The 57,671-nt window shown below is 54.9% G+C and carries 43 protein-coding genes (1 of these 43 running past the window's edge); 34 read left to right on the top strand and 9 right to left on the bottom strand.

Annotation, left to right across the window (positions count from 1 at the left end; all coding sequences use genetic code 11):
• The first annotated feature begins 635 nt into the window (after positions 1-635).
• The 6 genes from rbsK to A1830_RS08740 all read left to right on the top strand — a co-directional run bounded on the left by rbsK (position 636) and on the right by A1830_RS08740 (position 8,330).
• A complete protein-coding gene (rbsK, locus tag A1830_RS08715) occupies positions 636-1,847 on the top strand; it encodes a ribokinase (RefSeq protein WP_067704709.1) in 1,212 nt (403 codons plus the stop codon).
• 47 nt (positions 1,848-1,894) lie between these two features.
• Entirely contained in the window at positions 1,895-2,818 is a 924-nt protein-coding gene (locus tag A1830_RS08720; protein ID WP_067704713.1) for a dihydrodipicolinate synthase family protein, read from the top strand.
• Between the two features lie 238 nt (positions 2,819-3,056).
• Positions 3,057-4,307: an MFS transporter gene (locus tag A1830_RS08725; RefSeq protein ID WP_067705541.1), complete on the top strand. Its 1,251-nt coding sequence runs from the start codon at positions 3,057-3,059 to the stop codon at positions 4,305-4,307.
• 206 nt (positions 4,308-4,513) lie between these two features.
• Positions 4,514-5,392, top strand: a complete 879-nt coding sequence (locus tag A1830_RS08730) for a patatin-like phospholipase family protein (protein WP_067704716.1) — start codon at positions 4,514-4,516, stop codon at positions 5,390-5,392.
• 299 nt (positions 5,393-5,691) lie between these two features.
• A complete protein-coding gene (locus tag A1830_RS08735; protein ID WP_231877600.1) occupies positions 5,692-6,996 on the top strand; it encodes an MASE1 domain-containing protein in 1,305 nt (434 codons plus the stop codon).
• A 2-nt stretch (positions 6,997-6,998) separates the two neighbouring features.
• Entirely contained in the window at positions 6,999-8,330 is a 1,332-nt protein-coding gene (locus A1830_RS08740) for an HdeD family acid-resistance protein (RefSeq protein ID WP_067704727.1), read from the top strand.
• A 16-nt stretch (positions 8,331-8,346) separates the two neighbouring features.
• Here the strand turns inward: A1830_RS08740 and A1830_RS08745 are convergent, their stop codons facing one another.
• Complete coding sequence (locus tag A1830_RS08745; RefSeq protein WP_067704730.1) at positions 8,347-9,096, bottom strand: MipA/OmpV family protein; 750 nt, start codon at positions 9,094-9,096, stop codon at positions 8,347-8,349.
• Between the two features lie 171 nt (positions 9,097-9,267).
• Between A1830_RS08745 and A1830_RS08750 the strand changes: the two genes are divergently transcribed.
• Both A1830_RS08750 and A1830_RS08755 read left to right on the top strand, forming a co-directional pair.
• Positions 9,268-9,603, top strand: coding sequence for a DMT family transporter (locus tag A1830_RS08750; RefSeq protein WP_067704732.1), 336 nt, complete (start codon positions 9,268-9,270; stop codon positions 9,601-9,603).
• 115 nt (positions 9,604-9,718) lie between these two features.
• Positions 9,719-9,934 (top strand): hypothetical protein, encoded by a 216-nt coding sequence (locus A1830_RS08755; protein WP_067704733.1) that lies wholly within the window; start codon positions 9,719-9,721, stop codon positions 9,932-9,934.
• Between the two features lie 49 nt (positions 9,935-9,983).
• Here the strand turns inward: A1830_RS08755 and A1830_RS22575 are convergent, their stop codons facing one another.
• The 3 genes from A1830_RS22575 to A1830_RS08765 form a co-directional block, all read right to left on the bottom strand.
• Positions 9,984-10,166: a hypothetical protein gene (locus A1830_RS22575; protein ID WP_156484972.1), complete on the bottom strand. Its 183-nt coding sequence runs from the start codon at positions 10,164-10,166 to the stop codon at positions 9,984-9,986.
• Between the two features lie 78 nt (positions 10,167-10,244).
• Positions 10,245-11,444, bottom strand: a complete 1,200-nt coding sequence (locus A1830_RS08760) for an ATP-binding protein (protein ID WP_067704741.1) — start codon at positions 11,442-11,444, stop codon at positions 10,245-10,247.
• On the bottom strand, positions 11,441-12,130 hold the full coding sequence (locus A1830_RS08765) for a response regulator (protein ID WP_067704742.1): 690 nt from the start codon (positions 12,128-12,130) through the stop codon (positions 11,441-11,443). The genes A1830_RS08760 and A1830_RS08765 overlap by 4 nt, the downstream gene beginning before the upstream one ends.
• A 462-nt stretch (positions 12,131-12,592) precedes the next feature.
• Here A1830_RS08765 and A1830_RS08770 point away from each other — a divergent pair, with 462 nt between their 5' ends.
• Positions 12,593-14,194: a coniferyl aldehyde dehydrogenase gene (locus tag A1830_RS08770; RefSeq protein ID WP_231877601.1), complete on the top strand. Its 1,602-nt coding sequence runs from the start codon at positions 12,593-12,595 to the stop codon at positions 14,192-14,194.
• 75 nt (positions 14,195-14,269) lie between these two features.
• On the opposite strand, the gene gabP is transcribed toward A1830_RS08770, so the two are convergent.
• Positions 14,270-15,682 carry a GABA permease gene (gene gabP, locus A1830_RS08775; RefSeq protein ID WP_067704743.1) on the bottom strand — a complete coding sequence of 471 codons (1,413 nt, stop codon included), beginning with the start codon at positions 15,680-15,682 and terminating at the stop codon, positions 14,270-14,272.
• An 84-nt stretch (positions 15,683-15,766) separates the two neighbouring features.
• The gene (gene gabT / locus A1830_RS08780) at positions 15,767-17,053 is read right to left on the bottom strand and encodes a 4-aminobutyrate--2-oxoglutarate transaminase (RefSeq protein ID WP_067704744.1); all 1,287 of its coding nucleotides are present in this window, start codon (positions 17,051-17,053) and stop codon (positions 15,767-15,769) included.
• A gap of 107 nt (positions 17,054-17,160) precedes the next feature.
• Here gabT and A1830_RS08785 point away from each other — a divergent pair, with 107 nt between their 5' ends.
• Complete coding sequence (locus A1830_RS08785; protein ID WP_197473311.1) at positions 17,161-18,651, top strand: MocR-like pyridoxine biosynthesis transcription factor PdxR; 1,491 nt, start codon at positions 17,161-17,163, stop codon at positions 18,649-18,651.
• A gap of 285 nt (positions 18,652-18,936) precedes the next feature.
• Here A1830_RS08785 and A1830_RS08790 read toward each other — a convergent pair whose 3' ends face one another.
• Together A1830_RS08790 and A1830_RS08795 are read right to left on the bottom strand one after the other, a co-directional pair.
• Entirely contained in the window at positions 18,937-19,914 is a 978-nt protein-coding gene (locus A1830_RS08790) for an alpha/beta hydrolase (RefSeq protein WP_067704748.1), read from the bottom strand.
• A gap of 42 nt (positions 19,915-19,956) precedes the next feature.
• Positions 19,957-20,883, bottom strand: coding sequence for a PhzF family phenazine biosynthesis protein (locus tag A1830_RS08795; RefSeq protein ID WP_197473312.1), 927 nt, complete (start codon positions 20,881-20,883; stop codon positions 19,957-19,959).
• Positions 20,884-21,761: 878 nt separating this feature from the next.
• Between A1830_RS08795 and tssB the strand changes: the two genes are divergently transcribed.
• The 23 genes from tssB to A1830_RS08905 all read left to right on the top strand — a co-directional run bounded on the left by tssB (position 21,762) and on the right by A1830_RS08905 (position 50,842).
• Positions 21,762-22,259 (top strand): type VI secretion system contractile sheath small subunit, encoded by a 498-nt coding sequence (gene tssB / locus A1830_RS08800; protein WP_067704751.1) that lies wholly within the window; start codon positions 21,762-21,764, stop codon positions 22,257-22,259.
• Positions 22,260-22,291: 32 nt separating this feature from the next.
• The gene (gene tssC, locus A1830_RS08805; RefSeq protein ID WP_067704753.1) at positions 22,292-23,839 is read left to right on the top strand and encodes a type VI secretion system contractile sheath large subunit; all 1,548 of its coding nucleotides are present in this window, start codon (positions 22,292-22,294) and stop codon (positions 23,837-23,839) included.
• Positions 23,840-23,857: 18 nt separating this feature from the next.
• Positions 23,858-25,195 (top strand): type VI secretion system baseplate subunit TssK, encoded by a 1,338-nt coding sequence (tssK, locus tag A1830_RS08810; RefSeq protein WP_067704755.1) that lies wholly within the window; start codon positions 23,858-23,860, stop codon positions 25,193-25,195.
• Positions 25,192-25,845 (top strand): type VI secretion system protein TssL, short form, encoded by a 654-nt coding sequence (tssL, locus tag A1830_RS08815; protein ID WP_067704757.1) that lies wholly within the window; start codon positions 25,192-25,194, stop codon positions 25,843-25,845. The genes tssK and tssL overlap by 4 nt, the downstream gene beginning before the upstream one ends.
• Before the next feature lie 3 nt (positions 25,846-25,848).
• The gene (locus A1830_RS08820; RefSeq protein WP_197473313.1) at positions 25,849-27,576 is read left to right on the top strand and encodes an OmpA family protein; all 1,728 of its coding nucleotides are present in this window, start codon (positions 25,849-25,851) and stop codon (positions 27,574-27,576) included.
• A gap of 3 nt (positions 27,577-27,579) precedes the next feature.
• A complete protein-coding gene (locus A1830_RS08825; protein ID WP_067704760.1) occupies positions 27,580-28,071 on the top strand; it encodes an Hcp family type VI secretion system effector in 492 nt (163 codons plus the stop codon).
• A 330-nt stretch (positions 28,072-28,401) separates the two neighbouring features.
• Positions 28,402-31,089 (top strand): type VI secretion system ATPase TssH, encoded by a 2,688-nt coding sequence (gene tssH, locus A1830_RS08830; RefSeq protein ID WP_067704762.1) that lies wholly within the window; start codon positions 28,402-28,404, stop codon positions 31,087-31,089.
• A complete protein-coding gene (locus A1830_RS08835; RefSeq protein ID WP_067704764.1) occupies positions 31,076-31,642 on the top strand; it encodes a type IV secretion protein Rhs in 567 nt (188 codons plus the stop codon). Before tssH ends, A1830_RS08835 begins: the two co-directional genes overlap by 14 nt.
• Positions 31,636-32,100: a putative T6SS immunity periplasmic lipoprotein gene (locus A1830_RS08840; protein ID WP_082804130.1), complete on the top strand. Its 465-nt coding sequence runs from the start codon at positions 31,636-31,638 to the stop codon at positions 32,098-32,100. Before A1830_RS08835 ends, A1830_RS08840 begins: the two co-directional genes overlap by 7 nt.
• Before the next feature lie 295 nt (positions 32,101-32,395).
• Entirely contained in the window at positions 32,396-35,116 is a 2,721-nt protein-coding gene (locus A1830_RS08845) for a type VI secretion system Vgr family protein (RefSeq protein WP_067704768.1), read from the top strand.
• Between the two features lie 4 nt (positions 35,117-35,120).
• Positions 35,121-35,756 (top strand): T6SS effector amidase Tae4 family protein, encoded by a 636-nt coding sequence (locus A1830_RS08850; RefSeq protein ID WP_067704770.1) that lies wholly within the window; start codon positions 35,121-35,123, stop codon positions 35,754-35,756.
• Positions 35,729-36,223: a hypothetical protein gene (locus A1830_RS08855; protein ID WP_156484973.1), complete on the top strand. Its 495-nt coding sequence runs from the start codon at positions 35,729-35,731 to the stop codon at positions 36,221-36,223. The genes A1830_RS08850 and A1830_RS08855 overlap by 28 nt, the downstream gene beginning before the upstream one ends.
• An 89-nt stretch (positions 36,224-36,312) precedes the next feature.
• Positions 36,313-38,256, top strand: a complete 1,944-nt coding sequence (locus A1830_RS08860) for a lipase family protein (RefSeq protein WP_067704776.1) — start codon at positions 36,313-36,315, stop codon at positions 38,254-38,256.
• The gene (locus tag A1830_RS08865; RefSeq protein WP_067704779.1) at positions 38,249-39,016 is read left to right on the top strand and encodes a hypothetical protein; all 768 of its coding nucleotides are present in this window, start codon (positions 38,249-38,251) and stop codon (positions 39,014-39,016) included. The genes A1830_RS08860 and A1830_RS08865 overlap by 8 nt, the downstream gene beginning before the upstream one ends.
• Positions 39,017-39,176: 160 nt before the next feature.
• Entirely contained in the window at positions 39,177-39,443 is a 267-nt protein-coding gene (locus A1830_RS21320; RefSeq protein WP_073980983.1) for a PAAR domain-containing protein, read from the top strand.
• A gap of 3 nt (positions 39,444-39,446) precedes the next feature.
• Complete coding sequence (locus tag A1830_RS08870) at positions 39,447-40,607, top strand: hypothetical protein (protein WP_067704781.1); 1,161 nt, start codon at positions 39,447-39,449, stop codon at positions 40,605-40,607.
• Positions 40,594-44,007, top strand: a complete 3,414-nt coding sequence (locus A1830_RS08875) for an ImcF-related family protein (protein ID WP_067704784.1) — start codon at positions 40,594-40,596, stop codon at positions 44,005-44,007. The genes A1830_RS08870 and A1830_RS08875 overlap by 14 nt, the downstream gene beginning before the upstream one ends.
• Positions 44,007-45,602, top strand: coding sequence for a type VI secretion system protein TssA (gene tssA / locus A1830_RS08880; RefSeq protein ID WP_067704789.1), 1,596 nt, complete (start codon positions 44,007-44,009; stop codon positions 45,600-45,602). Before A1830_RS08875 ends, tssA begins: the two co-directional genes overlap by 1 nt.
• Before the next feature lie 20 nt (positions 45,603-45,622).
• Complete coding sequence (gene tssF, locus A1830_RS08885) at positions 45,623-47,386, top strand: type VI secretion system baseplate subunit TssF (RefSeq protein WP_067704793.1); 1,764 nt, start codon at positions 45,623-45,625, stop codon at positions 47,384-47,386.
• Entirely contained in the window at positions 47,341-48,444 is a 1,104-nt protein-coding gene (gene tssG / locus A1830_RS08890) for a type VI secretion system baseplate subunit TssG (protein ID WP_067704796.1), read from the top strand. The genes tssF and tssG overlap by 46 nt, the downstream gene beginning before the upstream one ends.
• Positions 48,425-48,961 (top strand): type VI secretion system lipoprotein TssJ, encoded by a 537-nt coding sequence (gene tssJ, locus A1830_RS08895; RefSeq protein WP_197473321.1) that lies wholly within the window; start codon positions 48,425-48,427, stop codon positions 48,959-48,961. The genes tssG and tssJ overlap by 20 nt, the downstream gene beginning before the upstream one ends.
• Entirely contained in the window at positions 48,954-49,409 is a 456-nt protein-coding gene (tssE, locus tag A1830_RS08900) for a type VI secretion system baseplate subunit TssE (protein ID WP_067704800.1), read from the top strand. The genes tssJ and tssE overlap by 8 nt, the downstream gene beginning before the upstream one ends.
• Positions 49,410-49,450: 41 nt before the next feature.
• Positions 49,451-50,842, top strand: a complete 1,392-nt coding sequence (locus A1830_RS08905) for a VasL domain-containing protein (protein WP_067704803.1) — start codon at positions 49,451-49,453, stop codon at positions 50,840-50,842.
• 130 nt (positions 50,843-50,972) lie between these two features.
• On the opposite strand, the gene A1830_RS08910 is transcribed toward A1830_RS08905, so the two are convergent.
• On the bottom strand, positions 50,973-56,867 hold the full coding sequence (locus A1830_RS08910; protein WP_067704806.1) for an autotransporter outer membrane beta-barrel domain-containing protein: 5,895 nt from the start codon (positions 56,865-56,867) through the stop codon (positions 50,973-50,975).
• 542 nt (positions 56,868-57,409) lie between these two features.
• Here A1830_RS08910 and A1830_RS08920 point away from each other — a divergent pair.
• Positions 57,410-57,671, top strand: the beginning of a protein-coding gene (locus tag A1830_RS08920) for a DUF2778 domain-containing protein (protein ID WP_067704811.1). 263 nt of this gene lie beyond the right edge of the window; 262 of the gene's 525 nt are visible here — the first part of the coding sequence; the start codon lies at positions 57,410-57,412; its stop codon lies off the right edge, out of view.

Below are 57,671 nucleotides of genomic sequence, written 5' to 3' on the forward strand. Positions count from 1 at the left end.
AATATGCAATGACCAAAATAGTTGGGATATGAAGAAAATCAGAAGACTGAGAGTGCACAGTTTATTGTGACTGGTTTTTTCGTGGTGCAGATAAATGACCTGAATAGCGGCACCAAAAACTAAATCGAAAAGTGAGCTGAATCCTGCGCGATAGCAAACCTTAACGGGGATAGGCTTGGAAACCTGCGGACAGATAAACGGTTTTACCGGAGCAGCTCAGCAGTCCGCGGACAGATAAACGGTTTTACCGGAGCAGCTTAGCAGTCGGCGGACAGATAAACGGTTTTACCGGAGCAGCTCAGCAGCCCGCGGACAGATAAACGGTTTTACTCAAAGCGGCGCAGAAGCCCGAGAGGTGGACAATCCCTGCGGGTGACGGGTAATCCGCAGCGCTGCGGCGAAGACGGAAGGCCANGCCAAAGGCACCACGCAACGCGTGGCGCGAGGACGCCCGTCACCCGCAGGGATTATCCACCGGCACAGCAAATAGTGCAGCCCGGCAAATGCTGGGATTATCCACCGGCCCCCCGAAACGAGTTATTTTTGTTTGCTTTTGTTTTAACCTTTTCACTGGGAGTTCAGTCACGTTCCCCTAAACCAGAGTCTCATATTCTTTTGTGCACGCAGAGGTGGCCATGTTTACTGAAGAAAGACGAAATCAAATTCTGGCGTGGCTCGATGAGCAGGAGCGCGTCACGGTGAACGGACTGGCCAGCGCGCTGGGGGTGACAAAAGAAACCATCCGCACGGATCTCAATACGCTGGCCCGTCAGGGGCTGATCCAGCGCTGTCACGGCGGCGCAATCATTATCCGACGCAACATGCAGGCACGTCTAATCAGTGAAACGGGCGGCGATTTTGAAGTGCTGCTCCAGCGCCTGGAAGGGCGCAGGCAGCAGCGACAAGTACAACCCAGGGGAAAAAAGATGCGCGGCAAGGTGTGTATTTTAGGATCGTTTAACGTGGATATCGTTGCCCGGGTGGCGCGTTTTCCCAAAGGCGGAGAATCGCTGCTGGCATCAGGCAGCACGCTCGGGCCGGGCGGGAAAGGGGCGAATCAGGCCATGGCGGCCAGCCGGGCCGGTGCACGCGTGCATTTTGTTTCCAAAGTCGGCACGGACCAGTTCAGCCAGTTTGCCTTTGACCACCTTTCCGCGTCGGATATTCACTCCTTTAAGCTGTATCAGACCGCCGATGAACCCACCGGCAGCGCAATCATTTACGTCTCGCAGGAAAACGGCGAAAACATGATTGCCATCTACTCGGGAGCGAATAAAACCCTGACGGACGGTGAGATCGCCGAGATGACACCCGAACTGTCGCAGTCCGATGTGCTGCTGGTCCAGCTGGAGAACAACTTCTCCGCCACGCTTAACGCTATCAAGCTGGCCCACACCCTCGGCGTGCGGGTGATTATGAATCCGGCCCCTTTTTCAAACGATGTGCTGGCCTGCCTGGAATATATCGACGTGATTACCCCAAACGAAACCGAGGCATCGCTGCTCTCCGGCGTCGAAGTGGTGGATGTCGACAGCGCCAGGGAAGCGGCGCTGGCTATCGTGCGCCTCGGCGCTAAGCGCGTGATCATCACCATGGGATCGCGCGGCGCGCTGATCTGTGAGGATCAGCAGTTCCAGCATATTCCCGCTTTCCCGGCGGTCAGCGTGGATACCACCGGTGCAGGCGATGCCTTTAACGGGGCTTTCGCCGCAGCGCTGGCGGCGGGGGAGAGCATCACCCAGGCCGCCACGCGGGCATCAGCTTTCGCGTCGCTGGCCGTGGAGCGGGAAGGTGCTTCCAATATGCCAGACCGGGAGCAGGTCGCCGCCCGTCTGAATCAACGCTGAAACCAGGCATTTATCACAGCGGCAAAGGCTGCTGGCAGGAGAAAATAATGAAAAAAATTGAAGGCATTGTGCCGGTGATGTTGACGCCGTTTACCCCGGATAACCAGATTGACTACCCGGGGATGACAAAACTGATTGAGTGGTACCTGACCCAGGGGGTGGATGCGCTATTTGCCGTGTGCCAGTCGAGTGAAATGCAGGCGCTGTCGCTGGCCGAGCGGGTTGAGCTGGCGCAGTTTGTCGTCGCACAGGTGAAGGGACGGGTGCCGGTTATCGCTTCCGGCCATATCAGTGATGATATCGCCCGGCAAAAAGAGGAGCTGCTGGCGATGTCCCGTACCGGGATAGATGCCCTGGTACTGGTGACCAACCACCTTGATCCGCAAAATCAGGGCAGGGACGTTTTTTATCAGACCATCAATACCCTGCTGGACGCGCTGCCCGCCGATCTGCCGCTGGGCCTGTATGAATGCCCGGCTCCATACCGTCGCCTGTTGAGTGATGAGGAGTTCCGTTTCTGTGCCGAAAGCGGTCGCTTTGTGGTACTGAAAGACGTCAGCTGCGACCTGGAAACGGTAACCCGCCGCGTGGCGATGGCGGAAGGTACGCCGCTGGCGGTGATCAATGCCAATGCGGCCATTGCCTGGCCTGCCATTCAGGCAGGATCGAAAGGTTTCAGCGGCGTTTTCACCAACTTCCATCCTGAACTTTATCACTGGCTCTATCACCAGGGAGCCAGCCAGCCGGAAAAAGCCCATGAGCTGTCGCTGTTCCTCTCCCTCAGCGCGGTGACGGAAACCCTGGGCTACCCGAAAAATGCCAAGATCTGGCATCAGCGTCTCGGCACTTTCGACAGTGAATACTGCCGGGTAAATAAAGACAACGTACTGGAAAAATTCTGGGGACTTGGCGTGCTGCTGGAGCAGATCCAGCAGGGTACCTCGCTTTGGCAAAAAAAAATCGCGGAATAAGCCGCGTACGGGATGGCGCAAGGCCATCCCTCTGATCCTGCTGCCCGCCAATAATAACGATACGGGGAACAATCATGACTCTTTGCAACCGCAATGACCGGGCGAAAGAAAGACTCGCTCTTAATCCAAATAACACCCGCGCACCTCTTTGTCCATTTCGACAGGGAGATGCATGATGAAAGCAGATACCACCACCGTTATCAGTACATCCAGTGCTGCCCGCGCATCCTCCCCGGCGATGACGCAGGCGCCCGCCGTCAGCCGCTTACGCTGGGGCATTGTGATGATTCTGCTGCTGGCGGCGATCGTAAACTATCTCGATCGCGCTAACCTCAGTATTGCCAATACCACCATCGCCGCCGAGTTCGGCTTCTCGCAAACCGAGATGGGCCTGCTGCTGTCGGCCTTTCTGTGGCCCTATGCGCTGGCTAATCTCCCGGCTGGCTGGCTGGTTGACAGATACGGACCAAAGCGCATGTTCGCCTGGGCGCTCTGCCTGTGGTCCAGCTTTACCGTGCTGGCTTCATTCGTCAACAGCTACAGTTTCTTCTATGGCCTGCGTATGATGCTGGGCATTTCAGAATCGCCGTTCTTTACCTCCGGCATTAAAATTACCCATCGCTGGTTTGGCGACCGCGAGCGTGGCCTGCCGACGGCGATTATCAACACCGGTTCACAAATCGCCAACGCCATTGCGCCGCCAATCCTAACCGTACTGCTGCTTACTCTGGGCTGGCGCGGCATGTTCGTGGCGATTGGCCTGATGGGGCTGCCGCTGCTGCTGGCCTGGTGGAAATTTTATCGCGATCCCGATGCGCGTGAAGATGCCCTGCTGCACGCCGGGCAGCGCAGCGTGGCGCAGCCGGAAGAGCAGGTTCGCACCAGCTGGGGCGCACTGTTTCGCTATCCCGCAACCTGGGCGATGGTCATTGGTAACTTCTCCATTATGTTCACCATCTGGGTCTATCTAACCTGGCTGCCGAGCTATCTGGAGAAATCGCTGGGCTTCAGCCTGAAAGCCACCGGCTGGATTGCCTCTATCCCGTTCTTTGCCGGGATCCTCGGCGTGCTGGTGGGCGGCATGCTCTCCGACCGTCTGGTGCGTCGCGGCGTGGCATCCATTACGTCGCGCAAGATCCCGATAGTATTGGGTGCGGCACTGGCGGCCTGCTTCGTTGCTCCTGTCCCCTTTGTGAACAGTACGCCGCTGGCGATTACCCTCCTGGCGCTGGGCTACTTTTTCTCACAAATGCCGCAGGGGGCGCTCTGGACGCTGGCGAGTGATATCGCGCCGAAAGAGCAGGTGGCATCCCTGGGGGCTATTCAGAACTTTGGCGGGTTCCTCGGCGCGGCAATGGCACCGATTGTCACCGGCGTGATCCTGGATATGACCGGTAAATTCACCAACGTATTTTTACTCGGTGCCGTCTTACTCGTTATTGGCGCACTCAGCTACGGCCTGTTTGTCCGCCACCGCCTCCAGTCCTGACCGGTAATCCTTACCCTGCAACAATAAATAGCGTTCGGTTTAAACACCGAACGCTATTATAGATAAACTGCGTCCGGCGATATGTGCAGGCGCTAAGGGCAATCCGAATCGCCCAGGCAGGAGAACCTTTCTGTCATGTATGCCTGTTACAGGTGCCATTGTGATGCGGGAAGTGCGGATATAATTTCAGTTGCGAGGAGCAGGTAATGAGTCATAGCGGATCGGGTGAGGGCAGAGCAGTTGTATTAGGTGGTGGGGGCGTGGCAGGTATAGCCTGGATGACAGGGTTGCTGCTCGGTCTGCGGGACGAAGGGGTTGAGCCTGGGCACACAGCTGACGTGCTGATCGGCACGTCGGCAGGATCGACCGTCGCCGCACAGATTGCGTGTGGGTGCGATCTGGACGATCTCTTCCAGCGGCAGACCCTCCCCGAGAGGCAGGTAGCAGAGCTGGTGCCGAAACCGCATCTGGTTGAGCTGATCGGTAATGCGCTGCCGGTGCTGTTCAGGCTTACCGATGCGGTTGAAAGGACGCGGCGCATTGGCGAACTGGCGGCCAATAGCACAACCGTGGACGAGGCGCAGCGCCGCGCGGTCATCGCCGACCGGCTGCCCTCGCATCACTGGCCCGACCGCCAGCTCAGGATCGTTGCGGTTAATATCGCTACCGGCGAGCCGCAGATTTTCGATAAAGATTCCGGCGTCAGCCTGGTCGATGCCGTCGCTGCAAGCTGTGCGGTACCGGGCATGTGGCCCCCGGTGAGCATAAACGGTCAACGCTATATGGACGGCGGCATTCACTCGTCGGATAACGCTTATCTGGCGGCTGGCAGCGCTAAGGTTTTGATTTTGTCCCCGCTGGGGACGCAGGGGATGACGCTACCCGGCAGTGCAAACCTGACCAGTCAGGCTGAGGCGCTGCGCCAGGGCGGGGCCGACGTTACCCTTGTTGAACCTGACGAGGCTTCTCGCGAAGCGATGGGCAAGAATCCGCTGTCGCCCGAAACTCGCCTTCCTGCTGCAATGGCCGGCCGTGCGCAGGGCCGTGCTATCGCCGCCAGCCTGGCAGATAACCCCGCAGCCTGACGCCCGGAATCGGCAGGCGTGCTGCCTGCCGATTAACGGGCATACTCAGTAACAATGCCACAATGCCACAATGCCACAATGCCACAATGCCACAATGCCACAATGCCACAATGCCACATTGCTCAGAGCCAGCTCCTGACAATTACCGGGGCTTACGCCATTGAACTCTGATACAGTTTCAGCGGGGTCAAGCGAGACGTTATTCATTTTTTTGTCCCTGTTACTCTCCACGCCCGTTCTGTTGAAGAAAAAAAGATTGAGTTTATACTGTCGGGCAGGTCACATGAGAATTAAGAGAAATGAAAATGAATCGCGCGGCTTCTTTCTTTCAGCATAATGCAGTTTCCATCGCGCTGTGGATGATTGTTTACTATATTTCAGGCGTTATTTCATTAAAAGTCGATGCCATTGACGCACAAATTTCCATTGTCTGGTTTCCGGCAGGGGTGGCGACAGCGGCCTTTCTCTGCGCCAGGTGGCGTTTATGGCCGGTGCTGTTACTCTCTTTTATTATTATTAACGTTATTCTCGACAATGCATTTGATAATAAGTTAACTCTTTCAATTATCTACGCTATTCTCGCTATGCCGGCGAGTATGCTGATTGCCTGGATTTCACGCTACTTTTCCCGCCCCGGCGACGATCTGCATATTATTCTCTTATGGCTTTTTGCTACTATTCTGGTCAGTTTTGTAGATGCGCTGCTCTTTTCAGCGGGGCTGAACTTCTTCAGAAATGCCAATTTCAAAGAAATTTTTTGGAGCGGGTTTATCGCCGATGCGACGGGGATTATATTTGCTACAACGGTGATCATGGGGTTTATGAACACCCGCCTGCGCACCCGCACCTCGATCGTTAAAAATATCATTCCGGGCCTGGTGACCTGGATACTATTATGCCTGAGCAGCCTGCTGATTTTTAATAATACGGCTAAAGCTTTTGCCCATAATAATCTTCATCTTTACAGTGACGCGCTGATTTTTTCACTGGCCTGCATACCGGTCATTTTTGCCGTGTTAATGTCACTGCTGTGGGGCAATCGGGGCGGCTCGCTGGCGCTGCTGACGCTGTCCGCCATTGCGATGTATTTCACCAAAAACAAACTGGGTCCTTTCTTCATGAGAGGGCTGTATCCGCATGAACCGCTGATGCTGATTCAGGGCTATTTAACGGCAACCACGCTGTTAATGGTGTTTATCCGGGTCATTACCCGGGATATTTCTCATCTTGACGCTGCAAACGGCATTCAGGCCAGGCAGTATGCCGTTTATCAGTTAAACCTGGCCACCGGTGAGATTGCCTGGGGCAATCTCATGGGGGAGTTAGGCCTTATTGATGAGGACGTTTTTTCACACCGGGAAACACTCATGCAGCGGGTCCATCCGGATGACCGGGACCTTCTTGCCGCTCACTGGGCAGGGACGTCCAACCAGAACAATCTGCCGATTATCCAGTTTCGGCTAAGCACCGATGAGGGGGCCTGGATCAGAGTCACCGACAGCGGAAGCCTCTTTTTTAGCCAAAACACGCCGCAAATGATAGTAGGGAAATGGCGCATAACTAAAACCCTGCCGCTTTTCAAAACTGACCAGATGGATAAGTAAAAATGGTTCAGATCGCCTTATTACTCTTTGGTGCTGACTTTGTCAGAACCAAGTCAAAATATCTGTGGTTTATCGGCCTGCTGTGGGGCACGTTGGGCGCGCTGGTCTTTTTCGACGGGCTGGATGGTCAGCTCTACTTCCCACTGAAAACCTTCGGCTTTTTATTGATGGTCGAGAGCATTGTGACCCTGAGCGTCGCCTCCAGCGGGGCAGGGGCGCAAAAAGCGGTGCTCTATTTTAAAGGGGTGACGTTCCTGTTTTGTGCGCTGGTCATCATTATCAACCAGAAATACAGCAACCTGCTGCTGTCGGTTATGTTCGGTTTTTCATTCTTCATTATCGGCCTGTTTGTTGGCGTCTCGGCCTGGGTCGTTCGCTATCCGCGCTGGCATCTGAATATTTTTTACGGCCTGGTACAGATGTTTTTTGCCTTCTTTCTGTTTATCCATAACCAGGCTGCCGTCTCATTTTTTCTCGGTTTCTTAATGGCCGGTAGCGGCCTGAGCTGCTTATTTACCGCCGTGCGGGCAAGACGTATCCGTCATGCCAGCTCGGTGTTTCAGCTGATACAGCCTCAGGATACCTTAGAGCACAGGGAGTGGACGCTCGAGGAGAGTGCTGCGCTTGCGGCACTGGCTGAAAAACAAACCGGCTTATCCGGGAATACGCTCATCGTGCATATCTGGACGCCAGAGGGATCGGCAGAACATACCCCGGTTTCCCGGCCGGTCATTAACCGCTATATCGCGGCCGTTGATGAGGATGGCGTGATCTCCACGGGGCATGCAGCTCTTGAGGTGCCCTCACTGCTTTACATCAGCCTCTATCCTGCCGAAGATATTGACCGCTCCCCTTCAGAGTTTTTCCGCGTATTGAAGGCCACCCACGACAATGACGTTAAGGGGTCGTTTCAGCCCAGCTACGAAACCGAAGCCGCCGACTGGTGTCACTCGGACAGGCGGGTTATGTTCACCAATTACAACGTAGCCTCGCTGTCGGCTTTCTGGCAGATCTATTCCCGGCATGAAATTTATAACCTGACCTACCGTAACTGCTCCAGCAGCGTGGCCTATGCGCTGGAGGCTGCCCTGGAGGGCGTTCTCTCATCACGGAGCAAGAGCTGGACCCATACTCTCAAAATATTCTTTATGCCTGAACTCTGGATCGCTTCCCAGGTCCGCAAGCGCGCCCTGATGATGGCCTGGACGCCCGGTCTGGTGATGGACTATGCGCGCGCACTTAGCGCGGTAGTCCATCCCGTTGCCCTGCCCTGGTCGCAGAGGATGCCGTGGAAGTGGCGCTACTCCCACCAGCAGGGCCGCGCTGGCAAATAGCCGCCAGCGGCCGCGTTTAGAACGTCCAGACCAGCCCCGAGTTTAGCGTCCAGAAGTGGCTCTGGGAGACCATAGGGCTGTGGCGCAGGGGAGCGGGCAGGAAGGTGATGCGTGGTTGCAGGTAAAAATGCAGGTGCGAAGTGACATGCCAGTCAGCGGCCACCGCCAGCCAGGGTGAAAACGCCTGGCCGGGTGAATAGGCGGACATACCGGAGCGGGATGCTTCTTCCCGGCTGATGCCGTAGTAATAGCGAGCCTGCTGGGCATTAAGCCAGTCGACCCCGGCCTCAGGGTAGATATCCACTCCGGTGAGGGAAACCTGGCCCGCCCAGGCGAGGGTGCCCAGCAGGCCGTTACTTTCTCCCAGCGTGTCTGTTGAAAGCTCTGCCCTGAATGCGCCGACCGGGGTGATACGCTGGTAGCTTACTCCGCCCATCATCGTCGCGTGACGGTTGTCCAGTTCGCGCATGCGGGATGCGTGACTTCTTTTCGGGTCAAATTCCATATCGAGATAAAAAAGCCGTGCCTTAAGCTGATTTACACCGTCATTAACGGCATAAACCCCCGCGTCCAGCCCATCAACATACCAGTGGGCGTTGTCATAGCCGACATAGGGCAGGGCAGACCAGGTGGTTTTATAATTACGCCAGGGCAGGGCGTTAGCCTCTCCCTGTACACCCAGGGATAAATCAGCGGCGCTGGCCCGCGCGGCCAGGGCAGTAAAAATAATAAAGAGCGTGATTAAATATTTAATGGCTGATTTCATTTTCAGTTGGGTTCTTATATTCAGTCCGGAAAAAAAGAGTGTAGTCGCGATAACCGCGGGGGTGATCCTTCTCGGGTACATTTGGTCCCGGAACAATTTAAACGTAGAATAGCCGTTGAAGGTATCAATAATCCGCGTTCACTCGCGCCCAGACAGGATAAAGAAGGCACAATGTTTAATGTTTACGCAATTTTATTTATTTCTATTGTGGCCGAAACGCTGGCGACGACCATGATGAAAGCCTCCGAAGGATTTACCCGGCCCCTTCCGAGTATGCTGGTGGTTATCGGCTACTCGGTCTCGTTATACGGCCTGTCTCACGTCGTGAAATCGATGAACCTCGGTATTGCCTATGCCATCTGGGCCGGTATGGGCATTTTTCTGGTGTCAGTTATGTCATTTTTCCTCTACAAGCAGAAGCTCGATCTGCCTGCGCTGATAGGTATTGCTTTTATTGCTGCCGGCATCATTATTATCCAGCTCTTCTCCAAATCCGTCGCTCACTAATATTGAGTGCGAATAAACGGTTATCACAACTGCTGCCAAAACTTTAGCATTGGCTGACAATAACTGAGAATTAAAAGCGTAAGTTCTTTCCATCGCACTGATTCGGGAAGAAAAAATGAAGATTTCACGGCTTGTTGTCGGTTTATTTCTGCTTGGCGTATCCTCGGTTTCACTGGCCCAGTCTGCACCCCTGACGCATCAGCCCTGTCAGGGCAGACCGGTGCCGCACCAGTTTACCTTCAATAGTGCGGACACGGCTGAATTGCCGGATGAGAATATTCATCTGCCGGAAAGCGTTTTCATACGCTCATTCGATAGCAAAGCGGGCTGAAGTGCCAGCCCGCTTTGCCAATTGGCGTATGGATAGCGTTTGTTTTTCCTTAATCCACATAGCAAACCGGGCAGCCGGGTGTCGTTTGGGTATGTGGACTATCATGGCAGCCGGTGAGCGCAAATATGGCCGGAATGACGAATGCAATTACCGGCAATAGCCCGGTAAAGCGTGCGGGCACAAAGAGATGATGAAAAACCTGCTGCGCATAATGAATGAATGTGTTGGTCATAGCCTGCATCCTCCGTTGAGATGCGGCTATTTCATCAAGAGAGTGTCAAGATTCCCTGTAGTTATTATCAAGAGACGGTCAAGTTTCGCTTTTTTTATCGGCGACGGCGGCGGTAACCGGTAAAAGCAGGGTGATTTGCAGGCCTCCACCGGGCGGTAAGCTGGCGTAAACCGTGCCGCCACAGGCCTCACACACGGCTCGCGCAATAGACAGCCCTAAGCCACTGCCGCCAGAGTGCCTGGCGCGTGAAGATTCGGCACGGGTAAAGCGCTCAAACATGGTCAGTAAGAAGGCTTCCGTCACGCCCGGCCCCCAGTCCCTGAAGGTAATTTCACAGGCTTCCGGGCGACGGCTTACGCCAACCTCCAGCCGCTTGCCTTCACAGGCGTAGCGCAGGGCATTTTCCATAATAATCGTAAAGACCTGCCCAAGGCGAAAGCTATCGCCCATAAAGGGGACGGGGGATGAGGGGCTGATGGCGATCGCCATGCCAGCCGCCCCGGCCTGCGGTTTTAGCCAGGCAGCCCGCTCCTGGAGCAGCTCGACCAGGTCCAGTTTACTGTGGGTTAATAACAGGCGCCCGGCATCGGCGAGCGACAGCAGGTGCAGCTCATCGGTGAGGGTATTAAGCAGGATCAACTGTTTCATAACCATCTGCAACTGCGCAGGCTCGGGTTTAAACACGCCGTCAATCATCCCCTGTAACCGCCCGATAGCGGCCGTCAGGGGAGAACGTAGCTCATGGGCCATTGCCACATGGGAGGCGCGAAGCTCCCGATCGTATCGTTCAAGCTGGTGAGTCATGGTATTGAAATTTCGCGTAAAACGAGCAAGTTCCGCCGGGGCGTTGTCGACAATTCCCACCCGGGTGGAAAATTCCCCCCGGGCAATCGCACCCGCCGCCGTTGCCAGCCTGCTGAACTGCAAAGAGAGCGGGCGCGCAGAGCGCAGCCCTAACAGCACGATAAAGGGGATGGCAATCACCACCAGCACGCCCAGCATCAGCCAGTCTGCCGACGCAACGTTGGGGGCGGAGTAGCTGATCCCCCAGCCGGCATCCATCAGATGGTGGAAACGGGCCAGGTCGCGTTCCGGATGCTCCAGCAGCAGTGCAAACTCCCTGCGCTTCGCCGGTGGCATATGGTGGAGCACCCAGAGATTCTGAATAACAAAGCGCAGCCACATACTAAAGGCAATCAAAACAACTGAACCAATGGCCAGCGTCAGTACCCGCAGACAAATCCAGCGCCAGAGCGTTTGCTGATGTGGCGTCTTCATGGCTGACGGAACCGGTAGCCGACGCCGCGAACGTTGTGTAGCACGTTAGTGATCCCCGCAGATTCAAGTTTCCTTCGCAGATTATAAACGTGGGTGTCAACCACGCGCTCCAGCGCCTCGCTGTCGGGCAGGCAGTGCTCCAGCAGCAGCTGGCGGGAGAAAGGCTGAGTCTGTGCCCGCATGGTAAAGGCCAGTAAGGCGAACTCGGTTGGCGTAAGATCCAGCCACTGCTGGCCCTGATCCTCATCACCGACCACTGCCGTCAGCGCTAGCGGATCGACCTCAAGATTCAGCCAGCGAAGCCGCATCGCGCTCTGAGCATGGGCCGCTGTGCGGCGCAGCACCGCCTGGACGCGGGCGACCACCTCTCCCGGATTATAGGGTTTAACCACGTAATCGTCGGCCCCGTAGCGTAGCGCACCGATTTTATCCGAAGGATCGCTCATCGCCGTCACCATAATAACCGGGATGTCGGTCCTGCGGCGCACGGCAGCCAGCACTTCGGTGCCGTTCATACCGGGTAGCATCACATCCAGCAGAATGAGATCCGGCTTCCAGCGATGTGACATCTCAAGCCCGGCCAGCCCGTTGCCAGCAATGGACACCTGATAGTTTTCCCGCAGGAGGTAGGCTTCCAGTACGCCCGCAGCATCGGCATCATCCTCGATAATCAGTACGCGTTTCATCTCTGTTCCCTCTCCTGATGATGTTATGTCTTATTCCAAAGCGATAAAGGGGAGCCGGACTCTACCCTGCAATTCGGTGCCGATCGCAAAGAGGGCTACACTCCCGGATGGCGAGCGAAGAATGATAATCAAAAAAAACATGGCATACATTAACCCTGGTACAACGGCAGGCCTGCTTATGACCGTGCCGGAGCCGAAGGCATTCACGGCTTAGGCTACTGGCGGCAGGTTTACGTCCGCGGGGTCAATCCCGAGGTAATAGTAATCGTTTTGTGCTCAATGACGAATATCAATAGCCGCGCAGGGCGTGGGATCTGGACGCAGTAGGCTATCGACGGTAAAATGCGCGCGGCTAAAAACTGTATCAAAAATGCGCGGTAACAGCGCTATGGGCATTCACAACGCTTCAAAATGAAGCGTCGAATTTCTTTGGGTAATACCCGTTGATACAGAGCCGCCTCCATGAATATTTCACTCTGCCACGCTCTCTGTTTCATCGCTCCTTGCGCTGACGGCCAGGCCACGCCTGCCGACTACCCGATCGCCTTTATTCTCACCCGCTATGCAGTGAAATACCCGCTGCGGCTGTCACACCATTTTGCCAGACACAAGGTTCATACCATGAGTAACACAACATTAATCCTCAATAATACACCCGCGACGGAACAGCAGCTTGCGGATAATATCGCCGCCATGCGTTTGCAGAACCGTAAAGCAATACCCGATATCGCCACCCGCCGCGCACGTCTGAAAAAAGGTATCCGGTTACTGACAGATAATCAGGACGCGCTGGTCGCAGCATTTTCTTCAGATTACGGTCACCGCAGTCAGGTAACGACGCTTATCTCCGATATCCTTGGGTCCGTCGATGCCCTGCATCATGCCGAACAGCATCTGGAAAGCTGGATGCAAAGCGAAACGCGGGAAAGCCCCTTCCCCGGCGTCCACGCGCGTATTGACTACCGACCGCTTGGCGTTGTTGGCGTGATCAGTCCGTGGAATTTCCCGCTGGTGCTGGCGTTTGGCCCGCTGGCAGGGATCTTCGCGGCGGGTAACGTGGCGATGCTTAAACCCTCCAGTACCACGCCTGCCGGTTCGGCTCTGCTGTGTGAGCTGATCGCCCGCTATTTTGATGAGGATGAGTTCTCTACGCTACAGGGCAGCGGCGCAGGCTCGGCCTTTTCCGCTCAGGCCTTCGACCATATGATGTTCACCGGCAGTACGGAAACGGGCCGTAAAATCATGCAGGCGGCCTCGGCCACGCTGACGCCGGTGACGCTTGAGCTGGGCGGGAAGTCACCAGCCGTGATCGGTAAGGATGCGGACATTCGTATCGCGGCAGAACGCATCATGACGGTGAAAATGTTCAATGCCGGACAAATTTGTATCTGTCCGGACTACGTTTTGGTGCCCGAAGAGAAGAAAGAGGCCTTTATCCGCGAGGCTCAACACTTTGTGACCCAGCACTATCCCACCCTGTTGAATAACCCGGACTATACGGCGGTCATCAACGTTCGCGAGTATCAGCGTTTGCAGGGCTATATCACCCAGGCGCGGGAGCGTGGTGCTGACATCGTTGAGATTAACCCGGCCGGTGAGGTCTTTGATGAGCAGCATCATAAGCTACCGCCAACCCTGATTGTAAATCCCCCCCGCGACACGCTGGCGATGACCGAAGAAATTTTTGGTCCTCTGCTGCCGGTAGTGACCTACAAAGAGCCTGGCGAATGCGTCGAGCTGATCAATGCGCGGCCCAACCCGCTGGCGGCTTATTACTTCGGTGAGGATCGCGAAGCGATACATCATTTCCAGCAGAGCATTCTTTCGGGTGCCATCGTGATTAATGATGTGATGAGTCACGTCTTACATCACGACGTGCCGTTTGGCGGCGTGGGCGCATCGGGTATGGGGGCCTACCATGGGATTGAAGGTTTCCGCCGGTTCAGCCACGCGCAGCCCGTTATTGAGCAGAGCCCGCAGGGTGAATCGAATCTCCTGATGCGGGCACCTTACAATGGACAGACGCTGGAGACCATCGCATCGCTGCTGGCGCAGGCTGATTAATCGCTGCTGGCGCAGGCTAACCAGTCTGCTTCCCCGATAAGAAAAAATCCCCGCCTGCGGGGATTTTTTTATTGGTCAGAGATGATCCGACGAGTGCAGAGGCTTAAGCCGGGTTCGCTTTGCCACCGTCTGCCTGCTGTGTACTATCCGGCCAATAATCACCACGGTCAGAGCCAGCACGGCGGTGGCAATCATCTCGGAGCGGTGTTCAACCGAGAAGATCATCACCGTCAGGATGGTAATGATAAACCCGATGGTCAGCCACGTTAGCCCCGGGAAAAGCCAGACCCGATAGGTGATTTTCTCTCCTCTCGCTTCGCGCTGTTTGCGCATCACCAGATGAGATGCGGCTATCACCAGATAAACCAGCAGGGCAACGGCGCCTGAGCTGGCGAGCAGGAACTCGAATACGGCAGCGGGGGCGAGGTAATTCGCAATCACGGTAATAAACGCTGCCGCGGTGGAGAGCAGTACCGCCACCCGTGGCGTGCCTTTTGCGTCCGTCCGGCCAGCGGCGCGCGGGGCATCCTTACGGCGGGCCAGTGAATAGAGCATGCGTGAAGACGTATAGAGCGCGGAATTCAGACAGCTGCACACCGCCACTAACACCACCAGATCAACAATTAGCCGGGCGTGAGGGATATTCATCGCCTGCAGCACGGTCTGATACGAGCCAACCTTAGCCAGCGCGGGCGTGTTCCAGGGAACCAGCGCGACGACAAAGAAGATCGACAGAAGATAAAACAGGGCGATGCGCCAGATAACGGAATTGGTTGCTTTGGTGACCTCGGTCCCCGGGTTTTTTGACTCGGCGGCGGCGATAGTGACGATTTCGGTTCCCATAAAGGAGAACATGGTGGTCAGGATCGCGGCCATGACCGCACCCATACCGTTAGGCATAAAACCGTGCGTATCCCACAGATGAGAAACGCCGCTGACGCCGCTGTGGGGCAGCATCCCCGTGACCGCCAGCGCCGTGACAACCAGGAAGGCAACAATGGCAATAACTTTGATCAGCGCAAACCAGAACTCAAATTCGCCATAGTTTTTTACGCTAAGCAGGTTGGTGCCGGTCAGGACAAGGGTGATCGCCAGGGTAAACATCCAGATGGCGATCTGCGGAAACCAGGCATTAAGAATGGTGGCCGCGGCGTTTGCCTCAAGCGGGATCACCAGCACCCAAAACCACCAGTACAGCCAGCCAATGGTAAAACCGGCCCAGCGGCCAAGCGCTTTATCCGCATAGGTCGAAAACGACCCCGTATCGGGGCTGTCGACCGCCATTTCGCCCAGCATACGCATAATCACCACCACCAGCGCACCGGCTGCCAGGTAGGCAAGCAGGACGGCAGGCCCCGCAGCGGCAATGGCGTGACCGGAACCGACGAACAGACCGGCACCAATAACACCGGCAATCGACAGCATACGGACGTGGCGTGGTTTCAGGCCGTGTGACATTGCACCATTTTCAGATGGGAACGCTGACATGATTTTTCCTCCGGTACATCCAGAGCCTGCCGCAGCGGCAGACCCTGTTTGATGGGTAAGGGGGTCCGCACGGCGGACCCGGTATCAGGCCGTGACGGCAGGGCTTGCGCTGTCAGCGGTATGCATCCCCAGCACCTGGGACAGGATCGCCAGCGCCTGGGTAAACTGTTCGTCGGGGATGGTCAGTGGGTAAAGGAAGCGGATCACATTGCCAGCCGGGCCACAGGTCAGCAGCAGCAGGCCCTGATCCATGGCCTGCTGCTGCACCGCCTTCGCCGCGTCCGCATGGTAAAACTCCACGGCCACCATCGAACCGATCCCTCTGACGTCGCTGATTCCACAGTCGGACTTCTGCGCCTGATGCAGGAACGTCATCAGCCGGGCGCCGAGATCCTGTGCCCGCTCACAGAGCTGCTCCTTTTCGATAACGTCGAGTACCGCGTGTGCGGCGGCAACGGCCAGCGGATGACCGGCATAGGTGCCGCCCAGCCCGCCCGGCGTGGGGCTGTCCATCACCTCTGCACGACCCGACACCGCTGAAAGCGGCATCCCGCCCGCCAGGCTTTTCGCCATGGTGATCAAATCGGCTTTTACCGGATGATGCTCCATCGCAAACAGCCTGCCCGTACGGCCAAAGCCGCTCTGCACCTCATCGGCAATCAGCAAAATGCCGTGCCTGTCCGCCAGCTCGCGCAGGCGAAGTAAAAACTCCGTAGGGGCGATGCGAAAGCCGCCTTCACCCTGGACCGGTTCCAGCACGATAGCCGCCACGTCTTCCGGCGCGATATCCTGACTAAAAATGTCGTGCAGGCTGTTGAGAGCATCGTCCACGCTAATGCCATGCGCCGCGCTGGGATAGCGGCCATGCCACACCGAGGCGGGCATCGGGCCGAAATCGCGCTTATAGGGCGCGACTTTTCCGGTCATCGCCATGGTCATAAAGGTGCGGCCATGAAAGCCGCCGCCAAAGGTGATAATGCCGTGTCGTTTAGTGTGGGAGCGGGCTATCTTCACGGCGTTTTCCACGGCCTCAGCGCCGGTGGTAAAAAACGCCGTTTTGGCTGGCCCCGCGATTGGCACGGCGCGGTTAATGCGCTCGGCCAGCTCAACGTAGCTCTGATAGGGGGTGATCTGGAAGGCGGTATGGGTAAAAAGCTGTAGCTGACGCGCAATCGCGTCTTCAACATGCGGATGACGATGTCCGGTATTCAGAACCGCGATGCCGCCCGCAAAATCGATCCACGCCCGTCCGGTATCGTCCCACAGGGTGGCGTTTTCAGCGCGCTGGACATACCAGTCACAGAGGACGCCGACACCACGCGGGATTGCCTGCTCTTTTCTCTGCTGCATACTATTTTTTTTAACGCTCATCGTACGTCCTCGCGATAATGTGTTTACAAAACGTAAATAACAGGTCTATTTACGGGTGAGTTGCCACCTGATACCAGAGCCATTTCAGCACGAAGGAGTAGAGCCAATTGCGTACGCTATACGCGGATCACATATCTGAACGCCTGCAGCTTATGCAGGAAGGAACACTCCAGCAGCGGCTGCTTAAGTGCCTGCAGGCCGCTATTCTGGAAGGGGTCTTCCCCCTTGAAAGCCGCCTGCCCGCTACGCGTGACATGGCGCGGGAACTGGGGGTATCGCGTAATACCGTGATTTTCGTCTATGAAAGTCTGACCTCTCAGGGGTATGTCACAGCCCGCACGGGCAGCGGGACGTGGATTGCCGCCACGCTGCCGGAGAGCTGCCTGCAAAGTGGCGAGACCCTTACCGCTGTCACGGCTAACGCCAACCCGCTCTCGAGGCTGTCAAAGCGAGGTGCCAGCCTTATCGGCCATGCCACCGCTTCCCCGCATCAGTGGGGGGCATTCGTCCCCGGCGCGCCGGACGTTACGGCATTCCCTCACAAGCTTTTCAGCCAGATCCAGGCGCGGCTAAACCGCCAGCCCAGCGTTGACCGGCTCATCTACAGCAGCGACGGCGGCTGCCCGGATCTGCGGCAGGCGCTGGCCGGTTACCTGCGCATTGCCCGTTCAGTCAAGGCCGACGCCGACCAAATCCTGATAACGGAGGGCATACATCAGGCGGTCGATCTGGTTTCCCGCGTACTGTGCGATCGGGGCGACTGGGTATGGATTGAGGAGCCGGGATATTGGGGAACGCGCAATCTGCTGCGGATAAACGATTTAAAAATCCACCCGGTGCCGGTGGATGATCAGGGGCTGGTGGTTGACTTACCCGCTGGCACGCCGACGCCCAGAATGATATTCGTTACCCCTTCTCACCAGTATCCGCTGGGGGTGCATCTCAGCCCGGAAAGAAGGCTGCAGTTGCTGGCGCTGGCTAAGCGGCACAATAGCTGGATAGTGGAAGATGATTACGACAGCGAATTCCGCTTTTCCGGGCAGCCTTATCCTTCGTTGCAGGGCCTTAAGGCGGATGCGCCGGTGATCTACATGGGCACCTTCAGCAAAACGCTCTATCCGGCACTGCGCATTGGCTACATGGTGGTGCCTAAAGCGCTGATCGCCCCGCTGCGGGTAGCGGCCTCGGAGCTTTATCGCGGCGGCCACCTGCTGGTGCAGCGGGCGCTGGCAGAATTCATTGAAGAGGGACATTACGCGGCGCATATTCGCCGCGTGCGGCTGCTCTATCAGCAGCGCCGCCGTTTTCTCTGCCGACTGATCGGGCAATATCTCGGCGATCGCTTTCTGGCATCATGCGATCATGACGCCGGGCTGCACCTGGTCATCAGGTTACCCCAGGGCAGCGACGATGTGGCTATCGCGGCGCTGGCCCTGCGGCGGGGCGTCAAGGTGCGGCCCCTTTCCCAGTACTATATGCAGCTTCAGCACGAGCGCGGCCTGCTGCTCGGCTATGCCTGTGTGAATGAAAAACAGGCTCTGAGAGCCTTTGGAATATTAAAATCCTGCCTGACTGACTCGGGGATTTCGCTATGTTGAGGCGTGATAATGACGGACGTTGAAAAATTGAGGCAAAAATACCCGGGAGCCAGCGCATGGGCATTTGGCGATACCCCGGAAATGGCCGTGGAGAAAAGAACATCAGGCGTTTTTTGAAGGGTCGGGTGATTATGCGGTGGCTATGGAACGGGTGGTGGAGGAATTTATAGTCGTGGAGGTGGTCAGCTAGCCGGGCATCAGGACAGGGGCCTTGTCTGTATAAGGGCTGGCCCCTGTCCTGACAGTTGTTATGGGTGCGGCAGGGCTGTCATTATTTCAGTTAGACTATCCCTTTCCGGATGGTGTTGATTGTTTATCGCCATGGCATCTGGAAAACCAGGCGGCGATAACCTGCATCGCATCCCCTACCGCATCGAGGGCACCGCCCATCTCGATAAAACCATGAACCTGGCCCGCATAATGTCGATGCAGCACCTCAACCCCGGCATTAATCAGGCTGTGCGCATAGGCAATGCCTTCGTCGCGCAGTGGGTCAAAGCCACCGGTGATCACCAGGGCAGGCGGAAGGCCCAAGTGATCGTTAGCCAGCAGCGGGGAAGCCTGCCAGTCATTAGCGTCGGCGGCGACAGGCAGATAGCTTTTGACCATTTTCTGCATCGCGTTCGCATTTAAAGGAGGCGTTTGTGCCTGCTCTAAACGTGATAAACGTTGCTCGCCCTCAGCACTGTTATCGGTACTGGGATAAATCAGCACCTGACAGCATAGCCCTGGCCCTGACATCTCACGATTGGCCAGACAGGCTACGGCAGAGAGGCTACCGCCAGCGCTGTCACCGGCGATACCGATACGGGCGGGGTCCAGGCCCAGTGTTTCGGCGTTTTGCAGGATCCAGCGGCTGGAGGCAATGACGTCTTCAGGCCCGGCAGGAAAGGGATGCTCGGGCGCTAACCGATAATCTACCGCGACGATGATGCAGCCGCATGTCTCGGCCAGTCGGCGGCATACCTTGTCGTGAGTATCCAGGCTACCAATAACCCAACCCCCGCCGTGCAGATAAATTAATCCGGGTTGAGGCGTGCTATCCAGGCCCAGCGGTCTGTAAAGACGAAGCGGAATGGCTCCGGCTGGGCCCGGGGCAGAGAGGTTTTTTACCTCGGCCATATTCCGGGCCTCGCCACCCAGCTGTTCACCGACCGTGGCATAAAAAAGACGCATTTCCGCCGGCGTCAGTTCATCAATTGAAGGGCCGTCGGCCTTAGCCATTTCAGCCAGTACCCGTTTGACCTGCGGATCCATAGACATAGAAGACTCCGATATTGAGGGAATACTTAAGCATAATCCTTTTTACCCTGAATGCTCTTCGCTATAGCGCACATCTCCACCTAACCAGCAGCCTTCGGCTTCGCCCCGTGAATTAAAGCGGAAGGTCACCTCTATCTGCGACGGGCGGCCCATCGCCTGTCCCTGACAGATAATCACCTGCTGCTGCTGAGGGTCTATCTGCCCGCCGTGGCGCAGGCCAAATGCCAGTGCCGCAGCGGCAATCCCGGTCGCGGCATCTTCCTGGTAGCCTGAGGATTTGGGAAACTGACGAGCAAAGAACCTGCCCGGATTGTCCCTGTCGGGGGCGTAAGGGTACAGGCCGGTTGAATCAAGATGCTGACAGAGTTCGGCAATAAGGCTAAAATTTGGCTGTAAATTATGTAAAGTCTGACTGTCTTTGAGTGGCACAAGCGTTTTAATCCGGCTGGTGCAGGCGTTGATGACAGGTACATCTGCCAGCTGATCGGGTTTGATGCCGAGCAGAGACAGAATTTCTGGCTGTAATTCTTCGCTACGGGGTATAGCTGAAATCTGCCCCGCGGGTTGGGTGATCTCAACCCTGAACTTATCTGCAATGGCACTGCGCACGATGCGGGCATAAACCTTGCCACTGCGCGTAAGAATAGTCGCTTTATCCCGCGTTAATATCCCCAGACTGGTCATCAGCCACACCGTTCCGACGGTCACGTGCCCGCACATCTCCATTTCATGATTGGGAACCCAGAAATGCAGCGAAAAATCATAATCGCTGCCCGCCGGTGCCGCTTTAACAAAACCGCTTTCATGACCGGTTTGGCGAGCGACAGCCTGCATATCCTCGTCGCTCATCGCGCTGGCATTTAAGACGACTGGTGCCGGGTTTCCCCCATGAGGTCCGGCAGCAAACACATCGACCGTAACGACCTTTCCGGCGGGCAACGCAGCCAGCGACTGTTGTAAACTCATCATTCAGTTTTCCCCTGTTCAAGTCAGTTCTTATGGCCGGGCTGGCTCTCTTCTGGCTGACAGAAAAAGCAACGCGCCGCGCGGGCGGTGTTTAGCCTGGCGCTTACGGGGCGCGCCCGCCATCAACAGGTAGTGTAATGCCCGTAATATGTTTTGCCTGGGCTGAGAGCAAATAGGTGACCGCCTGCGCCACATCTGCCGATCGGCAAAATTGGCGAGGACGTGAACAGGTTAGAGACCTGGGATAGCCTTGCAATAATTCACCATTTTTCCGTCCCGATGTACAGATACTCGTTGAGCCGCAGCAGCCTAAAAAACCGTATCTTTGGGGTTGGAATCAACGGGTGCAGTATTTAAGTGAATAACAAAAATTTTACTTTGAAGACTCTTATGAACATTCCTCTTGCCCGGTAGTGAGCTGATCAAGATTTTTTAATAAAAATTAAAATCAGATTATTCATGCAGGCGATGATTTTTTGTACGGCTTTTAACATTAAGTTAAATTGAGCATTTACCGTACATCCTTATTCCATAAGGATTAAAGGGCTTATGCTAGGAAAATTCTTATAAATCAAACAGATGATCTTTGCTTGCTAAACGCAGTGTGTGTAATATTTTGTTACATATTTTCATTTCCACTGCCCTGGTTAACATTCTTACACTCGCGTCTATAGGTTATTATCCGAAATTATTCGCTTTCAGATAAATACCCAAAATACAGTGTCAGCCTGCTGGTGAATGGATTGTGCTTGCTTTTAACTCCAGGGTTTTGATTCACGTCGGATGACGTGATCGTGGAGGGTATTCTGGCCGGGTAAGTCTTTCTTATTATTTCTCACTGGCATTGACCGTTTCTATAACTCCATAGAACAGGGATAGTCATGTCTAACTCCTATCAGTCCGAGATCCCCAAAGCCCGCGTTAATATCCAGTTAAGCCTGCACACGGGCGGCGCTCAGAAAAAAGTCGAATTGCCCCTCAAGCTTATGGTGGTGGGGGATTACAGCAATGGTGCCGAGCAGCGCCCGGTGTCTGAGCGTGAGACTGTCAGCATCAATAAAAATAACTTCGATAACGTGTTATCTGAATACTCTCCCTCAGTAAACCTTTCCGTAAAAAACACCCTGGCGGGTGACGGCAGTGAAGAAAACGTCAGCCTTTCCTTCAGTGAAATGAAAGACTTTGAACCTGAGCAGATTGCCCGTCAAATCCCCCAGCTCAAGGCCATGCTCGCCATGCGTAATCTGCTGCGCGACCTGAAGGCTAACCTGCTGGACAACGCGACATTCCGCAAAGAGCTGGAAAAAATTCTGCTCGATCCGACGCTCAGCGCTGAACTCAGAGCCGAGCTGTCTGCTCTGGCACCGAAACAGCCATAACGGTCACGATACTTAACGGATTAATGAAGGAAATGCTGATGTCTGTAAAAAATGAGAATGCTGCGGGTGGCGAAAGCATCGTGCTGGAACGTCCGGAAGTCGGGGGTGTGTATGCCTCCCTGTTTGAAAAAATTAACCTGAGCCCGGTATCAACGCTGAGCGCGCTGGATATCTGGCAGGATAGCCAGGCGATGTCCGATGCCACGGCTGACGAGCGGCTAACCGCCGGTATGCAGGTCTTTCTGGAATGCCTGACTAAATCGGGTGCAAAAGTCGAGAAGCTGGACAGGTCTCTGATTGACCACCATATCGCTGAGCTCGATTACCAGATTAGCCGCCAGCTGGATGCCGTCATGCATCATGAGGAATTTCAGAAAACAGAAAGCACCTGGCGTGGACTGAAATCTTTAGTCGACAAAACAGACTTCCGTCAGAACGTCAAAATCGAGCTGCTCGACCTGTCAAAAGAGGATTTGCGTCAGGATTTTGAAGACGCGCCGGAAATTATTCAAAGCGGATTGTATCAGCACACGTATACCGCAGAATACGATTCTCCGGGTGGCGAGCCGATTGCCGCACTCATTTCCGCCTACGAGTTTGATGCCTCTGCGCAGGACGTGGCGCTGCTGCGAAACATATCAAAAGTGTCCGCGGCTGCCCACATGCCCTTTATTGGCTCGGCGGGACCGAAATTCTTTTTAAAAGACAACATGGAACAGGTTGCCGCCATCAAGGATATTGGCAACTACTTTGACCGTGCTGAGTATATTAAATGGAAATCCTTCCGCGAGACGGATGACTCCCGCTATATCGGTCTGGTCATGCCACGCGTACTGGGTCGCCTGCCGTATGGCCCGGATACCGTGCCGGTGCGCAGCTTTAATTACATTGAAGAAGTGAAGGGGCCGGATCACGACAAATACCTCTGGACCCATGCCTCGTTTGCCTTTGCGGCCAACATGGTGAAAAGCTTCATCAACAACGGCTGGTGCGTGCAAATCCGTGGCCCGCAGGCCGGTGGTGCCGTTCAGGACCTGCCCATCCATCTGTACGATCTGGGTACCGGTAATCAGGTAAAGATCCCGTCTGAGGTGATGATCCCGGAAACCCGCGAATTTGAATTCGCCAACCTCGGCTTCATCCCGCTGTCGTACTACAAAAACCGCGACTACGCCTGCTTCTTCTCAGCGAACTCTACCCAGAAACCGGCGCTGTATGACACCGCCGATGCGACGGCCAACAGCCGCATCAACGCGCGTCTGCCGTATATCTTCCTGCTGTCACGAATCGCCCACTACCTGAAGCTTATTCAGCGTGAAAACATCGGCACCACCAAGGACCGTCGTCTGCTGGAGCTGGAGCTCAACACCTGGGTCCGCGGCCTGGTGACCGAAATGACCGATCCGGGCGACGAGCTGCAGGCTTCTCACCCGCTGCGCGATGCGAAAGTGATTGTGGAAGATATCGAAGATAACCCGGGCTTCTTCCGCGTGAAGCTGTATGCGGTGCCGCACTTCCAGGTCGAAGGGATGGACGTCAATCTGTCGCTGGTTTCCCAGATGCCGAAGGCGAAAGCGTAAGGCGAGAGGTAATCAGGGATGAAGATTTATCGCCCTCTTTGGGAGGATGGGGCCGCTCTGGCCCCGCAGCAGTTTCAACAGCAGGCCCGCTGGAGTGAGCACGTTGCCGACATGGTCGCCCGGATGGGTATTTCTCATCCCTGGGGCGTGCTGGTGGCTGAGTTTGATGATGCGGCCCTGGCACTGTCCCGCCTGAATACGACCCGACTGGTGCTGCGGTTTCAGGATGGCACGATTGTGGATACGGACCTGGCGGACCAGCTTCCGCCAGTCTGTGACCTGTCTTCCGCGGCCGGAAGTGATGCCGTTGAGGTAGTCGCCACACTGCCGCTGTTGAGTGCCAGTGGCGGCAATCTGGATAACGGGCAGGACAGCGAACGCCCTCGCCGCTGGAAAGCCGAGCGGGTGGTGGTACAGGAACTGGCCGGGCATGAAAGTGGGGAGCTGGCTATTCTGCGTAATGCCATCACGCTGCGCTTATCCAGCCAGGAAAATACGGCATACCTGACCTGTCCGGTGGCTCGCCTGGTGCGTAATGCGCAAGGGCAGTGGAGCCGGGACCCGGCCTTTATTCCGCCGATGCTGTCCGTTTCTGCCAGTCCGTGGCTTGCCACCGAACTGGGTGACCTGCTGGTCCGTTTGCAGGCCCGCCGCCGCCGCCTGATGGCCATGCGCCGTGAAAGCAATGAGCGGATGGCCGACTTTGCGGTTGCGGATGTCTCCCTGTTCTGGCTGCTGAATGCCCTGAACAGCGCCGAACCGGTGCTGGTGGAACTGTTACAGACGCCGTCCCGCCATCCAGAATTGCTGTACCGCGAACTGACCCGTCTGGCTGGCAGCCTGCTGACCTTCTCACTGGAGCACGATGCAGGCGATATTCCTGCTTACCAGCACGATGCACCGGAGCGGGTATTCCCACAGTTGCTCACACTGCTCGATAAGCTGCTGGAAGCGAGCCTGCCGTCGCGGGTGGTGAGTATCCATCTGGAACATCAGGATCAGATCTGGAAAGGTACCCTGCACGAGGCGCGCCTGCGCGAAGGGGCAGACTTCTACCTCTCCGTACGCTCCCCCATGCCGAACCATGAACTACAGACGAAATTCCCGCAGCTGTGTAAAGCGGGCAGCTTTGATGATGTATCGGATGTGGTGAATGTGGCCCTGAGCGGGATGGTTATCAAGCCTCTGGCCCATGTTCCGGCCGCTATCCCGTTACGCCTTGAGAACCAGTATTTCTCGCTGGATCTGAGTACTGAGTCGGCTCGCGCAATGCTTGAGATGGGCAGCTGTACCTTCTATACCCCGCGCTCACTGGGGGATGTGAACCTTGAACTCTTTGCGGTGCTGCGCACATGAATAAATCCGAACTCAGCCAGATAGAACGACTCTTCTACCCGGGCTGGCTGATGGCCAGCCAGATGCGGGGTGGTCAGGAAGTCCGTGACGGGGAAGGGCTTTATCGCCGGGCCTGCCGTCTGGTGCAGGAGGCGAGGGCGGCGCTCTCGGAAGCAGGCTACAGCGACATCAGCCGCGATCATATGGTGTATGCCCTGTGTGCACTGCTTGATGAGAGCGTGATGAATCGGGGAACCACCGATGATGGTTACCTGACCTGGCGCCGTGACCCGCTGCAGGCACACTTCTTTGGCACCCTGAATGCTGGTGAGGAGTTATGGGAACGGATCCGAAACCTGCTGAAAGAAACCGCCCCTGACGCCGCCGTCCTGACCTGCATGTACCGGACCCTGCAACTGGGTTTTGTCGGTCAGTATCGCGCCCAGGATGATGAGCGTCGTGAGGATGTTGTTCGCGCGCTTGCGGAACGGGTGCCGGCCTTCACGCTGGCACAGGACGCCCCCATTGTTGCCCGGGCAACACGCCTGCGCAGTGGGCGTCGCTGGTACTGGCTGACCTGGGTTATGGCCGCTGTCGCCCTGGCGACTCTCTGGTTCTTCCTCTCGTCCTCGCTTACCGAACTGGTAAGCCAGACCGTCAGGCCGGGGTAAGCGATGCGGGATGCGTATCGAAGTCTGTTAACTGCCCTGGGTGCCGTACTGGCGCTGTGGCTCATCCTGGGCTTCTGGCCGCTGTCAGTCACCAGCCGTGTGGCACTCAGTCTGCTGGTTATCCTGGTGTCCGGGGTGATGTTCTGGCGTCAGCGTCAGGCTTCTCAGGCGCGGTCGACCGCTGTCCGGGAAATCGTGGATGAAAACCTGCCGCCGGAATATTTTCAGGGGGCGGTTACCCTCGTCTGTGGTGACAACACCCCGCTGTTTGTGTCCGGATCCCGTCACCGGGAAACCCGACAGGGCTGGTATCTGTGGGTGAAGGATGCGGAACAGCTGCCACTCTTTGCACAGCACCTGAGCCTGGTGCGCCCGGCCCTGGTGTCGCAAATCTCCGTCATGCTGGCGGTGGTGCCTGAGCAGCACACATCCGGTGAAGATTTTACCCAGTATCTGCGGGGCTGGCAGCGTGCTGTCGTCCAGTGCCGTGCGGCATTTGGCACGATCCCTCCGCTGTGGACCGTGACCTGGGTATCGCCACCTGTGGCCTGTGCGGATGCAGAGCCCGTCTGGTTTACCACGGTGAGCCAACGGAGCGGTATTCAGGTTTATCAGCCCGCTCAGGGCAATGTATCACTGGCGGAGTGGACCCGGGAGACCGGTTCAGACGGGCGCCTTTCCCGTCTGAGTCAAGGCCTGTGGCTGGACAGCCTGCTTGCCTGGCAGAACAGCGCGGTGAATGACCTGTTGTCGGTACGGCGGGGCGAGCTGCCGGTGATGAAGCCCTGCGTGCAGGGCATGTGCATGGTGCCCGTGAGCGGTATCGCGGGCAATCTCTGGCAACAGCACATCACCTCGGTGACGGCGCTGCCACCGGATGCCGTTGTGACCACCGGGCCACTGCCGTTGCCTGAACTGCTGCTGCCGGCGTTACCGCGCCGACGTGGTGTGAGCCGCAGAATGGTGTTCTGGCGTTACGCCGGATTACTGGGCGGGATTTTCCTCGCGCTGGCGATGCTGGCGTCCTGGATGAACAACCAGCGCCTCATCCGTAATGTTGGCGATCATCTTGCGCTGTATCACCAGCTGACGGGTAAGCCTGTTGCACCGAAACTGCGGGCACAGCAGCGCCTGCGGGCCGATGGCGCATTGCTGGACGACTGGCAGCGTCGCGGGGAGCCACTGCGTTATCGCCTGGGTCTGTATCAGGGGCTGCGCCTGGGACCTATTGTTGAGGCCGCCGTCAGTGACTGGGCGCCTCCGCCACCGCTTCCACCGGTTATTAAGAAAATCATTCAGGGTCCGAAAACCCTTCGCCTCGACAGTATGTCGCTGTTCGATTCCGGCAAAGCGGATCTGAAAGATGACTCGACCAAAGTGCTGGTGAAATCCCTGGTAGGCATAAAAGCCAGGCCGGGCTGGCTGATAGTGGTGTCCGGACATACCGATAACACTGGCAGCCAGCAGATTAACCAAACGCTGTCCCTGAAGCGTGCCGAATCGGTGCGTAACTGGATGCGCGACACCGGCGACGTGCCGGAAAGCTGTTTTGCGGTGCAGGGCTATGGCGACAGCCGCCCGGCAGCGACCAATGACACTGCGGAAGGCCGCGCGCTCAACCGCCGTGTCGAAATCAGTCTGGTTCCACAGGCCGACGCCTGTCGAATTCCAGGCAACACCAACGCGTCATCGCAGGATGATGGCGTGCACGACCATGAAATGGAGAAATAACACATGGCTATTCCTGTTTATCTTTGGCTGAAAGACGACGGCGGTGCGGACATTAAAGGTTCCGTCGATGTGAAAGATCGTGAAGGCAGCATCGAAGTGATTGCACAGGATCACTGCCTGTACATCCCGACCGACAATAACACCGGCAAGCTGACCGGGACCCGTATTCACACCCCGTTTCTGTTCACTAAGGAAATCGACTCCTCCAGCCCGTACCTGTACAAGGCGGTGACCACCGGTCAGACCCTGAAGTCTGCCGAATTCAAGTGGTACAAGATCAACGATGCGGGCCAGGAAGTGGAGTATTTCAATACCAAACTGGAAAACGTCAAGCTGGTGAAAGTCGCGCCGAAAATGCACGACGTCAAGGATCCTTCCTTCGAGAAGCATAATCACCTCGAAGCCATCGAACTGCGTTACGAAAAAATCACCTGGACCTACAAAGACGGCAACATCATTCATTCCGATTCGTGGAACGAACGCGCCACCGCCTGATTACGCGTCATATTTCGCGCCACAGGTGCGTTGGCTGCATTCATTCGCCCCGGTCACATAGTTATCTATGCTCCCGGGGACTCATGACCTTGCCGCCTTCCTGTGACGCGAACTATTTAGCGTAATCGCTTAGTGCGTCATATATCGCGTAATCCTCGTTCTTAAGCGGAGGGGGTGACCTTTCCGCTGTTCTTTGCTGAACCTCTGCCCGGGCGGGCGTTGAGCAAAGAAACCCAAAACTGCCAGCCCGACCGTATGCGCTCTGGTCCCCCTTCACGGGAAACAGCGATGGGCGGTAGCGTGTCCAGGAACCGACAAAGAGAGAACTTCATGGAAAATCCAGCCATCCTGCTGCGACGTCTGAACCCTTACTGTGCCCGTGCGATGGAAGGCGCGGCTTCGCTTTGCCAGACCCGAGCGCACGCGGAAATCCAGCCAGAGCACTGGCTGCTGAAACTGCTGGAGCAGGGCGAAGGTGACCTGACGGTGCTGGCGCGTCGCTACGAGTGGGATATGGATGCGCTGTGGCAGGATTTGCTCGGCTGGCTGGATAATCAACCGCGCTCGGTACGCAGGCGCCCGCAGTTATCCGCTGATATCCAGAAACTGATGCAGGAAGCCTGGATGCTGGCCTCGCTTGCCGGAGAGAAGAGTATCCGCAGTGTTCACCTGCTGATGGCGCTGACGGAAAACCAGAAACTTGCCCACTGTGATGGTCTGTGGCCACTGCTGACGCTCGGGATGAGCCAGCTCTCCCGGCTGCTGCCGCTGCTTGATGCGCAGTCTGATGAGCGTCCGGATTTGCAACTGGAAGCCGAACTGACCCAGGATCACGGCAGCGAGGTGGAATTTGTCGGCCGTCCTGCCGGGGCAGAGCTGAAAGAAGGGGAACTCAACCCGGCCCTGCAAAATGCGCTGGATAAATTCACCCTCGACGTTACCACCAAAGCGAAAGAGGGCAACATCGACCCGGTGTTTGGCCGCGATACGGAAATTCGCCAGATGGTCGATATTCTCTCCCGCCGCCGTAAAAATAACCCGATTCTTGTCGGTGAACCCGGCGTGGGTAAAACTGCCCTGGTGGAAGGTCTGGCCCTGCGTATCGCCGAAGGCAACGTTCCGGAATCGCTGAAAACCGTCAGCCTGCGCACGCTTGACCTCGGCCTGTTGCAGGCGGGCGCCGGCGTGAAAGGAGAGTTCGAACAGCGCCTGAAAAACGTCATCGATGCGGTGCAGCAGTCGCCGACGCCGGTTCTGCTGTTTATCGACGAAGCCCACACCATCATCGGTGCCGGCAACCAGGCGGGCGGCGCGGATGCGGCCAACCTGTTAAAACCGGCGCTGGCACGGGGCGAACTGCGAACCATCGCCGCGACCACCTGGAGCGAGTACAAGCAGTATTTTGAGCGTGATGCGGCGCTGGAGCGTCGTTTCCAGATGGTGAAAGTCGATGAGCCGGACGACGAGACAGCCTGCCTGATGCTCCGGGGCCTGAAATCTCGCTATGCCGAACACCATGGCGTGCATATCACTGACGCTGCCGTGCGCGCCGCGGTCACGCTCTCCCGCCGTTACCTGACCGGTCGTCAGCTGCCTGACAAAGCGATCGACCTGCTCGATACCGCGGCGGCACGCGTACGTATGAGCCTGGATACCTTACCAGAAGCGATGGTACATCTGAAAGCGCAGCTAACGGCGCTGGAGCTGGAAGAGAAGGCGCTACTGGAGGATATGTCGGTCGGTGGCAATACACACAGTGACCGTCTGGCCGTCATCGAACAGCAGCGCCAGGAGAGAACCGATGCCCTGGAGCAGCTTGAAACCCGCTTCACGGAGGAAAAAGGCCTCAGTGAACGGCTGATGGCCTGCCGTCAGTCTGTCCGTTCAGAGAAGGGGAATCAGGCCGACATCCATAATCTGCAGGCGCAGCTGGATACCCTCCAGCAGGATAATGCGCTGATTCAGCTGGATGTGGACACCCGCACCGTGGCCAACGTGATTGCTGACTGGACCGGGGTGCCGCTCTCCTCACTTATGAAGGACGAACAGACCGAACTGCTGAACCTGGAAAGGGAAATTGGCAAGCGCGTCGTGGGCCAGGACGTTGCGCTCAACGCCATCGCCCAGCGTCTGCGTGCCGCCAAAACCGGACTCACGTCCGAGAGCGGCCCGCAGGGCGTGTTTCTGCTGGTTGGCCCGAGCGGCACCGGGAAAACAGAAACCGCACTCACCCTGGCCGATGTGCTGTACGGCGGTGAAAAATCCCTTATCACCATCAATCTGTCGGAGTACCAGGAGCCGCATACCGTTTCCCAGCTGAAGGGCTCACCGCCGGGCTACGTCGGTTACGGCCAGGGCGGCATCCTGACCGAAGCGGTGCGCAAGCGTCCGTACAGCGTGGTGCTGCTCGATGAAGTCGAAAAAGCGCACCGCGACGTGATGAACCTGTTTTACCAGGTGTTCGACCGCGGCTTTATGCGTGACGGCGAAGGACGCGAAATCGACTTCCGCAACACGGTTATTCTAATGACATCGAACCTTGGCAGCGATCATCTGATGCAACTGCTGGATGAACAGCCGGAAGCCACCGAAGGCGACCTGCACGAACTGCTGCGCCCCATTCTGCGCGATCACTTCCAGCCAGCGCTGCTGGCCCGCTTTCAGACCGTCATCTACCGACCGCTGAATGAGACAGCGATGCGCACCATCGTGGAGATGAAGCTCGCACAGGTCAGCAAGCGCTTACATCGTCACTACGGCCTGACCACGCACATTGATGAGAGCCTGTATGACGCCCTGACCGCCGCCTGCCTGCTGCCGGACACCGGCGCACGCAACGTCGACAGCCTGCTCAATCAACAAATTCTGCCGGTGCTGAGTCAGCAACTGCTGACCCATATGGCGGCAAAGCAGAAACCGCAGTCGCTGGCGCTCGGCTGGAGTGAGGAAGAAGGGATAGGGCTTGAATTTTCAGGCGGGCTGAACGCTAATCCGGAGGCAGGGAATGTCCATCCATGATGCTAGTGAGAATGAAAAGAAGAACGACAAGAAGCAGGACGATGATTCAGTCAGAAAACTGACCGCCGGGGAAATCGCCTTAGCCAGAACGGTATTCGGTAACAGGATCGATTATGAGAAGGTGAAAATTCATCATGGTAGCTATCTACCGTTTGGGTTGCAGGATGCATATACAGCAATGACGCCTAATGGTGAAATATATTTCCGGTATTGGTATCGCGATGACTTCTCAAAAAGCTTGCCGTTTTTACAGCATTTATTTATTCACGAAATGAGTCATGTTTGGCACAGAGAGCGGGGAATGAACGTCATTGCCAGAGGATTGATAAGCTGGTTGGTGAGCTATCGGTATGCGCTCGATGGACGACTGTTAAGCGAATATCCAATGGAACAGCAAGCACAAATCATTGCAGATAATTTTGCTTTGCAAAGTGAAGGGTATTATGGCTGGTTAAAACTGAGGATTGACCATAGTATAACTTTGGATGGTGATATTTCTGAGCATGTGATTAAACAAGGATATAAAAATGCGTTGAGAGGATTTCCATGGTAATTCCGATGATTTTTCGGGTTCTGCGTGCAAGCCTGCTTGCTGTTATATGTTTGCAAACCTTAACAGGATGTCCGGGGCCTGGCGACAGACTGAAACCAGATGAGGAAGGGTATATCATTGTTAATGATGGGAGTGTTTGCTTCTCTGTCAATGGTGGCGATGACTATGTATTAAAGTACATATCTATTAATCCCCGGGGAACAAAACCCAAAGATGAAAAAACAATATTCAGCCCACAGTTACGGATAAGTAATGAATTGCTTTGTATTCCACCATCGTTTTATAAGTTCAATACTGATGGCCAGTATTTCATTCAGGCTAGCTTTGCCTCTTTAAGGCATGCAGAGCGTCCTCGACGTATTGTTTCAGCGCTGGAGGTGAGTAAAGGCGTGGTTCATAGCATACGACCCAACGATATGGAGATCCTAAGGCCGTATGATGAAATGATTAAGAATTGATGAATATCAGTATCGGATGTAAGTAATTTTCTTTATTGCGCTCGTTATTGCCATCTTTATGTTTTTTTTGGATAGCTTTACATTCAAGTCTGTTGAGCACGTAACCCCTATTAGCGGTGATGGCAAATACGGCATGAACAATTTTGAAATGACCGTATAACTGATTAAAGCCCTTGTTACGCTGTCGGGGCTGGAATTGTAATAACTTTCTTCGTACTCGTTGAGTACTTAAACCTGTTACTTGCCTGTAGGCAGGAAAGTTATGGACAGCAGGTTATCCCATGGAGTCAATATCATGAGTCTGACAGATACGCTTAAAAATACCCTGTCTGTGTTAACCGAAGGGGGGCTGAACCGCTACCGTCTGGATATTCCGTCCTGTACCGCATTGCTGGATGTGGAGGAGTTCAGTGGTAAAGAGTTTATGAGTGAACTGTATTGTTACACTATTTTGTTCACCAGCGGCGACAGGAAAATCAGTTCAGCCCAACTACTGAGCAAACCGGCAACGTTGACAATGGGAACCGGCCCTCTGACAGGGTTGATGGGGCACAAAGTGGTTCACGGTGTGGTGACACATTTTAAGCGTATCAGCGGCTCAAATGACCAGGCGACTTACCAGATTATTATTGAACCGTTCTTATCTTTGCTGGGTAATCAGTTCCGCACCCACCGCTTTTTCGTCAATAAGTCGGTCCCGGAAGTAGTGGCAGAGGTGCTCACGGAGCATGGCCTGAAAGGCTGGGAGTATGAGTTCACCCTCAACGCCGACTATCCGAAGCGCGAGCAGATTAACCAGTACAAGGAAAGTGATCTCGCTTTTATTGAGCGTCTGCTGGCCGAAGTGGGGATTTTCTACTTCTTCACCCTGCAGCCCGACACCCAGACCGAAGTGGTGCATTTCGCGGACAAACAAAGCGCATGGACGTTCGGTAAGTCTCTGCCGCTCAGCAGTCCATCGGGAATGAGTGACAATGCAGCGGACTCGGTGTGGGGGGTTAACGTCCGACAGAACGTGGTTGAGCGTTCTGTCACCGCCAGCGATTACAATCACCGTGAAGCCCAGAATGTCCTGACCTCTGTGCCGGCGGACATGACCCGTGGTGATGGCGACGGTGTCACCTATGGTGATGTCTATCACTACCTGCCGCGTCACCTTGAACGTGGCGACAAAATCACACCCTCAGCGGAAACCGGCAACTTCTGGGCTCGCCTTGAGCATGAGCGTTTTCTGTCCGGGCAGACGGCTATCAGCGGCTGCAGTAATGATGCCCTGCTTTCTCCGGCTCAGGTGCTGACCATCAGTGAACGGGCGGTACCGCCGACACTGCCATCAGAAACGGACAACGGCATAGTTATTACCCGCACAGGCTATATAGCCAGTCGTAAAGATGCCCTGACAGTGATGTGGGAGGGGATGCCATATTACGAGAACCGCTGCTGGCGTCCTGCCGCTAAAAAGCGCCCGGTGGTCAGCGGTACGCTGATGGCGCGCGTGACCAGCGCCAAAGATAACGATATCTACGCCTGGCAGGATGCATCGGGCTTGTACCGGGTGAAATTCGACGCGGACCGTGATGACAAACGTCAGGGTATGGAAAGTATGCCGGTGCGCTTTGCCAGGCCTTACGGTGGGGACAAATACGGCTTCCACTTCCCGCTGATCCAGGGCACTGAAGTGGCCATTGCGTTTCATGAGGGCGATCCGGATCGTCCGTATATTGCCCATGCTATGCACGACTCCCGCCACGTCGACCACGTTACTGAAGCCAACAGCACGCGTAACGTTATCCGCACAGCTGGCCTGAACAAGCTGCGGATGGAGGACAAGCGCGGCGAAGAGCACGTCAAGCTCAGTACGGAGTATGGGGGCAAGACACAGCTTAATTTAGGGTACAACGTTAATGCATCCAGGGTGCTGCGTGGCGAGGGTGCTGAGTTACGCACGAATGATTGGGTAAGCGTTCGCGGTGGCAGAGGAATTTTGCTTACGGCTGATGCTCAACCTGATGTCGGCAGCAAAATGTTGGAAATGGACGGCGTTATCGAACAACTGATGCAGGCGCTGACGCTGGCCAGAAGCCTACAGACGGCAGTCAAAGGTGCCAAAGCCACACAGTCAGATATCGATGGGCAGAAAACACTGAATGATGCGTTGAAGTATCTCAAAATGCCGGGGCTTGTTGCTCATGCTCCTGCCGGTATTGGTATTCTCAGTCCTCAGACTGTTCGGCTTGCTTCCGGAGGGGAGAGTATTGGTCTGATGTCAGGTAAAAATACCGATATCAGCGCAGGTAAATCATTCACTGTTGCGGCGGGCGAAACGGTTAGCCTGTTTGCCCAGTCTGCAGGAATGCAACTGTACGCGGGATCTGGGAAAGTAGATATCCAGGCGCAGGGAGATTCGCTGAATGCGGAGGCACAACAGGATATTACTATTCACAGCGGCGAAGGCAGTGTCAGGGTCAACGCCAGTAAAGAGCTGATCCTGAACTGTGGTGGCGCTTATATCAAACTCAGCGGGGGAAATATTGAGCTGGGTTGCCCGGGTAACATTTTGCTGAAAGCAGCCAATGTGAATCAGACCGGGCCAGCCAGTTTGGATACACCGCCTGTCACTTTTCCTAAAGGGTATTCGGGCTCCTTCACTATCAAAGATACGGAGACTGGCGAAGTTAAGCCTTTCACTAAATATAAAGTTACCTCGCCAGAGGGAGATATTTTTGAAGGGATATCGGATTCATCAGGAAAAACCGCCCCGCTTTATTCATCAACTCCCGGCAAGATGAAAATTGAATTCCCTGATGCGTTGAGTGATGAACAATTCAGGGCAATCGATAAGTCGACAGGAGCGCCTGTCTCCGGTTATGCATACTTTATTATTGCAGAGAGTGGTGAATCAGTATCTGGTTACACCGATAATAAAGGAGAAACCCAACGAATTGAGACAAAAGATGAGTCTTCTGTTGAGATTTTCTGGGGGGAAGATGCGCTTGAAAGAATGAGCAGGAGTTAACATAATGCCTAACGACAAAACTGTAGCTAAAACGAATAGTACGTCTAACTCACAAAAAAACGTGTCATTAAAGGTTATTACATTCGATGAATTATGGTCGGCTTATCCTTCCAGTACGATTGAACATATTGACCAGTCAAGTAAAAAAGATGTTTTTTCCGATCATTGTGCAATAAATGTCAGTGATGCTCTTTATAAATGTGGCATCCTTATGAAAACTTTCAGCAAAACCCGTTGTTGGAATTGCCCGACACCTGATCCAACGACGAAAAAGGGGATACACGCTATCAGGGCTGAAGAGTTGAGTGGATATCTTAAAACTCGCCCTTTTGCGGGGTGTCCTGTTCCGGTGAAATTGAACGGGAAAAATTTCAAGGAGAATGTCGAGGGGAAGACCGGTATTATCTTTTTTAAGGATTACTGGTTGAGAGGGAATGAACGGACTCCAACTGGGGATTATATCGATTTATGGAATAAAAGTAAATTAGCTGGTAGTGGTACATTGGCTTCTTATCTTCAGGTGAACTTCCCTAGTGCAACAGAGAGTGTTTCTGGTTTATTTGGTTCGGATACCAGAATTACATCGCTTGAAAAAGCTACTGAAGTGTTATTTTGGGAAATAAAATTAAAAATAAAATAATAACTGGTTCAGGTTCGGTGATAGCTTTGTTATATATACTTTTGATGATTTTTGCTGTGGGTGGATTTGACCGGGTAGGAGTGATTAATAGCACTATGGATTTATTTTGTTTTGAAAATGGTAATATTTATGGTGTCCTTTTATTCCTTTTCTGTGTGGCTGTGTTAGTGTTTTACTATATTGTAATCTCTAAGCGAAAGAGCAATGATGTGGCGCTGGGGTTGCTTATTTCATTCGTTATTGGCGCTATATTATTGGTGCTAATTATTAAAGTAACTTCGGTGCAGAAATACCTCTTTGATTTCTACATTTCTTGGTTTTATCATGGGGTGCATTTTGAGGGGGAAGAAAAGGTACCACAGGTCTTTTCATTCATTTTACGCCTCATGGTTCTTTGCTTCTGCTGTGGTGGTATTATTTCAGCCATTTCTGTGAAATTTATCAAGCGAAATCTGATTAAGGTATGAACTAAATACATCACGTTATTTTACGCTCTAATATAGTCAAACTATGAGGGGCGTAAACTAAACACGTGCAAGGATAGAGGTTTAGTTTTATGACAACGAATTCACTGGTCACTTCCGTAACCCATAGTAACGCCGATGTCATGGCTGGGAAGCAAAAAAACTACTGGGTAGAAATCCAACTGGTTGATGAACAGGGCGATCCAGTGGCAAATATGCCATGGAATGCAGAAAGCTCACATCCGGATTCTGGTCCTGCAGAAGAGTTCACTTATTCAGGTCAAAGTAGTGCAGAAGGACTGATCAGAATCGATATGCAACATGGCCTGGAGCTGAAACTGACTTTAGGCGGCAATCATCTGGTAAAGGAAATGGAGAAACGTTCTCTTCGTGTTGGTAGAGATCCTATAAACGACTCTATTGTTCGCCCAAAAGCAGAGGGAGAGGGCTACGTTTGGCACTATGCCGTCGTGGGTGAGTTATGTCATGAAAAGCCTGATTTACAGCTAAGAGACGGGGAAGAGTTACCCTTATTTCATTTTCCAATCAGTAGTTCATTTAAGGGCATTAAGGTCAGAACAAATGAACTTGAAAAGCGCCATGTGATCGAAATTTGCCCGTTCAGATCTTGGGAATTAGTCCTCCATCACCAGAATGATTACTCTATGGCAAATGCCATTAATTTAGGATTGGCCTCGGATTTAGCTTATGATGATATAAATATTATAACGAAGTATTTTATTAATAAATGTCAGGACCTATCGACGATACCATCCAGAAAGAATGGTCAATCGACTATTAATGCTTTAGTCGTTGATGTGCCGTATTCTGATAGATATTTTCTTCCGATAGATATTGATTCGACAAAAGCTGATGATCCTGAAGGGGATACACAACTTTATTATGTCTATAATAATAATAAAATAGTCATTGCGTGGCGCGGAACTGCCAGCTTGACCGATGGGATAACTGATGCTTCTTTCAGGCCAGTAGAGTCCGATAGTTGCAGTATTAAATCTGAATGTACTTCATTAGTTCCAGTTGGGAAGGTGCATACTGGCTTTTGGGAAGGCTATACCTTAATAGAACGAAAATTCGAAAAGCAACTTACTGAACTAACGAGAAAAATACCGGGTAAAGATTTGTTTATTTGTGGGCATAGTTTAGGAGGAGCGCTGGCATTAATTCACTCTGCAAGGTTAAAAAATAGGAACCCACTCCTTTACACATATGGCATGCCAAGAACGTTCACTAAAAATGCTGTAGATGCATTATCAACAATTATCCATTACCGACATGTAAACGATCAAGATCCAGTACCATCAGTTCCACCTGAAGCTGATCTGGATAACCAGTTATATAAGTTATGGGGCCCATTGGGAACAACTCTTGGTTTTTTATGGTCCGTCGTTGAGCTTACCGCCTGGCAAATCGTAGAGTGGGGGGACTGCTTTTGGCACCATGGAAACACAGTTGCATTTTTAACCACTACTCAAAGTAGAAAATGGCAACAATGTAGCATAGAGCTTCCTTACCCAAGAAATTGCATGACCATTCAGGCAAGACTTCCTGAAAAAGTTAAGCTCTATCTTGTACCTTCCCTGGCTCTTCAGGAAGCTAAACAGTCCGGGCAAGATCAAAAGGATTTTAAAGCTACGCTTACCAAGGAAGATCTTAAAGAATTTTTCCCTGAAGGTATGAATCCAAATAGAGGTATTCCAGCTAATGTTGGAAATCATCTCCTGACATCATATATGCCCTATGTAAATAATAAATTACTAGGGTTAGCTTATGAAAAAGAGTTGAGCGATGGAAAGACCTTCACTGAACATGCGGATAAAGTCGCTTCCTTTGAATTACAAATGGATCACTATTCAGGTGAGATTCCTAAGAATGAGTTTGACAGGAATAAAAAATTTCTTTCACTCGAGGATTTACTAAAAAACTCGCTTAACTCAACCATCTCAACCGCATCCGGCTCTGATGCTGTAAAAAGATTTGGCCATTATGGAGAAGAGGACATAGAAAATGTATAAGAGATTTAATTTATTCATCTTGATTCAGGCTGTTTTTTTGCTAAATGGATGTGCTCAGGCAACTGACAGAACATTATCACCACCACCGAACTCCGGTTGGATTAATGTTGAGATAAAAAATCCTTCACCGTATACAAAGCCTTTTCCTCTTGAAGTGTTATACGTATCAACGACGTGCAAGCGTGAATTGATGAGCATGCGAGATGGCCAGCATTATGAGAAAGTGGGGCTCAATCCAATAAAAATACCTCTTCAGGAAAAGAGCTCATCAGGTATATGGATTGCAAAAATAGCAAAAGATGGCGGCGGTAAGTGCAACTGGAAACTGAGTGAGTTCAATTTGGGTATTGAATATGTTGATACTACCCACCTCGGGAAGGGTTTAGTTCCAGGAACTGCCGTTGGTGCTACAATTGCATTTGATGACAATGCAACCAAAAATGGTCGATTTAAGGTGTTTGAAGGTTCTGAACTTGTTTTATCTCCTGTGTACTATCCTTTAATTGATAGTAATAAAGATATAAATGTGAATGATACTTTGAATTTATTTGGTCAGGATGATTTTTTACTGAAAAAGATAGTATCTCCTGCTAAAAGCATTCAGATAAAATTTGAACCGACAGTTGATGATTCTAAAGTAGTCCGAATGATCGCCCCAACTGAACAAAAAGTCGGAGTAAACTATAAAATTATCTACCCCGATGGTTCAGTTGTGTCCGACGGAACAACTCACCCTGATGTAAATAAGTTAAAGGATTAATTTATGTATAGGGTTATTAATAATCTATTCCTCAGTACTCTAATATTTTTTATTGTTAGTTGTGTCAGTGCAGATGATCGAACATTATCGCCACCATCCGAAAATCCTGATTTTAATAAAATCAATGCAAAGTTACTGCTAATAAATACAGGTGTTTATTATGTCCAATGGTATCGTTTTGCTTGGTGACAAAACTTCTCATGGCGGAAAAGTGATCTCCGCCTCTTCCAATATTACTGTCGACGGGAAAAAAGCCGCGTTAGTGGGTGATATGGTGAGTTGTCCGGTAGATGGACATGGAACGAATCCTATTGTGGAAGGATCACCGCGCCGGACATTTAACGGTCGTGCTGTTGTCGTTAATGGCTGCAAATGTCAGTGCGGTTGTACTGTAATTTCAAGTGCGCAGAACAGCACCGTAGGATAATCAATGGGTTGGGAAAGGACGAAAGCAACAACGATTGAGTTACCTTCAGAGCCATCTTTTACGGGGTGGCTGTTGGTAGGAGGCGTAGCCGCAGTTGTGGGTATTTTGCTGTTTATTCTGCATGCGTCAGGCATGGTTAAGGCACTGGCTGTATTCAATATCTGGTGGCTGGCATCCAGCCCGGTTCTTGGCTGGTTTTTCCTGTTTTGTTTGCGGGGGTGGCTGTGGGGAAGAATAGTCAATGAACATCAGTTTTTGCAGAAGGAAGCGGATTACGGACAGCAACAGTGGGAAGCCTGGGCTGGACGCTATCTGGCCGTACTTGGAAGCAGCATACTGCTACCTTCCGGAGTGACCTCTGACGCCATTGCTAAATCAGATGCTGCAGATTCGCCGCAATTTCTTTCACTGACCAGCCATTTTGATGTGAAATCAGCGACGTCCACCTCCTTGCTCGAACTGGGTCTGGCAGGTGTACAAAGCGCGATCGCGATATTGCCTGCGACAGTGCCGTTCAACGTCACCATTGTGAGTGACATGATTTCGTCAGACTTCGAGACCCGATTTCGTGAATCATGGGTAAAAATTTATCCAGGGCATGCGATTACAGGTTCGATTTCATGTTGTGAAGCCCTTTCTTTTGCCTGGATCGAAGAGCGCCTTAAAAATCCCGTTTTCGATATTGATTTGATCCTGATATTGCAGAATCAGGGGGGGGAACATTATTCCGATGCACTCGCGACCATGATACTGACCAGCGATGATATTGCTGAAAAATACCAGCTTTCACACTCCGCCCGCATATTGCGACCGATGCCGCTGGACATGCCAAATTTCAGGGCTGATATGGAATTGTTCCTCGAAACACAAACGATCGCCTGTCAGACGTCAAACGTGTTTTGTGATTACGGGCACTGGAATGACTGGTTTGCTGATCTAATGACAGCGTCTCAATCACATCTGACACCGTGGGTGCCGCAGGAAATTGATGTACTGGAAAAATATAACGGTATTCCAGGAGCCGGGAGTGCGTGGCTTTTAACCACATTACTGGCCGACATCGTGTCCGTCAGCAACAAACCTGTTTTAGGGTTGTTTACTTCAGGTACTGATCGTTTTGTCAGTACTGTTACCTCAGGGAGTGGAAATAATGATGCCGGGTAGTTCATGGAGCAAAGGGGGGCTTGCCGGCATAATAGCCTGCATCTCAGCAATTATAGTGGCCTTGATCATGCATTTCGGCCCCTCGCAAGGCCTTGATACCCGACTGAAGCAAGTGCTCGCATTTGTTGCCGTATGGATAGTCTTGCTGATTGTTTTCTATATGCCGTTCATGTTCCGGTTCATGCGGGAAAAGTATCACCGCTGGCGAGAACAGAAGAACAGTGCGTTGCCTTCTGATGAATCAAGAGTTGCCCGGACCGCGCCTCGCAATGTCACCGTCGACACCATCCGTGAAGCCATGCGTAACCTCTACGGTCGACGTTGGGGACGTAAAACCCGCATCCTGCTGGTAACCGGTACCGTCACTGAAGTGGAGCAACTGACCCCCGGTCTTACAGCTCAGCTCTGGCAGGAAGACCGCGGCACGTTGCTGCTGTGGGGCGGTGACCTCAATACGCCTGCAGACAGTGCCTGGCTGAGCGCGCTGCGCAAACTGCGCCGCCGCCCGGTGGATGGTATGGTGTGGGTCACTTCAGCCTTTGATCAGCTCTCAGCGCCGGGGCTGGAGAAGCCGCTGCCGGTACCGTCTGAAAGCACCATGGATTCCCTGTCTCATGCCATCAGCGCGCGTATGGATGCGCTGGGCTGGAAACTCCCCCTATATATCTGGTCCCTGCATCCGCGCGCCGGTAAACCGGAAGGGCGCATTACTCAGGCGACCGGCTGTCTGTTACCTGCCGGGTGTCGTACCGCAGGGCTGGCAGAACAACTCTCCGCCCTGACGCCGGAACTGACTTCGCAGGGTTTGCTGCAAACCTGCGGTGAGGTGAAACATAACTTCTTGCTAACGCTGGCTGACCAGCTCATTCGCGAGCCACAGAGCGTGACCGTACCGCTTTCGGTGATGCTCAACCCGTACCGCCCGCTGCCGCTGGCTGGCGTGGTGTTCAGCCAGCCTTCTGCCGGTGCTGAACGTGCCGTGCCGTACCACTGGGGCATGGATAAGCGCTGGGATGTTCTGCCTGAGTCAGTAAGGACGCTTCCTGCCGGACTGCGTCCGCGCAAGCCGGGCATCCCATGGCGTAAGGTGATGGCGTCTGTTGTCGCCCTGGCGATGGTGAGCTGGGCTGTGTGGATGGGTATCGCGTATGTCACCAACCGCAGCCAGATTGCTGGTGCAAATGCACAGGCTTCGCTTGCCGCCCGACAGAATCAGCCGCTGGAGCAGCGCCTGCACGCGCTGTCTGAACTTCAGAAAACGCTGTCCCGCCTGCAGTACCGGTCTGAACACGGCGTGACGTGGTACGAGAAGGCCGGACTGAGTCAGAATGATGCGCTGCTGGCAGCACTCTGGCCCCGTTATCAGGACAGCGCACTGCCGCTGCTGCGTGATGCGGCCGCAGACCACCTGCAGAAACAGGTCAGTGCCTTTAATGCGCTGCCGCCGGGCAGCCCGCTGCGCGAGCAGATGGCAAAAACCACCTGGGAGCAGCTTAAGCTCTACCTGATGCTGGCCCGTCCGGAACACATGGACGCAGCGTGGTTCAGTTCTGCGCTGCTGCACGACTGGCCAAAGCGTGGCGGTGTTAAAGACGGCGTCTGGCAGGGAGTGGCTCCGTCACTGCTGTCGTTCTATGGCGCACAGCTGGCGACACATCCTGAGTGGAAATTGCGGGCAGATGAAAACATGGTCAGCCAGGCGCGCTCCCTGCTGGTTCGCCTGATGGGCGTACGTAACAGCGAATCGACCCTGTACCAGAAGATGCTCTCTCAGGTGGCGCATCTGTATGCTGATATGCGCCTTGAAGACATGACCGGCGATACCGACACCGTCCGCCTGTTCAGCACCACCGAAATCGTGCCGGGCATGTTCACCCGCCAGGCCTGGGAACAGGCCGTGCAGCCTGCCATTGAGAAAGTGGTGAAGGCGCGCCGGGACGAGCTCGACTGGGTGCTCACAGACAGTAAGCGTCAGGTGAATAAACAGGACGAGACCTCGCCGGAAGCCCTGAAAAAGCGCCTGACGGAACGCTACTTCGCAGACTTTGGCGGGGCCTGGCTGGAGTTTCTCAACAGCCTGCGCTGGAACCGGGCCATCACGTTGTCGGATTCCATTGACCAGCTCACACTGATGGCCGACGTACGTCAGTCACCTCTGGTGGCGCTGATGAACACCCTGAATGTGCAGGGGCGCACTGGCCAGACCGGCGAAGCGATTTCGGATTCTCTGGTGAAGTCGGCGAAGAATCTACTGGGGGGGGATAACAAGGATGCGATTGACCAGAGTGCCGGTGTTCACGGGCCACTGGATGCAACCTTTGGCCCGGTGCTTGCATTGATGGACAAAACCCGCACCGGTACGCAGGCCCAGAGCCTCCAGTCGTATCTGACCCGTGTCACCCAGGTGCGCCTGCGTCTGCAGCAGGTGACCAACGCGGCTGACCCGCAGGCAATGACCCGGACCCTGGCTCAAACGGTGTTTGAGGGCAAAGCCGTGGACCTGACCGAAACCCGCGACTACGGCAGCCTGATTGCCGCCGGCTTCGGTCAGGAGTGGAGCGGTTTTGGTCAGACGGTGTTTGTTCAGCCGATGGAGCAGGCCTGGCAGCAGGTACTGACGCCGGCAGCAGACAGCCTGAACGCCCAGTGGCAACAGGCAGTGGTGAGTGACTGGAACAGCGCCTTTGGCGGGCGCTATCCCTTCAGTGATGCCAGCAGTGAGGTTTCTCTGCCGTTACTGGCGAAATACCTGAATACCGACTCGGGCCGTATTGCCCAATTCCTGCAGACGCGGCTTAAAGGCGTGCTGCGCCGGGAAGGGAGTCGCTGGGTGCCGGACAGCATTAATTCACAGGGGCTCACGTTTAATCCGGCCTTCCTGGAGGCCATTAACACCCTGAGCCAGCTATCTGACGTTGCCTTCCCGCAGGGCAACGCCGGCATGAACTTCGAACTGCGACCGGGCACCGCCGATGGCGTAATGCAGACTGACATGATTATCGACAGCCAGAAACTCACCTATGTGAATCAGCTCCCGGCGTGGAAGCGCTTCACCTGGCCTGCGGATACCGAGGCACAGGGGGCGAATCTGAGCTGGATAAGCACCCAGGCGGGCACCCGCCAGTACGCCGATATCCCTGGCGCATGGGGCTGGATACGCCTGCTCGATAAGGCTGTGGTCAAGTCTTACCCGGGCGTGGGCAGCAGTTACAGCCTGAGCTGGAAGGCTCAGGACGGCCGTACACTCAATTACACCCTGCGAACCGAGGTGGGAGAGGGGCCGCTGGCGCTGCTGAAGCTGCGTAAGTTCCGCCTGCCGGAAACCATTTTCAGCACTACTGGCGTAGTAGCGTCAGAGCAGGCCGCCAGCGCGAACAGTGATGCAGAGGAGGTTTACTGATGAGCACACTCAATGCCTTACTCAGTGCCTGCCAGGCCGAGCCGGAAGCCCTGCTTGTCACCACCCGTGAGCGTGTGGCGCAGTGGGACAGCTGGCTGCAGCCGCTGTCCGGTTCATCGCCTGTTGGCGAGGATCCTGGTTATGACGACGACTTCCAGCAGATGCGCGAGGAGGTCAACAAGCTCTCCGGCGCGGATACCGAGCTCATCTGCCGGCTGGCAGAGAAGCTGCTGACCACGACCGCCAAAGATATCCGTGTGGCAACCTACTACTGCTGGGCGAAGCTGCACCGCGAAGGTGAACAGGGGCTGGCCGAAGGACTCGAACTGCTGGCCGGTCTGCTGGAGCGTTTTGGTACACAACTGCACCCGCAGCGTGACCGCAGCCGTAAGGCGGCACTGGAATGGCTGGCCGGTTCACGCATGACCGACTCCCTTTCCCTGTACCCGGAAGTGGTGAGGGAAGAGGCGATACGAACCACCGGGGCGCTGCTGCTGATCGCCGGGCTTACCGAAAATGAGCCGGATGAAACCCGTCCTGAACTCAATGCGCTATACGGTGCGCTGGAAAGTCGTCTGCAGAAAGCGGGGGGCGTGGATGCGGTGGTACCGCAGAACGCCAGTACCAGCGAACCCCCTTCGTCTGTCAGCCACAGCGATGCTCCAGCCATCGGGCGGATCACCTCCGGTCAGGATTTGCTGGCTCAGGCCCGCACCCTCACCGAATACCTGCGCGAGCAGTCGGACGGCTGGCTGTCAGCACACCATCTGATGAAAAGCCTGCGTCACGACACCCTGCGGGCCATCCCGGCCCCGGATGCGCAGGGGCGTACGCGCATCGAGCCGCCAAGGGCAGACCAGCGTGCGTTGCTCAAACGCCTGTACCTGCAGCAAAAGTGGGCTGAGATGCTGGAAACGGCCGACAGCACCTTTTCCCGCGGTGCCAATCATCTGTGGCTGGATTTGCAGTGGTACATCCACCAGGCCCTGACAAAATCCGGCCAGGAGACGCTGGCCGACATTGTCGCGGCTGACCTGAAAGGGCTGCTGTCTCGCCTGTCCGGGCTGGAGACGCTGGCGTTCAGTGACGGTACGCCGTTTGCGGACGAAGTGACGCTGAACTGGATCCAGCAGAGCGTGCTGGACACCGTAGGCGGTTTGGGCAACGACACTACATTCGCTCCGGTAACCGCAGGCAACGATGACATTCTGGCGCTGGAGCCGGAAGCCGTGGCGCTGGCGGACAGCGAAGGCCTGGAGGCGGCGCTGAACTGGTTGCAGAGCCGTCCCGGGATCACAACGATACGTCAGCGCTGGTTGTTGCGCCTGCTGATGGGACGGATTGCTGAGCAGTACGGTAAAAATGACCTGGCGGTGCACCTGTTTGCCGAGCTTGGTGAGCGAGCCCGTGAAGTGACCCTCAGCAACTGGGAGCCGGAGCTGTTGTTTGAGGTACAGGCCCGCCATCTGAAACTCCTGCGGCTGAAAGCTGGCCGCAGTGAGGCTGATAAGGTTCGCCTTACACCGGTCATGGACCAGTTACTTGCCGGGCTGATCGCAGTCGCTCCTGCCCGTGCCGCCGTGCTTTGCGGTTAAATCCACAGGAACAAAAATAAATGGAAGATCAGACCCTGCGCTATTTCGATGCAGAAATGCGCTACCTCCGTGAAGCCGCGAAAGAGTTCGCGCAAACCCATCCCGATCGTGCAGCGATGCTCGACCTGGATAAAGCTGGTACACCGGATCCCTACGTTGAACGCCTGTTTGAAGGCTTTGCCTTCTCGATGGGGCGGCTGCGGGAGAAGATTGACGACGATCTGCCGGAATTGACCGAAGGGCTGGTCAGCATGCTCTGGCCACACTACCTGCGTACCATTCCATCACTCTCTGTGGTGGCGTTTACGCCTGCGCTTCAGGCTGTGAAGATGGCGGAAGTGGTGCCCGCGGGTCTGGAAGTTTACTCCCGCCCGGTGGGGCCGAAAAACACGGTCTGCCGATACCGCACTTCCCGGGATGTGATGCTCAACCCGCTGAACATCTCAGGGGTGACCATGACCACTGAGCCTGACGGGCGTTCGCTGCTGCGGATGCGCTTTACCTGCAGCACGCAGGCGGACTGGTCCCATGCTGACCTGAGTCACCTGAGCCTTTATCTCGGGACAGATGCCCCGGTCAGCAGCCAGCTGCACCTGATGCTGACTAAGCGTCAGGCCGCCCTGTATATGCGCCTGCCCGGACAGACTGACCGTATTCGACTTGACGGATATTTTTCGCCGGGCGGGTTTGCGGAGGAGGACGGGCTGTGGCCGAAAGGCGATAGCGCCTTCAGCGGTTACCAGCTGCTGCTGGAGTACTTCACCTTCCGCGACAAGTTTATGTTTGTCCACCTCAACGGCCTGGATGGTATTACGCCACCTGCCGGGGCAGAGTACTTCGACATTGAAGTCGTGTTCAGCACGCCGTGGCCGTCTGACCTGCCGGTCACCGATGATGCCGTTCGCCTCCATTGCGTACCGGTGATTAACCTGTTCACGCTGGAAGCCGACCCGCTCACCATTACGGGACTTGAAAGTGAGTACCTGCTGCGCCCCAAACGACTGCAGGACGGACACACCGAGATTTATGCCGTGGATTCGGTCACCGGTTCAAACCGGGCCGGTGATGCGGAGTACGTGCCGTTCAGCAGTTTCCGTCACAAAGGCGGGATGATGCGCCGCCATGCCCCGCCCCGATATTATCACACCCGTGTAAAGCGTGGCGTCACCGGGCTGTATGACACATGGCTTATCCTCGGCGGGCACCAGTGGGAAGATGACCGCCTGTTTGAGCGCGAAGCTGTCTCGCTGCAAATTACCGGTACCAACGGTCAGTTGCCGCGCCAGGCGCTGCAGAGTACGCTGCTTGACCGCTGTGAACAGGTGGTGCAGGCCCCGTTAACGGTCAGAAATCTCGTCAAACCCACACTGCCCGTCTACCCGCCTGCCGAGGACCGCTTTCACTGGCGGGTACTGAGCCATCTCGGCTCCGGCTTTCTCAATATGATGAGCTCTGCCGAAGTACTGCGCGGAACCCTGGCGCTCTATAACTGGCAGGAAGATGAACTGAACACCCGACGTCTGGAGGCGATTCAGCAGGTGGAGCACCACCGTCTTCAGCGTTTTGAGCAGGGCTACCTGTTGAGGGGCCTGGATATCGAAGTGACCCTCGACAGCAACGGTTTTACCGGGGAGGGCGATATCCATCTCTTTGGCGAAATGCTCAACCGGTTCTTTGCGCTGTATGCCGACATGAACCAGTTCAACCAGCTCACCCTCATCGTGCAGCCAGAAGGAAAATGCATCCGGTGGAAAGAGAATCACAGTCCACGCCTGCCCGGCTGATGGAGCAGCTGCGGCAATACCTGCCGTACATGAACTTTTATCGCTTCTGCCAGATACTCGAGCAGAGCCAGCCGGATAAACCGGTCATTGGCAGCAGATGGCAGGTTAAGTACGAGCCGGTACGCTTCCGACCCCATCCGGGCATGGGTTTCCCGGCCTCCGAAATCAAAGGAATTGAGCCGCCAGAGCATCCTCATCTGCCACCGACGGTACGCATCACCTTTATGGGACTCTACGGGGGGGAGTCCCCGCTGCCGACGCACTATATCGATGACATCACCCAGCGGCGGGAAGGCTATGAAGCCACGGCGGATTTCCTCGATATTTTCAATCACCGGCTGATTGCCCAGTACTACCGCATCTGGCGTAAATACTCTTACCCGGCGAGCTTCCGGGAGGGAGGGACAGACAATATATCGCAGTATCTGCTGGGACTGGCGGGGCTCGGAATTAAGGGTTGTACGGACAGCATCGCTGCCCCCGCATCACGCTTCCTCGCACTGCTGCCGGTGATGCTGTTGCCGGGACGGACTGCAGAAGGTCTGGCTTCCCTGGTGCGCCTGCTGGCTCCCAATACCCGGGCGAAAATCTGGCACCACGACAAACGTCGTGTGCCGCTGAAGAAGCCCCTGGCCATGAGCGTCAGCCAGCCTGTCCCCCTGGCCCATCGTCCGGTGATGGGGAACTATGCCACCGATGTGAACAGCCGGGTGCTGATGAGGCTGACCACCACCGACCCGGAAGAAGTGCAGGGCTGGTTGCCCGGGGGCGACCTCCACACGGATTTAATGGCACTGCTGCATGTGTATCTCGGGTCACGTCTCGATGTGCGGCTGCAGCTGTGCGTGGACCGTAGCCTGCTGCCTGACGCGACCTTGAGTAGCAACCCTCAGGCAGGGGCGGTGCAGCTGGGTCGTACCGCCATGATGCGACCGCTGAATGTGGCAAACACCACCACACATCCGAAAATCATAACCATTAATCTGGGCCGCTATGAGCGGGTACAGGAACATATTCACCGCAGGGAGACCGATGAAGATGGCGATTACCGCTGGTAAATTTCCTCAGATTGCGCTGGCCGCGGGTATCACACTGATACTCGCCGGCTGTGGGTTGACTCAAAAAGTGACAGACGGCACCGTTGCTGTGACCAAATCGATTTTTTATAAGCAGGTAAAAACCCTGCATCTGGATATACGCGCCCGCGAAGCCGTGAACAGCAATGCCGGCGGCGTAGCACTGTCGACGGTGGTGCGCATTTACCAGCTTAAAGACCGGAAAACGTTCGATACGACGGACTATCCGTCACTGTTTAAGGCAGACAGTCAGGCCATCAAAGCAGATCTGGTGGCGGAGAAAGATATTCGCCTGCAGCCGGGCGGGGCGGTGATGGTGGATATGCCGATGGATGAAAATGCGCAGTATGTCGCGGTAGCCGGCATGTTTATGTCGCCGGATCAGGTGAACAACACCTGGCGGATGGTGTTGAGTCGTGATGACCTCGATCCGGATAACGCCCGGGTGATTGAGGCGAGGAACAACCGGTTGACGCTGAAGGCACTGAAAGATGAGTGAGATCCCACATCCGTCGCTGTATGAGACCCTCTTTGGCAATTTTACCGGCGGGCTTCACCTGCATCAGGTCAGCGAAGAAAACCAGATCATTCTGTCGGTACTCGACAACATGCAGCGCATCCTTAACTGCCGCGCCGGTACGCTGGCGCATCTGCCGGACTACGGCCTGCCGGATATGACCAGAATCCTGCAGGGAATGCCGGGTACCGCACACCAGATGATGGGTACGCTTTCAGAGGTACTGCTTAAGTATGAGCCGCGCCTGAAAAACATTGATGTGGTGATACTGGAGCAGACGCAGCCCGGTGAACTTCGTTACGCCATTGATGCCGAGCTGAAAGATCTCGGCCTCGTGCGTTATGGAACTGAATTTATGCCTCAGGGGAAAATTCTGCTGCGGCATCTAAAGCAACAACAATTCCTTGATCCTCTGACGTCAGCATACTGACTGGCAAAAACTTTTATTTTTTACTTCCTTGAGCTATCCCTATGCCGCATTTTTCTGAACGTTATCTTAAAACCGGCGGCGACCCGCGCGCACTAACGGATTATACCGCCCTGCGCGATGAGCTGAGCAAACTGTCACATCCGGCGCGCCCGGATGTGAACTGGCAGTATGTTGAAAAACTCTGTCTTTCGCTGTTTGAGCAAAATGGCGTGGAGCTGCAGACGGCAGCCTGGTACACGCTTGCCCGTACGCAACTGGCTGGGCTGTTTGGCCTGACTGAAGGTTTGTCCATCCTGGAGGCGTTGATTAGCCTTCAGTGGGGCGCGCTCTGGCCGCAGCCGGTCCATGCGCGTATGGAAATCCTCAGTAGCCTGAGCCAGCGTCTGCAGCAACGGATGCGTACACTCCCGCTAAGCTACAGCGACCTCAGCCAGCTTTATCTTGCGGAGCAGCAGTTGACCCGCCTGGGCGCGGTACTACAGCGTCTGGAGCTTAAGCATCTTAGTCAGTTTGATGCGCTGCGTACCCTGATGTACAACAGTGCGGCTCGTCTGGAAAACAGTGACAGTACATCCAGTCCAGGGACTGCCATTGAGCCCGGGATGGTGCTGCCTGCAACGGCAATGAATGGCGCGGGCACGTCTGCGGATACTTTGTCCGGTATTCCCGCTGTAGGGAAAAACGAACCGGTTAACATGGTGAAATGGGTGTATGTGGCGCAGCCGGAACATCAGCCGAATGTTGAAGTGTTGACGCCGGTACCGGCGCCGATAAAACCCTGGAAATCCTTCGCCGCCGGGATGTGTACCATGCTGGTGTTGAGCGCGGGAGCAGCATGGGGCTGGCATGCCTTACACCGACCTGACCCGCTATATACGCAGTTTGCCGCATCCCTCACACCGATACCTCAACTACTCACACCCGCCCAGCGGGATACGTTGCGCCAGCAATCGCCCTTATCGCAGGCCTTTATCACGCAAACACAGCAGCAGCTAGCCCGTCTGGGTCAGTTACCCCCTGACTGGAGTATCGACTACAGTCGTCAGCTGGTTGAACAGGCGTTCGCACTGTGGCCGGAGCAGGCTAAGCCTCTGGTGAAACAGTGGCAGCGCCAGTTGAACGCTGTCAGCATACCGTCGGAAAACCTGAATGGCTGGCATCAGGGGATGACGAAGCTACAGCAACTGAGCGACCGGCTGAGCAAGCTGGATGAGAAGAAGGGGAAATACATGACGGTCAGTGAGCTGAAATCAGTGGTATTTTCCACCATGCAGTCATTTAATCACTCTATACCGGCTGAAGAGCAACTGCGGATGTTGTCACAAAACCCTGCAGGAGAACCTTTACCTGTTGCTGCCAGGGCTCAGCTGGAGATGCATCTGAAGCAATTAACGGCCCGTTACGCTGAGATAAAACAGAATACACCTAAATAAAACGGTGCTAAAAATTATGAGTGATTCAGTTTGCCACCATAATAATCGTCCCGGACGGAATGAAGACATTACTAACATCGCGGTGTGTTAATCAACGGGGACCAGGTCTCTTTCGCCTGGCCCCTCCCGATCAGAATGTCCACCTTACGCCAACGTTGTAGTCCCAGCCCTTAGCGCCGTTACTGTCAATCTCTTTGCGGTAGTCCGCTTCGGCATAGAGCGACACATCATTTCTAAAGGTAGCGGTGCCGCCGATGCCAGCTTCCCACATCTGCCCGAACTTGCCGCTGGTGAAGGTGTGATCGAGCCCGTCGATATCCTTCGCGCCAACGGTCGTTTTCGCATTGCCGCCCCAGCCTTTAAAGTAATTAGCACGCAGATATGGCGTGTACTGACGGCCGCCGTCATCGCTCCAGCTACGATCAAGCTTCGCGCCAATGCGTCCAGCGGTCTGGTTATAATCGTTGTAGCTGACAGCAAGGTTCTCCTTATCGGTAAAACTGTCCATCGCCAGATGCATGTAGATCAGCTGTACCTGCGGCTCCAGGCGCACGCCGTTGCCCAGCGCAATGGGATAGCCGCTCTGCAATGAGGCGCTCCAGCCCTTGCCTTTGATCTTCGCCACGTCTTGCTTACGACCAATGTCCGTTTCGCCACGGTGCCAGTGATAAGCGAGCGTGCCGTCCAGATAGAGGCCACTGTCCCGTAGCCAGCTGCTGTAAAGCGCGAGGCTGTCGCTGTTGAAAGTGGTGCTGCTGTAGCCGTCAGCCGCATCAGGACGCAGACGAGTATTGCCGCGCGTATAAGCAATCCCGCCGCGCAGGCTATCTTTGTCGCCGTCCAGCCGCAGGAGATTCCCGCCCACCTGTAACGCGCTGTAATCCAGATCGAAATTGTAGCCGAAGTCATTGAAGCTCTGGCTGGTCTTATAGCGCAGGTTCGAGCCGGTATAGCGCACGAACATGTCGCCGCCGTCTCCGGCAGGCAAATCCTGCTGATGGCGCAGCTCGCCCAGGCGCTGTTGCAAATCGCCGAGGACAGCGGCGGTGTAATACATCAGCCCGACCGGTGCGGAAACGTAAGCTGGCACCTGTGGCACCACCGCAGCGCGGGAGGAGGCACCGCGGGTGACGAAGTCGTTTGCCAGGCGATAGTCCCAGAACTGGTTACCGCTGCCCGCCACCAGCCGCTGGTCGGCCTCGCTGCTGCCCGGCGCAAAGCTGTAGAGCGCGTACCTCCATGGCCCGGCTGCCAGATATCCCCCCTGCAAGGCGAAGCTGTCGGCACTGGCGTTACCGGCGACCTGCGCCAGCGATATGCCTTCATTCGCTTCGATAACCGCGTTATGGTTAATATCGCTCAGCAAGCCGGTACTGGTCGCCGCTGGCGTCACTTCAATTAGCGCGGTGCCGTTAGCATCGCCGGTCACGCGCAGGGTATCGCTGCTCTGGTTGCTTAACGCGCCGCCGCCGTTTAACACGCTGTTAAGCCGCAGCCGGCCGTAAAGCGAATTCAGCGTGCCGTTAATGGTCAGCGTATCGCCCGGTAATCCGCTGCCGTTGGTCAGATCCAGCGTTCCGGCGTTGTTCACCACCAGCGAATCGCCGGTTGCGCCCGCCAGTACCGGATTGACGCCGTTCCCGGCAAACAGCGTCGAGCCACCGTCGATATTGATAGTGCTGTGCGCCAGCTTAAGGCTGTCGGTCAGGGTCCAGTCGGTGTCAAGAAAGTTGATGGTGCTCCAGCCCGCGCCCAGATTGACGCCGCGGCTGAGATCGTCGCGGGTGAAGGAGCCGCCGCTGGCCGCGATGTCGCTCAGGCTCAGCGTGCTGCCTTCGCCGCCCGCCGTGGTGATATGACTGACGTCCTTCAGGCTGACATTCTGTACGTAAGCCTGATTATTCACGCCGCTGCCCATGGTCAGGCTGCCGTTAATGGTGCCCCCGGTTAGCACCAGCGTATCGGTGCCGTTACCGGTATCGACATCACCATTGACCGCGCCATCAATTAACGCGATCCGATCGTTAGTGGCCCCACCAACCACCAGCGGCGTCTCGGGATATTGCGTGCCGAGGGTCCCTTCGTTGATAAAAAGCGTGCTGCCCCCGCGCAGATCGATAACGGGCGCAACGGTACTCCAGGAGTAAATATCCCCCCGGTTAATCACTTCGCTGGCGGTGCTGGTGACAATCGCCGAGCCGCCACTCTCGGTAGTAACGTAGATATTGCCCTCTGAAATAACCTGCCCGCTGGTGTTCGCCCGCACCCCCGTGCCGCCCGATCCCACCAGTATGGCGATGCCGCGCGGTATAACCATATCATTGCGGGTGGTAGAACCGTCGGCATTAGCAAAGGTGTAGCCCGTGGCGCTTCCTGACGGTTCGATGGTGACGGAACCCTGCGGATTAAACGACGTGGCGGAACGGATGCCGCTACCGCTGCCTCTGGCGTAAATATAGGTGTTGGTCATGGCGATATTGCTGGTTTCGGCCAGGTTATTAATGGCGCTGCCGCTGCCCATAGAGGTCAGGGTGGTGCCATCAATCGCCAGCCCCGTCGCCCCTTTATCCAGCAAAATAGCATCGGCGCTGCCGTCACCCTCGATTGAGTTGCGGAAAATGCCGTCGCCCAGCACCCTGAAGCTGGCGTTATTGTTGACCCGCACGGCGGCGATGCCGTCTGAGGCAGCAAGCTGCGCACTTTCAGGGAAGTAGGTATTCTCACCCTCGCTGGCCTCTATACCTATTCCCGATGCCACTTTTATCACGCCACTGTTATAAAGCGATCCACCATGCAGGCGGACAGCGGTGCTGTTCACGCCCGTCAGGTCGATGGTCCCGCTGTTAGTCATGCTGTAGCCCACATCGAAGCCGGTAACATTATTACCCGCCCCCTGAACCACGGAACGGTTATCAAAGTTGCTAAAGGCCGCGTCGCTGAATCCGCCAAGCGTATTGTTGCCGTTCAAAGTGATGGGGTTGTTGATCACCGCGCTGGCGCCGTTTTGCAGCCGGATTGCCGTTGCGCCCTCGCCGTTAACGATGAAACGATCGGTGCCCTCCACGTAAGCACCGTTGAAGGCGGCAATCCCCACGGAATTCTCGCCGCTCAGGGTGACCTCCGCCGGATTGATCTGCTGCAGCCAGGCGTGGTCGTTCAGCCAGTAAAGCGTTGAGTTCGCCGTGCTGACATCGGTACTGCCGCCATTGCTGACCAGTCTGGCTTCCCAATCGCCTGCCACATACCCCCTCTGGCGCGGATCGTGGAACACCACCGAGCCGCCGGTAACAATCGTGCCACCGTCAAGGACCTGCCCGGCGATGGCGTTGGTACCATACAGATTAACAATGCCGTTCTGGTTGACGCGGGCCAGTTCTCCCCGGGCGATCGCCCCGTGCGTCGAGGCAAAATCGGGAGCATTGCCTGCCGTTACGTTCAGCGTACCGCTGTTGGTAATGGTGGTTGACGCGTCGTCGCCGGGAAACCAGAATCCTTCGGCATAAAGTGCCGTGCTGCCATTGCTGACATCAATGGTGCCGCTGTTATCAACTGAGGCACTGCTTAGCGCCCTGATACCCGATGCCTCTTCTCCCTGCAGGCTGATATTGCCGGTGTTGGTTATCTGGCCTTTATTTTGCGCCGTCAGGCCCACTTCACCGTTGAAAAAACCGCTGATGTCGGCATGGTTGGTTAACCGCGTGCTGTCGCCATCCACCGCTGCGCCGGTGGCATTAAAGCTGGTGAGATTAAGTCGGGTCGCCTCATCAATGGTACCCTGCGCGCCGCCGCTGAGGTTGATACCGGTTGAGTACCGCCCAACGTTAATTATCGCGCCCCTGGTGTTGATCCCGGTTCCGCTACCGCTGCCGGCAATCCCGGTTGAAAAAGAGGCGTCCGGCGTGATGGTCATACCCGCGCCATCAAACTTCGCGCCGTTCTGATAGTTGAAAATTGTGGAGTACCAGGCGGTATCGTAAGCGCCATAGCGACCGTTTACCGGAAGATTGATTTTTGCCTCTGGCCCAATCACCAGATAGCCGGTTTGATACTCGCCGCCGCGGATATTGAACAGGCTGTCGGTATCCACCGTCGCATTGCCTTCCGCGCGGATACCGACGGCCCCTTTACCACCAAGGTTTATCGGGCCGGTGATATTGGCATAAGCGCTACCGTCCTCCTCGCCTTTTACCCACACCGCCGTGTTGTAAGTGCCGTTGAGCGGATCGGCGCTGCCGTTAACGTTTATGGTGCCGTCCGAATACGCGCTGGCGCGGTTGCCGCTGGTGGCAAGGACTTTAATCGCCGTGCTGTTATCGCCATTCAGATTGATGGTGCCCGCGTTGCCGACCAGCCCGCCGCTGCCGGAGTCATTTACCGACATAGCAATATTCTCATCCGGCCGGAAATCTGCATGGCCATTGACATCGATGATACCGTTATTTTGCAAACGGGCGTTCGGACCAGCATCCACCCGCATTGCGGTGCTGCCCTGAGTTAGTGAGCCAATCACGATATGACCGTCATTGATGGCGCTGCCGTCTCCTCCCACGCGAATACCAAGCGAATCGTTCAGCCTGACGTCCGCCGCCTCATCCGTCAGGCTGTTCTGCAGTGCACGTCCGAGATAGAGCGTGCCGCCCGCGGCATTAGCAAAACTGGCCTCTTTGCCATTAACAAAAATACCATCCGCCGTCGACCAGTTCGCTACGCCGACGTTGATATTGCCATTATTAATGGCGCTGCCAGCAAAAACGCCCAGCGCGGTGCCGTTGCCTGCCGTGTTTATCACACCCTTGTTGCGAAAACGGCTGTTATCTCCCATCAGCACGGTGTAACTGAAAACGGAGCTGTTTACCGTGGCGCTGTCCACGCCAGTGCCATCCGCCAGGTTGAGGAAGCTGCCATTAATGACACCATTATTAATGCCGGTAGCACCGCTTTGCAGCGTAAGCGCGCTGCCGCCAGGGGTACCCGTACTGATGCTCGAGACTTTACCGTTAATCACGGCGCTACCGCCATTAGCGGCCAGTACGGCGCTGCTACCGTTGATCACCTCCAGCGTTTTATTCACCGTCGCGGTCGCTTTTGCCCCGTCGGCGCTGAGCACCACCAGTTCGCCAATATCCTGTGCGGCCTCATCGCCAGGGTCCTGCGCTACCCTCCTGTAGACAATTTCGCCGCTGGTGATCGAAACCGCCTTATCCAGCTCACTGCTGTAGCTGTCCGGGCTGAGCCTGCCAATGCTTAACTGATTAATCAGCCAGTTATTGTAATTTTGAAAGTCGCTGAAGCGGGTGACGTTAAAACGGGTGGTCTCGTTATCCCTTGTGGTGACGCTAAACTCGCCTTTATAGGTCGCCACGCTGTCGGCAGGAAGGGTCAGATAAGGCTCGCCGTCGGGCTGCAGAATGGACGTGAAGGTAATGCGGTTGTCGCTATTCCAGTTCATATTACCGCTGCCGGTGGCGGCAAACAGTCGGCTCTGCTTAGCAGCCATACTCCAGCCGTTGGTTTCAGCGGTAGTTGTCGCGCCTTTTGCGCCAATATCAACGTTGATTGTCCCTTTACTGACCTGCGCCACGCGGGCATTGATATATTGTCCGCCTTTAACGTCAATGTAATTGGGCACTTGCGTATCCAGCCCGACGGGTGGCAAATCGATCATATTGGCTGAATTATAGACCTCGAAGGTGTCGGTGTCGCCGTTGGCAGCGGGGATGCTAATAGGGTAATCCTTATTTCCCGGATCGAGACGCGGTTTACCCACCAGAGAGTAATCCGTGCTGCCGCCAAGGTTTTGTAGCTCGCCCAGCGTGAAGCTCTGCGTGCCGCTCAGTCCCGAGGCAAACCGCTGCACGCCGCTCAGCGTTTGCGTTGAGCCATTACAGACGCAGAAAACACCCGCCTTGTTGTCATTAAGATAAGGCGAGAAAGGTTTAAGCGTGGCCGCCGAGGTTTGTGAGACAGGAATAAGGATTCCCTGCGCCGCAATAAGGCTCAGGAAAAGGGGATGTAATTTAAACAAGGATGTATCCTCCAGAGAGAAAAATTCATGCCTTAAAAAAATCCCGCCGTAATACCAGAGCGATGCCCGCTTTTCAGCAGGCCTTCACGCAGCGCGGCATAAGATTAATACTATTAATGGCATTATCATCACTGCCCGGAGAAAAGATCCATATAAACTTAATGCGGGAGATCGCGTTCATAAAAAAATAAGAATATTACCAGGCCGTTTCTAAATTAAAGTGGACCTTAAATAATCGGTACGACATTGATGAACTGAGAATTAGCCCTCAATTTTAGTCTTAACCTAAATTACATCTTTCTGTGGTTTGTTTTAGTGTTGAAAGCGGGGTTCTTTGTGAATTACGCGAAACGCTTTACTCACCATGATGGTTTTTCTTTTTGTGTGACGGCAAGAATGATAATCGTCGGGGAGGTTAAATTCCCTGCGCTAAAATAATCCCTGAACCCGCTGCGAAATAACTATCAAATAATTGATCTTGACTGCTCGATAAATCGTCCTTAGCATTTAGTCACATAAAATACAGGGGTAATAAGTGGTTTATGGCGTTAAATAGGAAGATGCTGCTGAATAGTGCTGATTACGCACCTTTCAATCTGTACGGTGTAGGTGTGTTTATGGCCTTTTCTGGTAAAGGTATGTATCGCAACAAAGGAGCATGCGGGGCTATCCCGAGTGATGTCCCATTCCCGCCGGGAAAATACTGGATTGTAGAAAGTGGATCTGGAAGATTAGGTTCGTGGGCAAAAGCTAAAGCTCAAGACCTATTCAACAAGATGTATTATGGTGCTGAATTCGGTCGCG

The organism is Erwinia sp. ErVv1 (assembly GCF_900068895.1).
Lineage (GTDB): Bacteria > Pseudomonadota > Gammaproteobacteria > Enterobacterales > Enterobacteriaceae > Erwinia.

Bases quoted from the DNA above. Each gene is read 5' to 3' on its own strand.
- tssE (WP_067704800.1), top strand. From the start codon at position 48,954: ATGAGTGAGATCCCACATCCGTCGCTGTATGAGACCCTCTTTGGCAAT.
- A1830_RS08755 (WP_067704733.1), top strand. From the start codon at position 9,719: ATGAAGATTTCACGGCTTGTTGTCGGTTTATTTCTGCTTGGCGTATCC.
- tssC (WP_067704753.1), top strand. From the start codon at position 22,292: ATGCTGATGTCTGTAAAAAATGAGAATGCTGCGGGTGGCGAAAGCATC.
- A1830_RS08740 (WP_067704727.1), top strand. From the start codon at position 6,999: ATGGTTCAGATCGCCTTATTACTCTTTGGTGCTGACTTTGTCAGAACC.
- A1830_RS08750 (WP_067704732.1), top strand. From the start codon at position 9,268: ATGTTTAATGTTTACGCAATTTTATTTATTTCTATTGTGGCCGAAACG.
- A1830_RS08720 (WP_067704713.1), top strand. From the start codon at position 1,895: ATGAAAAAAATTGAAGGCATTGTGCCGGTGATGTTGACGCCGTTTACC.
- tssF (WP_067704793.1), top strand. From the start codon at position 45,623: ATGGAAGATCAGACCCTGCGCTATTTCGATGCAGAAATGCGCTACCTC.
- tssK (WP_067704755.1), top strand. From the start codon at position 23,858: ATGAAGATTTATCGCCCTCTTTGGGAGGATGGGGCCGCTCTGGCCCCG.
- A1830_RS08840 (WP_082804130.1), top strand. From the start codon at position 31,636: ATGGTAATTCCGATGATTTTTCGGGTTCTGCGTGCAAGCCTGCTTGCT.
- gabT (WP_067704744.1), bottom strand. From the start codon at position 17,053: ATGAGCGTTAAAAAAAATAGTATGCAGCAGAGAAAAGAGCAGGCAATC.
- A1830_RS08735 (WP_231877600.1), top strand. From the start codon at position 5,692: ATGAAAATGAATCGCGCGGCTTCTTTCTTTCAGCATAATGCAGTTTCC.
- A1830_RS08860 (WP_067704776.1), top strand. From the start codon at position 36,313: ATGACAACGAATTCACTGGTCACTTCCGTAACCCATAGTAACGCCGAT.
- tssH (WP_067704762.1), top strand. From the start codon at position 28,402: ATGGAAAATCCAGCCATCCTGCTGCGACGTCTGAACCCTTACTGTGCC.
- A1830_RS08765 (WP_067704742.1), bottom strand. From the start codon at position 12,130: ATGAAACGCGTACTGATTATCGAGGATGATGCCGATGCTGCGGGCGTA.
- A1830_RS08745 (WP_067704730.1), bottom strand. From the start codon at position 9,096: ATGAAATCAGCCATTAAATATTTAATCACGCTCTTTATTATTTTTACT.
- A1830_RS08875 (WP_067704784.1), top strand. From the start codon at position 40,594: ATGATGCCGGGTAGTTCATGGAGCAAAGGGGGGCTTGCCGGCATAATA.
- A1830_RS08790 (WP_067704748.1), bottom strand. From the start codon at position 19,914: ATGTCTATGGATCCGCAGGTCAAACGGGTACTGGCTGAAATGGCTAAG.
- A1830_RS21320 (WP_073980983.1), top strand. From the start codon at position 39,177: ATGTCCAATGGTATCGTTTTGCTTGGTGACAAAACTTCTCATGGCGGA.
- A1830_RS08870 (WP_067704781.1), top strand. From the start codon at position 39,447: ATGGGTTGGGAAAGGACGAAAGCAACAACGATTGAGTTACCTTCAGAG.
- A1830_RS08820 (WP_197473313.1), top strand. From the start codon at position 25,849: ATGCGGGATGCGTATCGAAGTCTGTTAACTGCCCTGGGTGCCGTACTG.
- rbsK (WP_067704709.1), top strand. From the start codon at position 636: ATGTTTACTGAAGAAAGACGAAATCAAATTCTGGCGTGGCTCGATGAG.
- tssG (WP_067704796.1), top strand. From the start codon at position 47,341: ATGCATCCGGTGGAAAGAGAATCACAGTCCACGCCTGCCCGGCTGATG.
- A1830_RS08845 (WP_067704768.1), top strand. From the start codon at position 32,396: ATGAGTCTGACAGATACGCTTAAAAATACCCTGTCTGTGTTAACCGAA.
- tssL (WP_067704757.1), top strand. From the start codon at position 25,192: ATGAATAAATCCGAACTCAGCCAGATAGAACGACTCTTCTACCCGGGC.
- A1830_RS08825 (WP_067704760.1), top strand. From the start codon at position 27,580: ATGGCTATTCCTGTTTATCTTTGGCTGAAAGACGACGGCGGTGCGGAC.
- tssB (WP_067704751.1), top strand. From the start codon at position 21,762: ATGTCTAACTCCTATCAGTCCGAGATCCCCAAAGCCCGCGTTAATATC.
- tssJ (WP_197473321.1), top strand. From the start codon at position 48,425: ATGGCGATTACCGCTGGTAAATTTCCTCAGATTGCGCTGGCCGCGGGT.
- A1830_RS08725 (WP_067705541.1), top strand. From the start codon at position 3,057: ATGACGCAGGCGCCCGCCGTCAGCCGCTTACGCTGGGGCATTGTGATG.
- A1830_RS08770 (WP_231877601.1), top strand. From the start codon at position 12,593: ATGAATATTTCACTCTGCCACGCTCTCTGTTTCATCGCTCCTTGCGCT.
- A1830_RS08730 (WP_067704716.1), top strand. From the start codon at position 4,514: ATGAGTCATAGCGGATCGGGTGAGGGCAGAGCAGTTGTATTAGGTGGT.
- A1830_RS08905 (WP_067704803.1), top strand. From the start codon at position 49,451: ATGCCGCATTTTTCTGAACGTTATCTTAAAACCGGCGGCGACCCGCGC.
- A1830_RS08795 (WP_197473312.1), bottom strand. From the start codon at position 20,883: ATGATGAGTTTACAACAGTCGCTGGCTGCGTTGCCCGCCGGAAAGGTC.
- tssA (WP_067704789.1), top strand. From the start codon at position 44,007: ATGAGCACACTCAATGCCTTACTCAGTGCCTGCCAGGCCGAGCCGGAA.
- A1830_RS08865 (WP_067704779.1), top strand. From the start codon at position 38,249: ATGTATAAGAGATTTAATTTATTCATCTTGATTCAGGCTGTTTTTTTG.
- A1830_RS08835 (WP_067704764.1), top strand. From the start codon at position 31,076: ATGTCCATCCATGATGCTAGTGAGAATGAAAAGAAGAACGACAAGAAG.
- A1830_RS22575 (WP_156484972.1), bottom strand. From the start codon at position 10,166: ATGACCAACACATTCATTCATTATGCGCAGCAGGTTTTTCATCATCTC.
- A1830_RS08850 (WP_067704770.1), top strand. From the start codon at position 35,121: ATGCCTAACGACAAAACTGTAGCTAAAACGAATAGTACGTCTAACTCA.
- gabP (WP_067704743.1), bottom strand. From the start codon at position 15,682: ATGTCAGCGTTCCCATCTGAAAATGGTGCAATGTCACACGGCCTGAAA.
- A1830_RS08760 (WP_067704741.1), bottom strand. From the start codon at position 11,444: ATGAAGACGCCACATCAGCAAACGCTCTGGCGCTGGATTTGTCTGCGG.